This window comes from Pyrinomonadaceae bacterium (genome assembly GCA_036277115.1).
GTDB lineage: Bacteria > Acidobacteriota > Blastocatellia > Pyrinomonadales > Pyrinomonadaceae > UBA11740.
Map to the genome: position 1 here is coordinate 1,498,668 of DASUNM010000023.1, position 57,671 is coordinate 1,556,338.

Annotated in this window: 47 protein-coding genes (2 of these 47 cut by a window edge); 19 read left to right on the plus strand and 28 right to left on the minus strand. The window is 57.0% G+C overall.

Annotation, left to right across the window (positions count from 1 at the left end):
• The 3 genes from VFX97_13195 to VFX97_13205 all read left to right on the plus strand — a co-directional run.
• Positions 1–692 carry the 3' portion of a hypothetical protein gene (locus tag VFX97_13195; GenBank protein HEX5704152.1) on the plus strand. It extends 70 nt beyond the left edge of the window, so only the last 692 of its 762 coding nucleotides appear in the window; its start codon lies off the left edge, out of view; its stop codon occupies positions 690–692.
• Positions 693–722: 30 nt separating this feature from the next.
• Entirely contained in the window at positions 723–1,094 is a 372-nt protein-coding gene (locus VFX97_13200) for a hypothetical protein (protein ID HEX5704153.1), read from the plus strand.
• Between the two features lie 141 nt (positions 1,095–1,235).
• Complete coding sequence (locus tag VFX97_13205; GenBank protein HEX5704154.1) at positions 1,236–4,532, plus strand: carboxypeptidase regulatory-like domain-containing protein; 3,297 nt, start codon at positions 1,236–1,238, stop codon at positions 4,530–4,532.
• Positions 4,533–4,714: 182 nt separating this feature from the next.
• Here the strand turns inward: VFX97_13205 and VFX97_13210 are convergent, their stop codons facing one another.
• Entirely contained in the window at positions 4,715–5,062 is a 348-nt protein-coding gene (locus tag VFX97_13210) for a hypothetical protein (GenBank protein ID HEX5704155.1), read from the minus strand.
• A gap of 222 nt (positions 5,063–5,284) precedes the next feature.
• Between VFX97_13210 and VFX97_13215 the strand changes: the two genes are divergently transcribed.
• Together VFX97_13215 and VFX97_13220 are read left to right on the plus strand one after the other, a co-directional pair.
• On the plus strand, positions 5,285–6,010 hold the full coding sequence (locus tag VFX97_13215) for a DUF4388 domain-containing protein (GenBank protein HEX5704156.1): 726 nt from the start codon (positions 5,285–5,287) through the stop codon (positions 6,008–6,010).
• 33 nt (positions 6,011–6,043) lie between these two features.
• Positions 6,044–6,580, plus strand: a complete 537-nt coding sequence (locus VFX97_13220; GenBank protein HEX5704157.1) for a GNAT family N-acetyltransferase — start codon at positions 6,044–6,046, stop codon at positions 6,578–6,580.
• 36 nt (positions 6,581–6,616) lie between these two features.
• Here VFX97_13220 and VFX97_13225 read toward each other — a convergent pair whose 3' ends face one another.
• Together VFX97_13225 and VFX97_13230 are read right to left on the minus strand one after the other, a co-directional pair.
• Positions 6,617–7,378: a hypothetical protein gene (locus VFX97_13225; protein HEX5704158.1), complete on the minus strand. Its 762-nt coding sequence runs from the start codon at positions 7,376–7,378 to the stop codon at positions 6,617–6,619.
• Between the two features lie 193 nt (positions 7,379–7,571).
• Positions 7,572–7,790 (minus strand): hypothetical protein, encoded by a 219-nt coding sequence (locus VFX97_13230; protein HEX5704159.1) that lies wholly within the window; start codon positions 7,788–7,790, stop codon positions 7,572–7,574.
• A gap of 152 nt (positions 7,791–7,942) precedes the next feature.
• Here VFX97_13230 and VFX97_13235 point away from each other — a divergent pair, with 152 nt between their 5' ends.
• Both VFX97_13235 and VFX97_13240 read left to right on the plus strand, forming a co-directional pair.
• A complete protein-coding gene (locus tag VFX97_13235; protein HEX5704160.1) occupies positions 7,943–8,932 on the plus strand; it encodes a PDZ domain-containing protein in 990 nt (329 codons plus the stop codon).
• Positions 8,933–9,077: 145 nt separating this feature from the next.
• Entirely contained in the window at positions 9,078–9,830 is a 753-nt protein-coding gene (locus tag VFX97_13240) for a PDZ domain-containing protein (GenBank protein ID HEX5704161.1), read from the plus strand.
• A gap of 2 nt (positions 9,831–9,832) precedes the next feature.
• Here VFX97_13240 and VFX97_13245 read toward each other — a convergent pair whose 3' ends face one another.
• Entirely contained in the window at positions 9,833–10,153 is a 321-nt protein-coding gene (locus VFX97_13245; protein HEX5704162.1) for a hypothetical protein, read from the minus strand.
• A gap of 87 nt (positions 10,154–10,240) precedes the next feature.
• On the opposite strand from VFX97_13245, the gene VFX97_13250 reads away from it, so the two are divergent.
• Both VFX97_13250 and VFX97_13255 read left to right on the plus strand, forming a co-directional pair.
• Positions 10,241–11,035, plus strand: a complete 795-nt coding sequence (locus VFX97_13250) for a hypothetical protein (GenBank protein ID HEX5704163.1) — start codon at positions 10,241–10,243, stop codon at positions 11,033–11,035.
• Positions 11,036–11,140: 105 nt separating this feature from the next.
• Entirely contained in the window at positions 11,141–12,970 is a 1,830-nt protein-coding gene (locus VFX97_13255; GenBank protein ID HEX5704164.1) for a hypothetical protein, read from the plus strand.
• Between the two features lie 18 nt (positions 12,971–12,988).
• Here VFX97_13255 and ligD read toward each other — a convergent pair whose 3' ends face one another.
• Positions 12,989–13,993, minus strand: a complete 1,005-nt coding sequence (ligD, locus tag VFX97_13260) for a non-homologous end-joining DNA ligase (protein HEX5704165.1) — start codon at positions 13,991–13,993, stop codon at positions 12,989–12,991.
• Positions 13,994–14,202: 209 nt separating this feature from the next.
• Between ligD and VFX97_13265 the strand changes: the two genes are divergently transcribed.
• Genes VFX97_13265 through VFX97_13280 form a run of 4 tightly spaced genes read left to right on the plus strand, consistent with a single transcriptional unit; the run spans position 14,203 to position 20,947 of the window.
• Entirely contained in the window at positions 14,203–16,620 is a 2,418-nt protein-coding gene (locus VFX97_13265; GenBank protein HEX5704166.1) for a TonB-dependent receptor, read from the plus strand.
• Positions 16,621–16,660: 40 nt separating this feature from the next.
• The gene (locus tag VFX97_13270) at positions 16,661–19,063 is read left to right on the plus strand and encodes a TonB-dependent siderophore receptor (protein HEX5704167.1); all 2,403 of its coding nucleotides are present in this window, start codon (positions 16,661–16,663) and stop codon (positions 19,061–19,063) included.
• A 4-nt stretch (positions 19,064–19,067) separates the two neighbouring features.
• Complete coding sequence (locus tag VFX97_13275; protein ID HEX5704168.1) at positions 19,068–19,748, plus strand: Fe2+-dependent dioxygenase; 681 nt, start codon at positions 19,068–19,070, stop codon at positions 19,746–19,748.
• Positions 19,749–19,756: 8 nt separating this feature from the next.
• A complete protein-coding gene (locus tag VFX97_13280; protein HEX5704169.1) occupies positions 19,757–20,947 on the plus strand; it encodes a PepSY-associated TM helix domain-containing protein in 1,191 nt (396 codons plus the stop codon).
• 7 nt (positions 20,948–20,954) lie between these two features.
• Here VFX97_13280 and VFX97_13285 read toward each other — a convergent pair whose 3' ends face one another.
• The 4 genes from VFX97_13285 to VFX97_13300 form a co-directional block, all read right to left on the minus strand.
• Complete coding sequence (locus VFX97_13285) at positions 20,955–21,710, minus strand: methyltransferase domain-containing protein (protein ID HEX5704170.1); 756 nt, start codon at positions 21,708–21,710, stop codon at positions 20,955–20,957.
• Positions 21,710–22,144 carry a DUF2752 domain-containing protein gene (locus VFX97_13290; protein HEX5704171.1) on the minus strand — a complete coding sequence of 145 codons (435 nt, stop codon included), beginning with the start codon at positions 22,142–22,144 and terminating at the stop codon, positions 21,710–21,712. The genes VFX97_13285 and VFX97_13290 overlap by 1 nt, the downstream gene beginning before the upstream one ends.
• A 74-nt stretch (positions 22,145–22,218) precedes the next feature.
• The gene (locus VFX97_13295) at positions 22,219–22,599 is read right to left on the minus strand and encodes a TM2 domain-containing protein (GenBank protein HEX5704172.1); all 381 of its coding nucleotides are present in this window, start codon (positions 22,597–22,599) and stop codon (positions 22,219–22,221) included.
• Positions 22,600–22,752: 153 nt separating this feature from the next.
• Positions 22,753–23,049 carry a CD225/dispanin family protein gene (locus tag VFX97_13300; GenBank protein HEX5704173.1) on the minus strand — a complete coding sequence of 99 codons (297 nt, stop codon included), beginning with the start codon at positions 23,047–23,049 and terminating at the stop codon, positions 22,753–22,755.
• A 324-nt stretch (positions 23,050–23,373) separates the two neighbouring features.
• On the opposite strand from VFX97_13300, the gene VFX97_13305 reads away from it, so the two are divergent.
• A complete protein-coding gene (locus VFX97_13305) occupies positions 23,374–25,512 on the plus strand; it encodes a bi-domain-containing oxidoreductase (protein HEX5704174.1) in 2,139 nt (712 codons plus the stop codon).
• Between the two features lie 98 nt (positions 25,513–25,610).
• Here the strand turns inward: VFX97_13305 and asnB (VFX97_13310) are convergent, their stop codons facing one another.
• Positions 25,611–27,557, minus strand: a complete 1,947-nt coding sequence (gene asnB, locus VFX97_13310) for an asparagine synthase (glutamine-hydrolyzing) (protein HEX5704175.1) — start codon at positions 27,555–27,557, stop codon at positions 25,611–25,613.
• Between the two features lie 183 nt (positions 27,558–27,740).
• Here asnB (VFX97_13310) and VFX97_13315 point away from each other — a divergent pair, with 183 nt between their 5' ends.
• Positions 27,741–29,471: a glycosyltransferase family 39 protein gene (locus VFX97_13315; protein ID HEX5704176.1), complete on the plus strand. Its 1,731-nt coding sequence runs from the start codon at positions 27,741–27,743 to the stop codon at positions 29,469–29,471.
• An 85-nt stretch (positions 29,472–29,556) separates the two neighbouring features.
• Here VFX97_13315 and VFX97_13320 read toward each other — a convergent pair whose 3' ends face one another.
• Positions 29,557–30,765 (minus strand): glycosyltransferase, encoded by a 1,209-nt coding sequence (locus tag VFX97_13320; protein HEX5704177.1) that lies wholly within the window; start codon positions 30,763–30,765, stop codon positions 29,557–29,559.
• 129 nt (positions 30,766–30,894) lie between these two features.
• Here VFX97_13320 and VFX97_13325 point away from each other — a divergent pair, with 129 nt between their 5' ends.
• Positions 30,895–32,055, plus strand: coding sequence for a VCBS repeat-containing protein (locus VFX97_13325; protein ID HEX5704178.1), 1,161 nt, complete (start codon positions 30,895–30,897; stop codon positions 32,053–32,055).
• 76 nt (positions 32,056–32,131) lie between these two features.
• Here VFX97_13325 and VFX97_13330 read toward each other — a convergent pair whose 3' ends face one another.
• The 13 genes from VFX97_13330 to VFX97_13390 form a co-directional block, all read right to left on the minus strand.
• Entirely contained in the window at positions 32,132–33,133 is a 1,002-nt protein-coding gene (locus tag VFX97_13330; GenBank protein HEX5704179.1) for a methyltransferase domain-containing protein, read from the minus strand.
• Positions 33,130–33,948 (minus strand): class I SAM-dependent methyltransferase, encoded by an 819-nt coding sequence (locus VFX97_13335; GenBank protein ID HEX5704180.1) that lies wholly within the window; start codon positions 33,946–33,948, stop codon positions 33,130–33,132. The genes VFX97_13330 and VFX97_13335 overlap by 4 nt, the downstream gene beginning before the upstream one ends.
• Before the next feature lie 62 nt (positions 33,949–34,010).
• Positions 34,011–35,327, minus strand: a complete 1,317-nt coding sequence (locus tag VFX97_13340; GenBank protein ID HEX5704181.1) for a glycosyltransferase family 39 protein — start codon at positions 35,325–35,327, stop codon at positions 34,011–34,013.
• Positions 35,328–35,501: 174 nt separating this feature from the next.
• On the minus strand, positions 35,502–36,311 hold the full coding sequence (locus tag VFX97_13345; protein ID HEX5704182.1) for a class I SAM-dependent methyltransferase: 810 nt from the start codon (positions 36,309–36,311) through the stop codon (positions 35,502–35,504).
• Positions 36,312–36,317: 6 nt separating this feature from the next.
• Positions 36,318–38,099 (minus strand): glycosyltransferase family 39 protein, encoded by a 1,782-nt coding sequence (locus VFX97_13350; GenBank protein ID HEX5704183.1) that lies wholly within the window; start codon positions 38,097–38,099, stop codon positions 36,318–36,320.
• A 136-nt stretch (positions 38,100–38,235) separates the two neighbouring features.
• A complete protein-coding gene (locus tag VFX97_13355) occupies positions 38,236–39,861 on the minus strand; it encodes a glycosyltransferase family 4 protein (protein ID HEX5704184.1) in 1,626 nt (541 codons plus the stop codon).
• Between the two features lie 22 nt (positions 39,862–39,883).
• A complete protein-coding gene (locus VFX97_13360) occupies positions 39,884–41,248 on the minus strand; it encodes an oligosaccharide flippase family protein (GenBank protein HEX5704185.1) in 1,365 nt (454 codons plus the stop codon).
• A gap of 58 nt (positions 41,249–41,306) precedes the next feature.
• Positions 41,307–43,232, minus strand: a complete 1,926-nt coding sequence (gene asnB, locus VFX97_13365; GenBank protein ID HEX5704186.1) for an asparagine synthase (glutamine-hydrolyzing) — start codon at positions 43,230–43,232, stop codon at positions 41,307–41,309.
• 42 nt (positions 43,233–43,274) lie between these two features.
• Positions 43,275–43,982 carry a formyltransferase family protein gene (locus VFX97_13370; GenBank protein ID HEX5704187.1) on the minus strand — a complete coding sequence of 236 codons (708 nt, stop codon included), beginning with the start codon at positions 43,980–43,982 and terminating at the stop codon, positions 43,275–43,277.
• A 7-nt stretch (positions 43,983–43,989) separates the two neighbouring features.
• The gene (locus VFX97_13375) at positions 43,990–44,649 is read right to left on the minus strand and encodes a hypothetical protein (GenBank protein HEX5704188.1); all 660 of its coding nucleotides are present in this window, start codon (positions 44,647–44,649) and stop codon (positions 43,990–43,992) included.
• On the minus strand, positions 44,646–45,794 hold the full coding sequence (locus VFX97_13380) for a hypothetical protein (protein ID HEX5704189.1): 1,149 nt from the start codon (positions 45,792–45,794) through the stop codon (positions 44,646–44,648). The genes VFX97_13375 and VFX97_13380 overlap by 4 nt, the downstream gene beginning before the upstream one ends.
• Positions 45,795–45,798: 4 nt before the next feature.
• Entirely contained in the window at positions 45,799–47,898 is a 2,100-nt protein-coding gene (locus VFX97_13385; protein HEX5704190.1) for an alginate lyase family protein, read from the minus strand.
• 194 nt (positions 47,899–48,092) lie between these two features.
• Complete coding sequence (locus VFX97_13390) at positions 48,093–49,430, minus strand: nucleotide sugar dehydrogenase (protein HEX5704191.1); 1,338 nt, start codon at positions 49,428–49,430, stop codon at positions 48,093–48,095.
• Between the two features lie 247 nt (positions 49,431–49,677).
• On the opposite strand from VFX97_13390, the gene VFX97_13395 reads away from it, so the two are divergent.
• Entirely contained in the window at positions 49,678–50,823 is a 1,146-nt protein-coding gene (locus VFX97_13395; GenBank protein HEX5704192.1) for an FAD-dependent oxidoreductase, read from the plus strand.
• 10 nt (positions 50,824–50,833) lie between these two features.
• Here the strand turns inward: VFX97_13395 and VFX97_13400 are convergent, their stop codons facing one another.
• From VFX97_13400 to VFX97_13415, 4 genes are all read right to left on the minus strand, one after another.
• Positions 50,834–52,561 carry a SpoIIE family protein phosphatase gene (locus VFX97_13400; protein HEX5704193.1) on the minus strand — a complete coding sequence of 576 codons (1,728 nt, stop codon included), beginning with the start codon at positions 52,559–52,561 and terminating at the stop codon, positions 50,834–50,836.
• Between the two features lie 196 nt (positions 52,562–52,757).
• Positions 52,758–53,297 carry an RDD family protein gene (locus tag VFX97_13405; GenBank protein ID HEX5704194.1) on the minus strand — a complete coding sequence of 180 codons (540 nt, stop codon included), beginning with the start codon at positions 53,295–53,297 and terminating at the stop codon, positions 52,758–52,760.
• A gap of 29 nt (positions 53,298–53,326) precedes the next feature.
• Positions 53,327–54,931 (minus strand): protein kinase, encoded by a 1,605-nt coding sequence (locus tag VFX97_13410; GenBank protein ID HEX5704195.1) that lies wholly within the window; start codon positions 54,929–54,931, stop codon positions 53,327–53,329.
• A gap of 113 nt (positions 54,932–55,044) precedes the next feature.
• Complete coding sequence (locus VFX97_13415) at positions 55,045–55,611, minus strand: FHA domain-containing protein (GenBank protein HEX5704196.1); 567 nt, start codon at positions 55,609–55,611, stop codon at positions 55,045–55,047.
• Between the two features lie 309 nt (positions 55,612–55,920).
• Between VFX97_13415 and VFX97_13420 the strand changes: the two genes are divergently transcribed.
• Entirely contained in the window at positions 55,921–57,387 is a 1,467-nt protein-coding gene (locus VFX97_13420; GenBank protein ID HEX5704197.1) for an efflux RND transporter periplasmic adaptor subunit, read from the plus strand.
• A 99-nt stretch (positions 57,388–57,486) separates the two neighbouring features.
• Positions 57,487–57,671, plus strand: the start of a protein-coding gene (locus VFX97_13425; protein ID HEX5704198.1) for an ABC transporter ATP-binding protein. The gene runs 583 nt beyond the window's last position; only the first 185 of its 768 coding nucleotides appear in the window; its start codon is at positions 57,487–57,489; the stop codon falls past the right edge of the window.

Consider the following 57,671-nt stretch of genomic DNA (forward strand, 5'->3'; position numbering starts at 1 on the left):
CGATCGCTTTTCCAGTAGCGGCGCAGAAGAAGCGCGTTCCGCCCGGTGGAAACATTGCCGTCATCGCTGACGAACGGCTCGCGGCTTTGCGAGTCGCGCCTAATCTTTCTGCGCGTCTGATTCGCCGGCTCGGCCGGGGGAAATTCGTGTCGGTCCGGACAACGCGCCGTAACCATGAAGGCATTTCTTTCTCTCATGTTGTGGTCACGCGCCGCACCTCCGGCTGGCTACAAAGCGAGGCGCTCGTGATGTCGAGCCGCAACGGTGACGATCGCCGGTTGGCTCACTTAATTGGCGGTACAGACGAATTCGATCGCATCGCACGAAGCCGCATCTTTCTGGATCACTTCCCACGTTCATCTTTGCGACCGAAAGTCCTGCTCGCCCTCGGCGACGCGGCCGAAGAAGCGGCTCCGCAACTCTCCCGCGAAGCTACGCGACGATTTGAACGGCGCGAGATTCCCACGGACGGCGCGCCGGAGCACTCGTACTACATGAATTACAACGGACTTGATCGGTACAACCGCCAGGGCGTCACCTTCACCTTTGACCCCGGGACAAAGCAGTTTCACTACGACGGCGCCGCCTGGCGCGAGATCGTGCGGAAATATCCGAACAGTCCTGAGGCTGCAGAAGCCCGGAAACGAATTGAAAAGTTAACGGCGCACAGTCGGGAACCTCGACTGCTTTGATCCTTGTCCTGGTAGCCGGGAGAGAATAATGTGAATGTAATTGGATTGACTCACGTCACGGTCAGATTAAGGAGTTTTGCCACGCCAAGCGGCGCATACGAAGCGGACTTTCTCGTTGACACTTGGGAAACTCACTCGATAGCCCCGGCCGCAGAGCTGCGCAATGCCGGCATTCACCCGGCGGGCCAAACTACGTATGAACTCGCTAACGGTCGATTGGAAGAATATGAGTTCGGACTAGCCGAAATCAGTGTCATGGGCGAAATTACGGCTGGGCGCATAATCTTCGGGCCTGACAATATCGATCCAATTCTAGGAGCGACGACGTTGGAATCGGTTGGCATCACCATCGATCCAGTTACCCGAACGCTTAAGCGATTGCCCGCAATTCCCTTAAAGTGATCGCATTTCGCCTTGCTGAATACAATCCAACCTGTTGACCGCAATTATTGAGTGAATCCTTGAGCTAGGCCTCCGCGAATGCTAAAGTCTGCCGCCTAAGCAATCCAATTCAGGTTCCAAGTTTCAAATCTCAAGTTCCGGATGCAGCGACTCCTTAACAACTCATGGATGGCCGTCCTGTTGTTTTTGCTCGCTCTGACATCGCCAACCTTTGCGCAGGATCTCGACAACGTGACGATTTCCGGTCGCGTCATGGATCAGAATGGCGCGGTGATTCCCGGCGCGTCAGTGACGACGACGCTCGTCAAGACCAAGAGGGAACGTACGGTCGTGGCGGATGACGATGGGCGCTACAAGATCATTCAGCTTGAGCCCGGTGTATATACGGTCAAGGCTTCTTTCGCGAACTTTGCCGCCGAAGAAAAAACGGATCTCGTTACGGTTGCGGGGCAGAATGTGCAGCTCGATTTCACCCTGAAGCCGGCCGGTGTCACTGCCGAAACAGTGGTGGTCACGCAAGCGAGTGTGCCGGAAGTTGACACGTCGCGGACGGTGGTCGGCGGAACCATCACCACCCAGGAAGTTGAATCGCTGCCCAACAGTTCGCGCTCGCCACTGGATTTGATTTTCACCCTGGGGGGCGTCAGTGAAGAGGCGCTCTCAACGCGCGGTCTCGCTGAAGATCGCACTGGGGCGCAATCCACGCCTGAGGAATCCGGCAACTTTTCTCTGTCCGGCGGGCCGGCTTACTCAAACAACATCACGATTGACGGTTTGGACAACAACGATGACCGGGCGGCGCGCGAACGATTCACGCCGTCATTGGAAGCTGTCGAGGAAGTTCAAGTCATTCGCAACCAGTTCGCCGCCGAGTATGGGCGCGCGTCTGGCGGGCGCATCAACCTGCGCACGCGTGGCGGCTCGAACAAATTTCACGGCCGCGTTTACGAGTTCTATCGGAACGACATCTTTAACGCGAACACCTTCAACAACAAGCGGCTCGGCTTCGTGCGACCGCCCTACGAAGAACACAATCCAGGCGGGACAATAAGCGGCCCCGTCGTGCTGCCGTTTTTCAACGGCCGCAACCGCACTCACTTTTTTTCTTCGTACGAATACAACACCATCCTCGATTCGACGACGATCGACACTCTCGTGCCGGTCGATCAGAATCCGTTGTTTCCTCTGCCGCCGCCCACCGGCACCGGTTTAACGAGAGCGGAAAATCCTTCTGCCCCCGCGTTAATCGCCGCGAATGGAATTGCGCCTTTCATCGAAGGCGTCAGCACGCCGCAAACCAGTCACATATTCACGACGCGCGTCGATCATAAGTTCACCGACATGCACAACGGGCAGGTCAATTTTCAACTTGGCCGGTTCAAGAATTTGCGCCAGTTCGGCGGCGGCAGTCGACTCGCTGAATCTCTGCAAGCGCGCACCCGAAATACCGATTCGATTGCCTACCTCGACAATTACGTCATCTCTTCGAAAGCGGTCGCCCAGACGCGTGTTCAATGGTCCAGTCTAACACCCGCCCTCGCCGCGCAGGGTGGCGGGAGCCCCGTCGTGCTCATCGACATCAACGATTCACAAAGCCTCGTGACGGGGACTCTGGTGGCGGGCAGCTCAACCACCGGCGCGACTGATCGAAGTGAGACTCGCTGGCAAGGGCAGGAAATTTTCGCCTATCTCACCGGCAACCATTCGCTGAAGTTCGGCGGCGATGTGCAATGGATCAAATCCACCTTCATTGATCTGTCAGATGCTTCGGGCACCTTTGACTTCGATAGCTTCGGAGATTTCTTGGCGAACCGCCCCAGCCGTTTCCGGCAGAACTTTCTGACGACCTCGACGCAGCGGAACACTTACGTCGGCGTTTTTGCGCAGGACGATTGGCGCGTGCGTCCAAATCTGCTGATTAGTTACGGCCTGCGTTGGGAGAACGAAAGCATTGTTCGAGATCGGAACAACTTCGGACCACGGTTCGCCTTTGCCTACGACCCGTTCAAGTCGGGCAAGACTGTGATCCGGGGCGGCGCGGGAATTTTTTACAACCGCGCACTGTTGCGCACGATTGATGACTTCACGTTAGGAGCGCAGCAACTGTTTCTCGACACGGACGACATTCCGGTCGCGCAACGTGCCGCGGTGCTGGCGCAGATTACTTTTCCGCAGCCGTTGACGGAGAGTTCGCCGCTGGTCACGCAATTCGGCAGTTTGAATGCGGGATTTTCGCGCCGTCTTGATCCGACTTTGCGCATTCCCGAAAGCTACCAGGCGAATGTCGGCATTGAGCGAGAGCTGCCGAAGCGTTGGGTGGCCGAGGCAAATTACACTTACAACCGCGGCATTCATCTCTGGCGTGAATTCAACGTTAACGCGCCGCGTCTGCCGGCGGGATTCAACAGCTTCACGCAATTTCTTTCGACGCGCGACTTTCCGAATTTCCTGAGTGGCCCCGGCGGTACCCGGCCCATTCTGAATACCACCACGGCCGGAGATATCGTCCGGTTTGTTCTCAGTCCACCTAATCCGGCCGATCCAAATGCGACCGTGCGCATTTTTGAGTTAGGCGTGCCGGTGTCGCTGATCAATCTCAATGCGTTCACGTCCACTACCCAGGTGAATGCGGCACTCGGCGCACTGAATTCTCTACGCCCTGACCCGGCCCGCACCGAAGTTGAGCAATTGATCTCCGTCGGCGACAGTTTTTATCACGGACTGACCTTTGAAGTGCGTAATCGCTGGCGGCAGAAAGCGAGCGGCGCCGGCTTTTCTTTCCGGGCCGTTTACACTCTGTCGTTTATGAAGGATGACGGCATCGTAAACACTTCGGACGCGCTGGTTCCGGGTGATTTCAATCGCGAATTGTCGCGCAGCCTGCTCGATCGGCGCCATCGTTTCGCCTTCTCGGGAACTTTCGACACGCCGCGCATTCTTGGTCTTTTGCGTATTTCACCGATCGTGCGCCTCGCGTCCGGCGCGCCTTTCAACCTCAGCCTCGGCGGAGTCGATCGAAACCTCGATGATGTCAGCAACGACCGTCCGAACTTCACCGGCGACCTGAGCTTGCTGCAATGGCGACGGCCGGGTGAGCCAATCGATCCTTCGATCCTCAATTTCTTTTCGCTGCCAACGATCGGCCAATCAGGAAATCTGCCGCGCAATGCCGGCACTGGCCCCGGTCAGTTTATTTTCGATTTGAATGTCTCGCGCGAGTTCCGTTTGAACGAGAAAATGCGCATGCGCTGGAGCGTTGAATTCGACAACGTGCTAAACACCACGGTCTTCAGTTTCGGCAGCGAGTTCATCGACTTCAACGCGTTCGGTCCGACCGCTACCCCGGCACAGAGACAAGCCTTCCTCGATCAGTTCCTCGTCACCACCCGCACCATGCGTCCGAGACAAATTCGGCTCGGAGTAAAATTCGATTTCTAACCGTGGAGGCAGTACCGGGAGCGGTAGCGACCGGGTCCTCTTTCATCGAACGATGAAGATTCGCCTCGGGGGCACCCGGTCGCCACCGCTCCCGGTACTGACCTCATCGCCCAACCTTCCAAAAAAAACAAAAAGCCTCTGCCGAAATCGACAGAGGCCTTAGTTACCTATCTTTTTTGATACTACTTAAATTCGAGTACGAGATTCTTTTCGCAAAAATCGAATTCTACCGGCTCGGACTCTTCGCCGTCCGCGAAAACTGCTTTGAAAATCCATTCGCAGTTTCCGTTGTCGGTCGATTTGTCCCAAACAAGTTCTTCCGTGTCACCGGCACCAATGCCAGAGCCAATATCAAAATAGCCCCACTTCTTTCCGTCTTCAGACACAAGAATCTTCTTGATCTTCTGAGCGGTGTTGTTGTGGACTTTGAATTTATAATCCGCAGCGTGAGCAAAACTTGTGTTAAAGCTCGCGAGCGTCAAGACCATTGCAAACACAACGGCCTTAGCTAATTTCGTATAAACGTACATTCATTTTCTCCAGTTGATTTTTTACTGCCGAGGTTTAAGCGGCGGGTGCCGGTTTAGAACATCCGGCTCGGCGATAATACGGAACGAAGGCGGGATCGCCAAGCTGACAAGTATTTTTGCGACGGCGGGACGCTGGAAATTGGGCGTTGTGATCAATGTTTAGCGAGCTTCCGCCAAAACTTCCTTATGCTAAACTTCGCCAAGTTCTAGTCACCGCGATTCATGGCAAACGATCAAAAAGAGGCAGTGGGTGAGGTCGAGACCGCGTTGCTCGACGCTGATTTGTTTCTCAAGTATGGCTCGGCGGATCGGGCCATGAAGCGCTTGAAGACGGCGCTCGAACGCGCGCCTCGATCGATTAGCCTGCGCGAGCGCATGCGAGAAATCGCTTCGGCACACAAGCACCCTGAAGAAGCTGCTCGTCACTGCCTGGCGCTGGCCAGCCTTTACATCGAACGTGACAATTTTGACGCCGCGCACGATCGCTTGCTGGAAGCGAAGCAACTCGACACCCGCATTTCGATAGCCTCAGGTCTCGAGGCTATTCGCCGCGCGCGCCATCCGGAAATAAAAGCCGAAACCGTTGCGCCCCGAAGCACGCCGTTCACGCGAAAGACCAGCGTTACGTTTGCCGGCGACTTGTCGGTAATCAGCGTCTTTGACGCGATTCAGGCGATCGAGAATTCGCGGCAGACAGGTGTGCTGACGCTGCAGAACAGCACGCAAACCGCGACGGTTTTCTTTAACGATGGGCAAATCGTGGGCGCCGAATGCGGCAAGCTCGTAGCGCAGGAAGGCTTTCGACAGATTGTCGAAATCACCGGCGGCACATTCGATTTTGAGAAATCAGTGCAGCCTCATCCGGTGACTATCGAAGCAGCGAGCAACACCAACCTGATTCTCGATAGCTTACGTCAGATGGACGAAGAAGCAGTGAGCAGTGAGTAGTTGCCTGTTTTTGGAACGTAGCTTTAACTCTCCTTGGACTACACAATCCGCAAAGCTAGCCTGGATGATCGAGACGCGATTCAAGAACTGATTGCGGCGTCAGCGCGGGGCTTGAGCCAAACCGATTACTCAGACCAACAGATCGAATCGGCGATCAGCGATGTCTTCGGCGTGGATACGTCACTAATCGCAGACGGAACGTACTTTGTCGCCGAGCACAACGACGGATTAGTCGCGTGCGGAGGCTGGAGCAAGCGGAAGACGCTGTTTGGCGGCGACCAATTTGCGACACGCGACACGACGGAACTTGATCCCCGGTCCGAGCCGGCAAAGATCCGCGCATTCTTCGTTCATCCGCAATGGGCGAGGAAAGGACTGGCGCAGGCAATTTTGTCGCGCTGCGAAGCTGAAGCGCGCGCGGCCGGTTTTCGCTCAGTCGAACTAATGGCCACGCTGCCCGGAGTTAAGTTTTACGCAGCCTGCGGATACGAGGAAGCGGAACAGTTCGATTACGAAATGGCGAGTGGCGGCACGTTGCGGTTGGTGCCGATGAGTAAGGAATTGTTATAGGACAAGGTCAAGCTGCCTGCGCTCCCAACGCTGCAGCTAATCAACCAGCACACGAGTCTCGAGCGCTTCCGCTCGCTCGAACGCGGATAGCAGGCGCACATACTGAATGAAGTTACGGCTGCGCTCATGTAAACGCGTCGCTTCCAACTCGCTGACCTCGTTGCGAAGAATCAGATCAAGAAAGTCGTAGTAGTCAGCCGTAGCCATAGTCGGAAACTCCCGCGTGTAAGTCGTCACTTCTGCGTCTTCCGAACGAAAGCCGGCAAGCACATCAAAGATATTGTCGGTGGTGAGCTGCCTACCTGCGCGCGCGAGCTTAATCGGTAATCGCAGTTCAAAGAACCGCAACCCGGCGGCCGTCGTAACGCGCCGTAGTTCCTTGGTGGCTTCACCGTCAAAAGGCGATTCGGGATCGATCAGGATGTGAAGCAGGCGTGGCCAGTCGGCGGTGTCGAGAGTGTCCAACGCTAATTGCACGCGGTTGGCAATAAACTTCTCGAACTCGACATCAATCGGGTAGTTGATACGTCCCAGGCAACCGAGTGCTTCACCCTGACCGGCAACTTCAAGCGGCAGGCACGCCGGGCAATCTGCGCAGATCACACTTTCTGCTTGCAACCGGTCGATGTCGGCCGCTGCATCTTGAATCCATTTCAACTTGTCTTCAGTCGGAGCGGAGCGGTCGCCGGTCGTGATGGCCGCATGCAAGCTGCTCAAACGACCCCAATCGCGCAAGTGCTGTTCCGAGTAGCGGGCGCGCAAGATGCAGGGATACTGAACGGCGAATTCCAGCGACATGGGGTCAATCAGTGAGCGGTGGGCGGTGGGCAGTGAGCAGTCAAACTCTTCTTGGTCTTACGGTCTTAGGTCTTTGGTCTCAGTTCTTTGGTCTTAGGTCTTAGGTCTTAGGTCTTAGGTCTTTGGACTTTGTTGTACTACAAATCACTGCCCACTGCTTCCTGCCCACCGCCCACTGACCACTGCCCACTGACTACTTATTGTGATCGATGATTTCGACGATCGCCGAAAAAGGGACTTTGACGATTTGGCCGTCGGCGCGTTCCACTTTTACGCTGGGCGTCGTCAGCGCCTGAGTTGTCTTCATACTGCGGACAATCCCCCGGACACGCGCGCCATCACGCGTAACGACTTCAACATTGCCTTTGCCGTAGAGCGGCTGCAGCGCGGCGAGAGCTTTGGTAACTTCCATTGTTTTACGATTAGGTTTAATGAATACTACTCGCTCCGATTCGAATCCGGAAACGGCGCGTGTGCTAAGGACTGGAACACCGGGAATTTCGACGCAACCATTCCATCCAAGTAGTCGTATAATTTTGCGCGGTTCACTAAACCCAGGAATCAATGCAGCCTCAGGACAATTTGAACAATCCGTCAGGCGGAACGGGTGACACCGGAGGGATCATCTGCTCCGAATGTGGCGCCCCCATGCCCCAGGGCATGCGTTTCTGCCGCGCGTGCGGACATCGCCTGGGCGAAGGCTCAGCGGAGTACACCGAAACCGTGCGGTTTCCACACGCCACGGCGACAGGAGGAGGGCAAGGAGCTCCCTTCACTCCGAATTACGCAGGCGCGATCGCTCAACAACCCGGCGCCGGTTTTCCTTACAAGAAGAAGCGAAGAATTAGCGGCATGGCCTGGATCATCATCCTGATCGCCGCGCTGTTCGTGTTGGGCGGGGTGTTGACCGCTGTGCGCAGGAGCGTTAGTCGCCCACCCTTTTCAGCGGGTGCCCCAGCAACGCGTTCTTACTTCGGCGTCAACGGATTTGAAGATGGCACGGGTGGCGTCACATTTGACAATGTCGAACCACCCGGAAGCCCTGCCGACAAGGCCGGCCTGGTTGGTGGCGATATCATCACCAGCTTCGATGGCCAGTCCATCACTGATGAAGACGACATGATGAGGGTGTTGCAAAGGACGCCAATCGGCAAGACTGTCCCGCTCACTTATCTTCGTGACGGCGAGCTAAAGACGACATCATTGACGACGTTTTCTCGAGAAGAATCGAATGGGCTTGAGAGTATGTTTGCCAACCGGCCTGAGGGGATCGGCCAATTCGGTTTTGAGGAAGACGACTCGAAACCGGTGACGGTGCCGGGAGAAAAGTTTCGTGGTGTGCGAGTTGGTGGCATTAGTCCGAGCGGACCGGCAGCACTGGCCGGAATTCAAGACGGTGACATCGTTACTGAGTTTGACGGGATTCCAATTCGAACGGTCAGTGAACTCGTCGCGCGCGTGCGCCGCGCTCTGCCCTACAGCACCGTCAAGGTTAAGCTCTTCCGTGGATCAGGACCGCTGGAGATCCCGGTAAAGATTGGAAAACGCGGCTAGGCGATGCGCCGCAAGTGATGTGGTCTCGCGCATCGGATTCCCCTTCTCACATCACAGTTTTGGAGCAGGCCTTCCGATTCATAAATCGACTCAAGTTGAGCCGAGGTGTAAGCAGGTCCGCTGTTCGCTAAACTCCTAAACATATATGGAAGCTCCGAAAAACCTGGATCATCCCATTCCCAACAAACGCAGGCGTCGGGTTGGCGGAATGACATGGATTCTGATTGGTATCGCGCTGCTTTTCGCGGTCGGTGGTGTTATGACCGCATTGCGCAAGAACGTCGTCCCTCCCACGACAATTTCGACGCCGCCCCAATCGTATTTAGGCATCAATGAATTTGAAGATGCTACTGGAGGCGTGACGTTCCAGGACGTATGGCCACCTGATGGGCCCGCGGACAAAGCCGGTCTGGTGGGCGGCGACGTCATCACCGTTTTCGATGGTCATGCAACCGTGGATGAAAAAGAGATGAGGCGGTTGCTTGCCACCACGCCGTCCGGTAAGACGGTCGAAATCGTTTACATCCGCGACGGCGAGACAAAAACGGCCAGCCTGACGACTTTGTCTCGCTCGGAAGTAGAAGATCTCGACGGAGCCTTTACCAACCGTGGCACGTCGCGCGGTCAACTTGGATTTGAAGATATCGACACCGTGCCGGTGCCCGGCAAAAACATCAAAGGGGTACTACTCGAACGTATTAACCCCAGTGGTCCGGCCGCGCTCGCTGGGCTGGTAGAGGGAGATATCATCATCGAATTCGACGGCGTGCCGATTCGCACGGTAAGCGAACTTGTGGTGCGGGCCCGGCGGGCAGTTCCCTACAGCACGGTAAAAGTCATTGTCATCCGCGGGAATGAACAGCTCGAGATTCCCGTGAAGGTCGGCAAGCGAGGGTAGCCTCAGGCACCGGCCGGCTTCGCGTGCTCGCGCATCCGATTCTCCATTTCAAGCCGCGCTTCTTCTCGATCTTCTTCCGATTCATCGGCTTCAAAAGCTTCGAACAGTGCGAAAGGCTGTTCCGCGATCAAGCGCAATTCCCATGCTTCGCGGCCCGCGTGTGACGCACGCGCAAACCAGAGCGCGTCGAAATCTGATTCGCGAATTTCCGCGTCGCGGACGAGATCGGCTGCTTGTGAAACCTGTGAAAAGGTTTCCGGTCGCGCCAGCACGCGGCGCAATTTCCAGCCATGTAGCTCATAAGTGGCGATAATATCCTTCATTAGCTCCAATGAATCGCTGACCGTTGAGTATAACGCGCGGTTGGCGGATACGCCCGAGGCGATTATTATTGCTCGTCCCTGACACGCGTGCTTAACCCCCGTTCACAGTTCCATCGAGTCCTTCAAGAAGCGCTCACTGCGCGCGGTTTGACGCTGGCGGAGATTTGTCCGGCGGACGATGCGATCGCGCAACGCGTGCTGTGCGACTACGGCGCGATACATGTTGGGGGCAAAGAGATTCTGGCCCCACCCAGCTGTGTGTTCACTTCAGAAGAAGCGGTCGCAGATTTTCAGAAGGACGCCGGTTGGGCCACCGCGCGAATCGACGAGCACCTGATCGAGTTACAGCCAGCCGCGATGAAGGCGCTGTTGAAAGCGCGCTCGGTGGCGTTGGCCGAAGGGTTGAACATTTCTCCGCGCGATGGAGCTGAAGGAACCCGCCGCACCTACAGCGACACGGTGCGGCTTTGGAATACGCGTTTTCTGCCGGCCCTGGATCATTGGCAAGAACTTGGGCGCTTAACGCGGCAGCAGACTGAGCGGCTGCGAAGCTTGCCCGTCATCGAGCAGGTGGGTGAAGTGTTGGAGCTGGAGAAGGACGGGATATTCTTCAGCAAAGACTTTTCCAAATCGGTGCTGTACTCGATTGCGGCGCCGGGCACCTCGCAACACATCGCCATGCTGGCGTTCGACGCGAACGAATTCCCTGATCCACGAGTGCGTGAGATTTTTGCCGATCACGGATGGTTCCAAACGGTCCTGAGCGACCTGCCCCATTTCACGTTCCTGGGCCTGAAGGAAGCGGAACTGCCGGCGCGCGGGTTGAAAGCCGTAGAAGTTCAGGGGCAGAAATTCTGGATTCCCGACGTGGATTGCCCCTGATCGGTCGCATTTGGCATCCACCGGCGTCCCGGGCTCATCTGACTTTTCGACCATTTGGAAGTCATTAACGCATCCGCTAACATCATCAATTCCTGAACCGCACAAATGTTTAAGCGATTTTCTTTTGCTCTAGTTTTCACGGCCTGCGCGCTGGGTATCGCTCATGCGCAAACTGCCGCACCGGCGCAAACGCCACGACCCAACGCCCCGGCGCAAAATACTCAGGCGGCATTCGACTTAGCCGAATACGGCGTTCGGCTTGAACCAGACCAGCGGCTGATCGTGGTGATGGCTGCATTGGATGCTGCCGGATTCGATCCCACGGCGGCGGGCAAAGAGCGTTCAGCATTTCGCTCGCTCGTGCGCAAGGATAATGAGTCGCTCGACCCGGGTTTGCGCGAGCGCTTGAAGACGTTTTTTGAACGCAACAAATTGCCGGCCACAGCTACCGCAGCGCAACAGGCCGCGCGTTACGTTTCGCTGGCCTACGCGCTTGGGCCTGTGCCTTCACTCGAGCCCCCCGACCGTTCAGACGATTTGCCAGGAGGTGTGCTCGAAGTGCTCGATTTCGCGCCGCTCGTGCGCGAGTACTATCAGAAATCAGGCATCGATGAGCGATTAGTCTCGTATCTTCGGGCGTATCAGGCCGAAGGTGATCGCATTCGCAAACCGGCCGGAGAAATGGTGCGCGCGGTTCTGTCTTACCTGCACACGCGGCCCATTACCACGACGCTCGAGCGTGTGCGAGTGCAGAGTCCCGACAACAAAAAGAACGCGAAGACGGCGACGACCACTGTGGAACATGAGCGCCGCTTTTTCATCGTTCCGGATTTGTTGGCAACGCCTGGCGTAATCAACTTACGGATCATCACCGACGACTATTACGCCATCGTTCCCGAGGGGACTGATCCTACTTCTTCTGAATTACGCCGCGCATACATTCAGTACGTGATGGACGCGCTGGTGCTGCGTAACAACAAAGCAATCGCCGCGCGCCGCGAGCAAGTCAAGCAGTTGATTGACGCACGCACCAAAGAAGGCGCGACTATTTCGCCGGACGTGTTCGTGGTGGTGGCGCGATCTCTGGTCGCCGGCGCCGATGCCCGATTTGAGGAAGCAAATCGTTTGGCCAACGTGGATGCGTTGCAACGCGCGCGATTGGCTCGCGCGAAAGACGAGGCTACCCGGGCCAGCATTGCTCGTGATGCGCAATCTGCGCGGGCGGCGATCGCCGACGAAGCTGTCGCTCGCTTGGCTGAGGATTACGAAAACGGCGCCGCGCTTGCATTTTATTTTGGAGATCAAATACGAGACGTGGCCACCTCGGGATTCGATCTCTCGAACTTTCTCGCGGACATGATCAATGGTTTCGATCCGGCGCGCGAGACCAGGCGGCTGGCTGATGTGGCTGCTGCGCGCGATCGGGCCATTGCGGCCCGGAAAGCTCACCCCAGGTATTCCGCCTGGCTTATCGATCCGTCGTCGGAAACTCGCGGGCCGGTTGATAACGGGCGCACGGCCGCCCTGACGCGCTCGCTCAAAGAAGTCGAGACGCTTTTGCAGACCAGGAGCTATCCGGCAGCCGAAACCAAACTGAAGGCTCTGTTAACGGAAAATCCGGGCGACGCACGTCTGCTGTTTGCCATGGGCCAAACCGCCAGTCTTTGGGCACGTGATACGACCGACGATGATTTGCAGGAGCAGAGGTTGAATGCGGCCCTGGCAAATTACGGTTTTGCGGTTCAGGCCGCGTCGCCGGAAACAGATCGCGCGTTGCTGTCCCGCGCACACGAAGCAATGGGGCGGATTCTTGCTTTTCTCGAGCGCAACGATGAGGCGACCAAAGAATTCGAAGCGGCAATCAAGATCGGTGAAGTTGCCGGGGGAGCTTACAAAGATGCGGTTGAAGGCAAGCGGAAACTAGCGCAGCCTTAGCTGCTCCTCAGTCGATAACTAACGTCCCAACTTCAGCGTCTGCGCAGTCGCAAAAAATTCTTTCCACGCATCGCCGTTTTTGCTCACCAACTGCGGGACATTCTGGATCGTGAAGTCTGAGATCTTCACTCCCTTCTCAACCTGTTTCCACGTTAAGGGCATTGAGACAGTGGCGCCGGGTTTCGCGCGCGCGCTGTAAGGCGCAGCGATCGTCTTGCCGCGTGCATTCTGCATCGCATCCACGTAAACCTGCTGTTTCTGACGTTTCGCCAGCGAGCGTTGAATCGTCGCGATCTTCGGGGCCCGCTGTGCGACTTCGGCGGCCAAAGCTTCCACCAGGGCCGCGACTTTTCGGAATTCGTATTTCGGTTTCAAAGGCAGATAGATGTGAATGCCGGACGACCCGGATGTTTTTGGAAACGCCGGCAGCTCGAGCTCATCAAGCACTTCTTTGCACACCAGGGCAACACGCAGAACGTTCTCCCAGGGCGCCTGCTTCGGATCAAGATCCAGCATCACGTAGTCCGGCTTGTCCGGATGCTTCACGGTCGAGTGCCACGGATGCTGTTCGATGTTTCCCTGATTCACAAAGTGCAGCATTGAACCGATAGTCGTAAACACTGCGTAATCCAGTTCACGGCCTTCCTGATTGGTGCGGCGAATCGTTTTGACGAAGGCCGGCGCGCTTTCCAAATCCTGCTGGAAAAACATTGGCGCCTTAATCCCCCGTGGGTAACGCTGCAGGATCGCAGGACGATTTTTCAAGAACGGGAGAATGTGCGGTCCGATTTCAAGGTAGTAACGAATCAGATCAAACTTGGTCAGCTTCTCATCCGGCCAATAGACCCGATCCAAACTGGTGAGAGACACACGTTCGCCTTCAACGGCGAGAATGGCATCGCCTTTAGGCTTTTTGAGCTTCAGAAATTCTTCGACGGAAATCGCCGTTCCCGTTTTCTCGCGGGTCTGCTTCACGCCGGTCTCTTTCTTTAGACTCGATCGCTCTGTCTTACGGGGTACCATTCGGAAAATCTTAGCATTCCGGGAGACAGATCCCCGCGAGGAGACAAAGTTTCTCCCCCATCGATCGCTTGACAACTCGTGAGCTCCGCGGTAAAAATGAAAACGGTTTTCAAAATCAATACCGCCCAAACCTAAAGAAGATCATGCTAAAGAGAATCCCTCCTCTCCAATACAGGGTCCATACCACCCTCATTTCAGTCGAAACATCTATGTTCGTTCGAACTTCTCTCTTTGCATTTGTCTTTGGAATTTGCGCGTTGGCCACCATGGGGCGCTCTGCCGATCCCCGCACGGCGGTCCTTTCCGGGCGCGTTGTCGATGCGAATGGGCACGCAATCAGCGGCGCCCTCATCAGGCTGCAACTAAAGAGTGGCGTTTTTCATCGCTCCGCTACAACTGACGACGCCGGATCTTTTGAGTGCACGTCTCTGCCGCCTGGCACCTACGTACTCACCGCCGATGCGAGAGGGTTTGCTCCCCTTTCACAGGAACTGGCACTTACAGCCGGTGATACTCGGTCAGTAGATCTCACTTTGCAGCTCGGTTCGATCGCAGAAGAGGTTATCGTGGGCACAACACGACTGGCAGCCACACCTGAGGACGCAGAAGGAATTCCTGGTTCCGTCGAAATTATCGAACGCGCGACGATCGAGAGTAGTCGGCCGGTTACTTCCACCGAGGTGCTTCGCAAAGTATCGGGAATACACGTCAGGGACGAAGAAGGACTGGGATTGCGGCCAAACATCGGCATCCGCGGCTTGAATCCTACGCGTTCGACGAAGGTGTTACTACTCGAAGATGGAATCCCGCTGACGTACGCTCCGTACGGTGACAACGCTTCTTACTACCATCCTCCGATTGAACGCTTCGAAGGCGCCGAAGTGCTGAAAGGATCCGGACAAATCGTTTACGGTCCACAGACGGTCGGCGGAGTGATTAATTACGTAACTCCGAATCCACCTACCAACTGGTTGGGTTCGCTGACTGTTGTGGGCGGCAACCGTGATTACTTCAACGGGCACATAAACTACGGCGGTACCGTCAAAAACACAGGCTTGCTCTTCGGATTCACACGTAAACAGGGCAAAGGCGCGCGCGCGGACATTCGCTCGGGGATGAACGATTTCAATTTTAAGTCCGTGACAACTATTGGTGATAAGCAGGCCGTCACCACAAAATTCAATCACTATGGTGAAGATTCACAGGTCACTTATTCGGGTTTGACTGAGGCCGAATTTCAAGCGAATCCTCGCCAGAATCCGTTCCGCAACGATCACTTTAATGGTCGCCATTTCGATGCGTCGGTAGCGCATGCATTCGTTTTCAATCCAAAAGTTGTATTAACCACGAGTATTTATGGCGCGTATTTCCGTCGTCATTGGTGGAGACAATCAAGCAATTCTGGCGAGCGGCCGAACCGGCTGCGAACGCTTCCGGGTGGCGACCCCGACTGCACCGGAATGGCAGATTTGAACACGGCGTGCGGCAATCAGGGCCGGTTGCGCAAGTACCACTTCGTCGGAGTTGAGCCGCGTCTCCACGTCACCAAACGGCTGTTTGGGCTGAAGACCGAGACCGATTTCGGTTTCCGCGCGCATTTCGAGACGCAGCAGCGACGCCAGGAGAATGGCGACTTGCCCACTTCACGCAGCGGCGCACTGGTCGAACATAATGAGCGACGAAACGGCGCCTATTCGGGTTTCATTCAGCCGAGATTCATTGCGGGTAACTGGACAATCACTCCGGGAATCCGGGTTGAGCACATTCGCTACGAACGCACCAATCGCCTCGGGGCCGGTGGCGCCATCATCGGCCATACGCAGATGACGCAATTGATCCCCGGGCTGGGCGTTTCTTATTCACCCAGCAGGCGTCTGACCGTGTTCGGCGGTGTGCATCGTGGCTTTGCGCCGCCCCGCACAGAAGACGTCATCAACAATAATTCGGGCGCCAGTGTGGACCTCGACGCCGAGTTAAGCTGGAATTACGAAGTAGGAATGCGAAGCGTGCCGGTTGATGGTCTGAGGCTTGAAGCGACTTTCTTCCGAATGGATTATGAAAACCAGATCGTGCCGGCCACTGTTGCCGGTGGGGTCGGAGCCACCTTCACCAACGGCGGTTCAACCATGCATCAGGGAATCGAGTTGAGCGGCAGATTCGATGCTGGAACTTTCTTTAGGTCCACGCACAATTTTTATTTTCGCGGTGCTTACACGTTCCTGCCGGATGCGTACTTTACAGGGACGCGATTCAGCAGCGTCGGCGGTTTCACCAACGTCAGCGTTAGCGGCAATCGTCTGCCCTATGCTCCAAGACACCTGGCGAATGCAACCTTCGGCTATTCGCATCCGAAGGGCTTCGACGCGCTGTTGGAAGCTGTTCATGTCGCCAATCAGTTCAGTGACGATTTGAGTACGATTGTGCCAACGGCAAACGGGCAACGCGGCCTAATCCCCAGCTATACCGTTTGGAACTCAACACTGAACTACAACGTCGAAAGCCTGCATACGACCTTCTTCGTGACCATCAAAAACGTATTTGATGAAACCTACATCGTCGATCGTTCGCGCGGACTCCTGCCGAGTCCACCGCGCATGATTCAGGCCGGATTAAAGGTGAAGTTTTAAGCGGACTTTGACCATTATTTCGCGCGAGACCTGTGTTTCTATGACAACCACACAAGAAAAGAGCCGAAAGAGGCGTCTGCGGGGCCCCCGGTACTGGATCGTGGCGATGGGCACGATGGGAATGCTGGTCGCCTACTGCCCCGCCAAAAGCCACCAGGTCATTCTGGGCAAAGCCCGTCTCAGTGAGGACTCGACCGGCCAAACGCCCCAGCAGATCCAGTTTGATATTCCGGCAGGCAATCTGGAATCCGTCTTTACCGTTTTCCAAAAGATCTCAGGACTACAGATTGTCATACCGAATGAAGCCATGCGCGCGATTGCTTCCCCCGGCGTCACGGGCCGCTATTCTCGCGAACAAGCGCTGCGCGAAATTCTTCGCGGCACCGGGATCGGTTATCGCTTCAGCGATAAGCAAACCGTAATTCTCGAGATTCAGGCAAAGACCGAGTCAGTCGAGGTAAAAGATGACTCAGGTGTGGTCCTCTCCTCAACGAAATACACAGCACCGCTACTCGACACGCCGCAAACCATCACCGTTATTTCTAAAGAAGTAATCGAGCAACAAGGCGCGACGACCCTGCGTGATGTGCTGAAAAATGTTCCCGGGCTGACGATCGCGGCTGGTGAAGGCGGCAATCCCGCCGGCGACAATCTCACCTTGCGAGGTTTTAGCGCGCGTAGCGATATCTTCGTCGATGGCGTAAGAGACCTAAGTCCCGTATCGAGAGATCCTTTCAACCTCGAACAGGTTGAGGTGGTTAAAGGACCCGGATCTGTATATACCGGTCGAGGCTCTACCGGCGGCTCGATAAATTTACTCAACAAGACTCCCGGCCTAAAACGTTCCTTCGCAGGCACACTCGATTTTGGAAGTGACAGCACCCGCCGCGCCACCGCCGACATAAACACACCGATCGGCGACAGTGTTGCTTTTCGCCTGAACCTGCTGGCCCATCATTCAGGCGTCGCGGGTCGAGACGTAGTGGAGTTTGGACGGTGGGGCGTCGCGCCATCGCTTACTTTAGGTCTCGGCAAACCAACACGGGCGACTATCAGTTATTACAAACTGAAGCAGAACAATCTTTCCGACTACGGAATTCCCTGGGTCCCCGTCACCAACAACGCGCTGGTTGAGTTTCGTGATCGTCCCGCGCCCGTTCCGCGCAACACTTTTTACGGGCTGCGCAACCGCGATTTCGAAGCGCTGGACTCTGATCTTTTCACCTTAAAGTTCGAACGCGACTTTAACGACAAACTCTCTCTGCGAAACCAACTGCGTTTCAGCAACTCGTCGCGCGACTCGATCGCAACGCCGCCGCGGTTTGCGAATAACAATTCAACCGACATCAATCGTGAGATGCGATCGTGGATCACGGAAGACAAAGTCTGGGACAACCAAACCGACTTTATGGCGCGCTTTTCAACCGGAACCGTTGAGCACGTACTGGTCACCGGCGTCGACTTCATGCGCGAAAATAACGTGCGCCGAACGCGCACCGCCGGCAATATGCCGACGACGCTGTTAAATCCTAATCCTGACGACGTTTTCACCGGTCCGATCACGATTAGTCCAATAGTCGGCGACGTCACGGCAAATTCGCAGGCACTTTACTTGTTTGATACCGCGAAGCTGGGAACAAAATGGGAATTGAATGGCGGTCTTCGCTGGGATCGATTCGATGCCGACGGAATTACTATTACCGGCGTGCCCGTTTCTCGGGTCGATCGCATGCTGAGTGTTCGTGCCGGTGTGGTTTTCAAACCTCTCCCGCAGGGGGCGGTTTACGCTTCTTACGGAAATTCACTCAATCCGTCGCTCGAAGGCCTGTCTTACAACACGGCTAACATAGTTATCGATCCTGAAAAGACTTACACCGTTGAAGCAGGCAGCAAGTGGAACTTCTTCAATGGACGTATGCTGGTGAGTGGCGCGGTCTTTCGCGTTGAAAAACTGAACGCGCGAACGCCCGGCATTCTCCCAGGGGATCCGCCACAGGTCCTGGAGGGCAAACAACGCGTCGACGGATTGGAATTAAGTGTGGAAGGAAACGTCACGAAAGACTGGCACCTGCTCGCCGGTTATACATTTCTCGACAGTCAGACCCTCGCCTCGAATGTTCCCGCGGAAATCGGGAAGGAGCTGGTCAATACACCCCGAAGTTCGTTCAACGTATGGTCCACATATCGCTTGCCTTCGGGTGTTCATTTCGGTGGGGGTGCGAGGTTCGTAGATCGCCGTTTCGGCAACACCATCAATACTCGTTTCGTCGATGCCTATTGGACGATTGACGCTATGGCGTCATATCCAATTTCGAAACACATCGATTTAAAGCTCAACCTGTTCAACCTTTCGGACACGTATTATTTCGACCGAATCGGCGGCGGACACATCGTGCCGGGACCCGGTCGCGCCGCGATGTTGAGCACCAGTTTCAGGTTCTAAATCGATGCTGTTGCAGATCCCAGAAGTGTTGACGGGTGAACAACTCGCCAAGTGTCGCAAGTTGCTCGAGACAGATGGCTGGGTAGACGGGCTCATCACCGCCGGGCACCAGTCCGCGCGCACTAAAGACAATCTCCAACTCCCGGAAGATTGCGATGAGGCAAAACAAATCGGCAATGTCATTCTCGCGGCGCTCGAAGAAAATCCTTTGTTCATGTCCGCCGCCCTGCCGTTGAAAGTTTTTCCGCCGCTCTTCAACCGCTATCAAAACGGCCACTCGTTCGGAAACCACGTGGACAACGCCATCCGTCAGGTGACGGGAACGCCGCATCGAGTGCGTACCGATCTTTCAGCCACGTTGTTCTTTAGTGATCCTGACGACTACGACGGCGGCGAACTCGTCGTCGAAGATACTTACGGCGTTCATTCGGTGAAACTGGCGGCGGGTCACTTGATTCTGTATCCGTCCTCCAGCCTCCACCACGTTCGTCCGGTCACCCGTGGAGCGCGCACCGCTTCGTTCTTCTGGATACAGAGCATGGTGCGAGACGACGGTGAACGCACGATACTTTTCGACCTTGACGTTGCGATTCAGCGGCTGATGTCAGATGTTCCTGAGCATCCGTCAATCGTGGCGCTCACCTCCCTCTATCACAACCTGCTTCGCCGCTGGGCGGATGCTTAAGTCTACGAATGAAAAAGTTACGCAAAATAATCTTTTGGTGTCATCTGCCGGTAGGCGTCATCGCCGGGCTGGTGATTCTCAACATGTGCGTTACCGGAGTCCTGCTGACTTACGAAAAGCAGATTATTTCCTGGGCCGACACGCGCGGTTACAGATCTGCACCGGCACCCGGCGCGCAACGGCTTCCGATCGAAACGTTGATAACGAAGGCACGAGAGTCACGTAGCGGAAATCCAACTGCGGTAACGCTCAAGTCAGATCCTGTGGCGCCCGCTGAGATCGCGTTCGGTCGTGAATCGACTCTCTTCGTCAATCCATACACGGGATTCATCTACGGTGAGGGCTCGCAAAAGGTCAGGAGTTTTTTCCGAGGCGTAACGGACTGGCATCGATGGCTGGGCGCCAAAGGCGACAATCGCAATGTCGCCCGCGCTATCACCGGCGCTTGTAACCTGGGTTTTCTGTTTCTGGTGATGAGCGGATTTTATTTGTGGTGGCCACGAAGCTGGAACTTAAAGTCGCTGCGGAAAGTCACCTGGTTTAGGCGTGGACTGCCGTCTAAGGCCCGCGATTTCAACTGGCACAACGTCATCGGATTTTGGTCTGCCGTGCCGCTGTTTATCGTTGTCTTGTCAGCGGTGGTGATCTCGTATACGTGGGCCGGTAACCTGGTGTATCGCATTGTCGGCGAGACGCCTCCCACGCCCCGCGCGAATCAGCCGCCTCAGTCAGGCGCAAACAACAAGCCCGAAGCCGGCCTTCCAACCAACATTAACTCGGCATGGCTTCGCGCCGAACAACAAGTCAGCGATTGGCAAAGCATCACGATGCAGTTGCCAACGTCGGCGACCGGCCACTTTACCTACAACATTGATAGCGGCAGCGGCGGACAACCACAGAAGCGTGCTCAGCTTGTTCTTAACCCTTCGAGTGGCGAGGTCGTTCGTTGGGAACCGTTCTCATCTTACACACGCGGCCGTCAGCTTCGTTCAATCTTGCGTTTTGCTCATACGGGTGAGGTCGCAGGAATTCCCGGGCAAACGATCGCAGGTCTCGTCTCAATTGGGGGTGCGTTTCTGGTCTGGACCGGACTCGCTCTCGCGTTCCGGCGTTCCCTGGCGTTCGCAAAGCGTTGGCGAGCTTCAAAACCGACTCGGCAGGATGTCTCGAATCCAATTGCTGATGCGGTGGGCGACTAGCGGCGCGTTACTTCACGCGAAAAACCAAAAAATAATCGACGTTGTCGGCCTTGACGAAGTCATGCTCTCCAACGAGCACGAAACCGGCGCGGCCGGCTTCCTCGATCACTGTTGCCTTTTCAATACCGTGGTCGTCAGGCTCGTCGTTCCGATCGATGATGCCGAGCAAACCTCCGGCGCGCATTGCTTGGCGGACCTTGATTAACAAGCGAACGGGCTGCGCCACTTCGTGATACGTCTTCAATAACAGCACGGCATCGACGCTGTTCGCGCTCAGCAGAGGGTCATCTTCTTTGCCGAGAATCGTCCGGATGTTCGGCAGGTTTTCGCGCTTCGCGCGGTCCTCGATGTGCTTCAGGTATTCGGAATTAATTTCGACTGCGTAAACTGCTCCATTGTTTCCGACGCGCCGGGCGGCGCGAACGGTGAACCAGCCAGAGCCCGCGCCGATGTCTGCGACGCTTGAGCCTTCCTTGATTCCCAAAACATCCATCACGCGATCCGGTTGGAGTTTTTCGTCGCGCTTCGGATCTTCGAATTGGGACAGACTGCCGGTGTAAGGCTCGCTGGTGGGCCGATCGATCTTGTCTGCTTGTTTCTGAGGAGTCGCCGCCGGAGTCGGCGTCGGTGTGGCTGGCGGAGACGCTGCGCCGTTAACTGCCCGACGGCCGAATTGAGTGGCGCAACCCAGGGCCAACGCCACCAGCAAAACTAGCGCGCTGCGAAATAAAAGTGGGTTAAGCGAACGTTGGCTTCTGAACATTACGACACAAACGGATACCAGGGCGTGTTGCGAAAGATCCAGAAGAGGATCATTACAACCAGCCAGGCCCAGAGGTAAAGCGGCGGAATGAAAAGGCGTCGCTGCGGTTGACCCGTGAGCACGCTCTTGGTGTAACCCAACAACCCGTAGATGATGAACGGCAGCGTTAGCACCATGAGCGGGTTCAGCTTAAATGCGGCGATTAGATCGAGATGGAGCAAGTGATGGCACGCGCGTGTCGATCCGCAGCCCGGACACTGCAAGCCGGTTACCAATCGAAAGGGGCACTTTGGAAAGAACTGATTTGCCGGACTCGCCGGATTGAAGAAGAAGAGAAAAACGGAGATCGCGGCGAGACCGAGCCAGACACCGCCCGCGATCATCATTTGGCGTCCGCGGTCGGCCGCGACGGGAACGAAATAAAAACCCTTCATGATCAAAAAACCGCAGCGACTATTCTAAAGCTTAAGCCGCTGCGGAACTAAATCCGCACAACTAATTTCGAAAGTTAGAACCAGCCCTTCTTGTTCTGAATGTAGGTGCGGACGAAGTCCTCGTCTGACTTGGTGAGGTAAATGATGCCTTCAATCAGTCCAATGATGCTGCCGATGCCGCAGGTGACGAAAGTAATTACGATTTGAATGATCCCTTCGGTGGTGTAGCCGAGGATGAATTTGTGTATCCCGAAGCCTCCGGCCAGAACCCCGAGCAAACCGGCCACGATTTTCTTGTCGGCGCCCTGTTGTCTCCAGTCGGGCACTCCTCCGTAAGCGGGCGGCGGTTGAATCGGTTGATAGCCACCAATCTGCGGCAGTGGCGCCTGACAGTGCGCACACGTCTGCGCGTAATCATCATTCGCCGAGCCACACTTGGTGCAATACAGAGCCATCTTAGATCACCGAAAAACATGAGGAACCCCTCGAGTTGACTCAAGGGATTCCTCGATTCCGCAAACGACGCTGGTTAGTTAACGCCACGGCAAAACCCTGCCGCCGCATCGCGGTAATGGCGTCCTGCAAATCAGCTCAGCAGGTAAGACGCATTAGGCGTTCATCGCGCTGAGACCCACACCCAGCACCAGCATGATGACGTAAATCAAAATGCCGAGCAGGCCCAGGCCGATGGCGATAAAGGCGAACATCTTCGCCTTTTTCGAAGCTTCCTGCGCGCCGGCAATGTCGCCGGCCGCCACTTTGCCGTTAACCTGAGTAGCGAAAATAATCGCCGGAATAGCCAGCGGCCAGCAACAGAAAATCGAAATGATCGCCGGCACAAGATAGTTTGGAACGGTGGCCGAACCGCCGGCTGACGGTGGTGGCGGAGTCCAGTTTTGCGACATGTTTTAGTTCTCCTGTGAAATTAGATTCTGAGTGCGAATTCGAAAATCGATGAGAGCTGACGAACTTTTTCCCGCGTTCGTGGCTGCCCAAGCGGTCAGCGCCGCGAGCGATCCAGCTTACAAAACCGCATTCGTTGATTAGTACTGCGAAATCGCGGAGCATAACTAACAAAAGATGTGGCCGATTGTCAATCTATCTGGCTGAAAACTTTGATTTGAGCCGTGCGCAGCGACGCTAAATCCGTGCTGAATTGACTTGGGCAAACTCAATCAGGGATAGTCTCAGCCGACCCTTGGCCAGTAAAAGGCACTGCGAAACCTTGAATGAAACAGATTCTCCAGAACGTTAAGACGGGGGCGGTCGCGGTGACCGAAGTTCCGACGCCGGTCGCGCGTCCCGGCTATGTCCTCGTGCGCTCAGCCGCATCGTTAATTAGCGCGGGTACGGAGCGGTCAACCGTCGAAGCCGGACAGAAAGGCCTGGTCGGGCGTGCGATCGAACAGCCGGCGCTCGTTAAGAAGGTGATCGACAAGGCGCGCAACGAAGGCGTAGTCGCTACGTTCGATGCCGTCCGATCGAAGCTTGGGTCGTTGAGCGCGCTCGGATACAGCGCCGCGGGGATAGTTGTTGACGTCGGCGACGATACGACCGGGTTTCGCGTCGGCGATCGCGTGGCGTGCGCAGGTGTCGGTTACGCATCTCATGCGGAAGTGCTGGCCGTACCAAAGAACCTCTGCGTGCGGCTGCCCGACGCAGTGACTTTCGATGCGGCCGCGTTCGGCACGGTCGGCGCAATCGCGCTGCAGGGCGTGCGTTTAGCTGAACCGACACTCGGTGAATCTGCGGTCGTGATTGGGTTGGGTTTGATCGGCCAACTGGCAGTTCAACTGCTGAACGCGAATGGCTGCCGCGTGTTCGGAATTGATCTCGATGAAAAGAAGATACAACTCGCGAAGCGTTTCGGGGCCGAAGACGGCTGTCCGCCGAACGTGGGTGCGAAGCAACGCGTTCTCGAATGGTCGCGTGGGCGGGGCGCCGATGCGGTTCTGATCACCGCAGGAACCTCATCGAATGAACCGGTGGAACTCGCCGGCGAAATCTCGCGCGCGCAAGGTCGCGTGATCGTGGTCGGCGCGGTTGGCTTAAACCTTCCTCGAAAGCCTTACTATGATCGCGAGCTGACATTTAAGATTTCGATGTCCTATGGCCCCGGCCGTTACGATCGCGAATACGAAGAGCGCGGGCACGACTATCCGATCGGCTACGTTCGGTGGACCGAAGGGCGAAATATCGAGTCCTTTCTCGATATGGTCGCGAATGGTCGCGTCGATGTCGAGCCGCTCATCACTCATCGCTTCAAGATCGACGAAGGAGAGCGTGCGTACGAATTACTCACGGGCGATCAGCCTTACCTCGGCGTGCTTTTGCAATACGACACAGATCGGCCGGTTGAGTCTCGCGTCGCGTTGCCAACGAAAACGGCAAATGCTCCCGCGAAGACCGTTCGCCTTGGTTTGATTGGGGCCGGCGATTACGCCAAGTCGATGCTGCTGCCGAACTTCAAGACTTTCGGCGCTGAATTTCAGTCAGTCGCCACTGCGTCCGGCGTTACCGCCCGCGCTGTCGGCGAGCAATACGGATTTAGCTTCTGCGCTTCGGGCGCGGATGAAGTAGTTAGTGATGCGGACGCCAATCTGATTGTCATCGCCACGCGGCCGGCGTCGCACGGAGACCTGGCGCGGCGCTCTTTGGAGGCCGGCAAACACGTGTTCGTGGAAAAGCCGCTCGCAGTCACCGAAGATGAATTGAACAGTGTCCTGGCAGCGGCCACGTCAGGGGGCGAGTTAATGGTCGGTTTCAATCGTCGCTTTTCCCCGCTCGCGCAAGCCGCCCTGGACTTTTTCAAAGGCCGGCAGACTCCGCTTTCAATAAATTATCGCGTGAATGCCGGCCGCTTTTCGCCAAATCATTGGGTGCAGGATCCACAGGAAGGCGGACGCATCATCGGTGAAGTTTGCCACTTCGTTGACTTTGTCCATTTCCTGACCGGCTCGCTCACCACGCGTGTGTTTGCTGAATCGACCGCCGGTCGCAACGGGGAAACGACGGACGAGGATTCGGTTTTCATCACGCTGCGACTGGCAGACGGCTCGAACGCTTCGATCGCTTACCTGGCTGAAGGAGACAAAGCACTCGCGAAGGAACGTATCGAAATTTTCGGCGGCGGAAGGTCTTTCGTGATCGATGATTTTCGCAGTGCCACCGCTTACGAAAACGGACGCGAAAAGACGAGGAAGCTGCGCGAGCAGGACAAGGGCCAGCGCGACGAAATCAAGGCAGTGATGGCGGTGGTTCTCGAGGGAAAGCCCGCGCCGATCTCAATCCAGGACCTGGCGACCACGACGCGCGCGACATTTCGAATTAGGGAATCGCTGCGGACCGGTTTGCCGGTTGAGGTCTAGTCAGTACCGGGAGCGGTAGCGACCGGGTCTCAAGGTTTTTTAGGAATTACGAGGAGCGTACTTTCACCCGGTCGCTACCGCTCCCGGTACTGACGTCATCACGTTAGCACCTGGTCAATAAACTCCCGATGCCACAGCTCCAGGTTCAGTAGCTGGAAGACCTGAAGGTTGTAGTCTTCCCGCCCGGACAAATTCAAATCTATAATTCGCCTCACTTCTTTCGTCTTAAACAAACCTCGTCGCCGGACAGCGTCTTCAGACAGAAGCTCTTCCACCATCGGCTGCAAAGGCCCGCGCAGCCAGGAACGAATCGGTGCGCCAAAGCCGGCTTTCTTTCGCCACACAACTTCACGCGGCAACAGCGTTTCCGCGGCCTTCTTCAAAATGTACTTTCGTTTGAGTCCCCGCAGTTTCAGACTGGTAGGCATGCGCGCCGCGAGTTCGAGCATCTCGACATTCAAAAACGGCACGCGCACTTCGAGATTCGCAGCCATCGAAGTCTTGTCCGTTGTCATCAGGTTCAGACACGGCAGAAACGTCTTCAAATCGACATACAACAATTGATTCAGCGCGGCGGCGTTTTCAGCTTTCGCAAAGTAGCGCCGGTGCGCAGCATAAGCATCGACGCCACGTGTCGAGTCGCGGACGTCATCCGTGTACAACCGGGCCTTCGCTTTGTCGGTGAAGTAAGTTTCGAAGCCAAGGTAGCGGTCTTGAAACTCCAGCGCCGCGCTGCGCGCAAATTTCTTCGCGTTGCGCAGAGGTGCAGTCAGCCGGCCCGGCATGCCGCCCGGCAGAACCGCGGCAACTGTTTTCATCAACGGCCGTCGCAGAAGCTGCGGCACCGGATCGAACGCGCCGGCGAGTTTCATCGCCATCTGCCGCGGATAGCCGGCAAAGACCTCATCACCGCCCATGCCGGACAGCATCACGCGCATCGATTCGCGGGCGGCGCGGCTAATGAGATAACTCGGAATCGCCATGTCGATGGCGGGCTCGTCCATGTGGCGCACCAGCATCGGCAGCAGCTGGGCGACTTCAGGCGTCAACATGATCTCGTGATAGTCGGTCGCGAGTTGTTGATTTACGCGGCGCGCCCACTTTACGTCGTCGGGAATGATGTCGTAACGCAGGTCTTCAGCTTCGATGCCAATAGCATAGGTGCCCACCTGCCGGCCGTTGCTGTGCTGCTTCATCATCGCGACGATCGACGACGAATCGACACCGCCCGAAAGAAACGAGCCCAGCGGCACATCGGCGACCATTTCGAGCTTTACGACGCGATGAAGCGTTTCGAGCACGCGTTCCTGCCACCACGCGTCGTCTTTTCCCTCTTCAATCTCATCGAACGAAATGTCCCACCATTCATGAACAGTCGCGTTTCCGTTCTGCACTTTCACGAAATGTCCCGGCGGCACGGTCTTAATGTCTTTGAAGAGAGTGTTGGGATCGGGCGCCCAAAGAAACGTAAGGAACTGATGCAATGATTCGTGATCGAGTTCAGGCTTGATCAGGCTGCTCGCGAGAATCGATTTGATTTCTGAGGCGAAGGCGAGCGATCCGAGTGCGCGGGCATCCTGGCCGCAAAAGTAGTAAAGGGGTTTGATGCCGACGCGATCGCGCACGAGGAACAGCGCCCGCTCTTTGTTGTCCCAGAGCGCGAAGGCGAACATTCCGTTCAACCGATCGAAAGACTTTTCCCCCCATTCTGCCCAGGCGGCGAGCAGAACTTCTGTGTCGGTGTGGGTTCGAAATTGATGGCCTTTAGCGGTGAGTTCAGTGCGGAGTTCGCGATAGTTGTAGATTTCGCCATTCAGGATCACGACGAAGCGGCCGTCGTGCGAGAGCATTGGCTGATGGCCGGCGCTGCTGGTATCGATGATCGACAGGCGGCGATGGCCGAAGCAGACGCGTTGCCCCTCGTCATTGATCGCTGACGAAGTCCACACACCTTCGTCATCGCGCCCGCGATGCTCGATAGCTTTCAGCATCGCGCCAATACGCGCTTCAGGATTTGCGTCAATCAGGCCGGCGATTCCGCACATGAGTTGTCGAATCGGTTAGCGAATAATATCCTGCGTCCAGTTTAGAGGCGGGCTACTGCCCGCCGTTAGCCTATGCAAAAAGAATTGGCGGGCGGTAGCCCCCCTCTAAACGCTCCAGGCCGCTCACGCTCACTCCGAGCATACGTTCTCGTTGGGATCGCGATCTTCCTCCTGGCCTTCAGCGTGCGTTCACTTACCTGGCATGATACTCGTTTTGAAGTCGGAAAAGTACAGAGCTCAGTCGTAGGTGATTATCAGCGTGTTGCCGAACTTTTGCGACAGGAAGGTCTACGCGGCTTCTTTAGCTCGTCTTCATCGTTGGCGGATTTGAATAATCTCGGCCACCCGCCAGGTTACTCGATTCTAATCGCATTGGTGCGTGCAATTTTCGGTAGCTCGAACGCCGCGATTCAGTTCACCCAGATTGTTTTTGACAGCCTCGCTGCCGTGCTGCTCTTTCTAATCGTCTTCGAATTGTTTTCGCTCGCGCCCGCGACAATTGCCGGCCTCTTCGCGGCGCTCTCGCCACAGCTTGTTTGGAATTCCGTGCTGCTATTGCCGGATTCACTCGCGACCTTTCCGATTCTGCTGGCAGTGTTTTTGCTGGCGCGAAGCCGTGAGAAGCCGAGATTGACTGCGTTCGTCATGATGGGCGCCCTCGTGGGTCTCTCCTGTTGGCTGCGAGCTAATGCCATGTTGTTGACTGGGTTTATCGCCGTCGCCGTGTTGCTCCTACACGGCAAGAAGCATTGGCGATATTCGCTGGCGGTCATTGCCGGCACGCTGCTGATTGTTCTGCCGCTGACGATTCGTAATGCGATAGCGACCCGTCACTTCATCCCGGTCTCGCTCGGCGCCGGGCAAACGCTGCTTGAAGGCATCGCGGATTACGACACGAATAATCGCTTCGGAATTCCGAACACTGACATGGGCATCATGAAGCAGGAAGCTGAAGTTCATCAGCGGCCCGAATACTACGGCACGTTATTCAATCCTGACGGAGTTCAACGCGAGCGGGCCCGGATGAAGCGCGGCGCCGGCGTGATTGCGTCCAATCCGGTCTGGTTTGCGAGCGTGATGGTGCGCCGGGCGGCGTCAATGACGCGTCTGGAAAGGACGCGACTCCTTTCGAGTTCACCGGCAGTCACGCATTCGCCGGACACCGCCAATTCGTCCCGGCTGGTGGACGACACCACGACTCTCATGCGACGTTGCAGCGCTGAGTCGCCACAAGCGAAATTCACATTCGACCCTGCTAACGCAGAGTCACTTATCTTGTTAGGCGATGCTTCTAAGTACGGCGACCAATTCTTGTGCGAACGTGTGCCTCTGAAAGAAAACACCGATTATTTGCTCGAACTTTCTTTCCGAATCCCTCAGGGTCGCATGAGAGTCTCAGTAAACGATACCGTTTCTGATGTTCTCGAGCCGCTCGAGGTAAAGCAGCCTGCTGAGCAGCCCGTCCAAACAATTCGGCTACCCTTCGCTTCGATGGCCGCGTCAGCGCGGGTTGATTTCAGCAATGAGGCTTCGAATGCGCCGCCCATCGTCCATGTCGATGCGATGAACCTTTATGAACTCGGTCCCGCGCGCTATCTGTGGACCCGTTATCCACGCCTGCTTCTTCATCTTCTCCAGCGGGTATTCGTAACCGCCGTTTTCCTGCCGCTGGCGCTCATCGGCGTCGGCCTCACGATCTTTCGCAAGCGAACCGCGGCGCTAATCGTTCTTGCCGTTGTGCCGGTGTACTACTTCACCGTCCAGTCGGCATTTCATACGGAGTACCGATACGTGCTGGCGGTAAATTACTCTCTGTTTGCGTTTGCGGCGGTTGCGATTGGCTGGGTAGTGCGGTTTGCCTATCGCAAGGTGAGTTCCCTCTCCGTTTGGGAGAGGGTTAGGGTGAGGGCTTAGCGCGCCCGTTTACCCTTTTACACCTTCGCGAGGCGTAGCCTCGCGAGGAAGTAATCTTGAGAGGTTCGCGGTAAGCTTCGCACCCTCACCCCGGCCCTCTTCCAGAGGCAGAGGGGATTGTGGACCGAAGGGCCTGCTCAATCAAATCACTGGCCCATTCAGCCCGCGCATCCCAGGTACCGGCGCGCACGGCAGACTGACGCCGTTGCGCTAGTTCCGTTCCCTGCTCGCGCAGCGCTTCATCCACCAACTCGAGAAACTGCTCGCGGCTGCGGCCGATGCGCAAGACCTCACTCATGGATTCGTACTCGGGCAAAGGAGAAATCACCACGGGTTTTCCCGAGGCGAGATATTCGCGGACCTTAATCGCGGAGCCGTAACTCGTGAACGGCACTTCCGTGTTCCACGGCAACACGCACACATCAAAGCCGGCGGCGTAACGCGGCAGCTCGTCGTAAGTTACCGGCGGCAGAAAATGAACATTCGGCAGGTCTTCGATCTCCAGGCCGCGAGATTTGTTGCCGATGAAGATCCAGTTCCATCCGGAACGTTCGCGAGACGCTAGCTTGATTAGTTCCTGATCGATGAGCCAGGGTTCGATCGCGCCGAAATAGCCGATGCGCGGCTGCGGAATGTGCGCGACGGCTTCCGCGATCTTCAAATCACCGTTGCCAATCCTCGACCAGTGATCGAAGTCCACGGCCTGTTCGAGAAGGTGAGATTTCTCGCGCCCGCTGGTTGCTTCGTCCCGCAGCTTTCGGCTTGAATAGAACACCAGATCCGCGGCTTCGATCGCGCGCTCGTGCAACTTACGAATGAATGCCGGGTCAGTCGCATGATCCATTGTGTTGGCGTCGTACTTGTCGGAAACGTGATAGATGACGAGCGATTCGTCCATGCGGCCGACAACTTCGACCGCCGTCGGAATCGCGATCCACAGAATTGGCTTTGTCAGGCCGCGCCGCTTAGCGAGAGAGGTGATCTGCGCCGTCAGCAGACGACGATTCGTCGCGGTGGCCGCCGCGCTGCCGAAGAAAGGCACGACCGCGGGCGAGACAACGGTGATTCCCTCTTCGGTCGTCCGCGCGAGCTTCGCATAGCTCTTCAGCTTGCGCGTAATGCGCGGTAACAGCTCGCCGCTTTTCATGGGCGCCAGGCCCATCGAAATCGAATTGACGAAGATGACTTTGTTGCCGGCGCGCGCGAACCGGCGCATCAGATGGTTCTTCGAGTGCGGATGGTGATACCACCAATCCTCGCCACCAAAACAGATTATTGATGCTCCGGAAATCATTTCGGGCTCGACGCTCGCGATACTACAATACGGCTTATTGTGGCACAGACTTTCAGGTACGCACGCCTCCGGCGTAAAAGCATGCCTGAGGCATAAGTACATGACACATCGGCTGTCGGGAGAGATCTTATGAGCAAACTGTTTCCAGCTTTGTGTTTATGTGTAAGCTTGATCCTGACTTCGAGTTGTCAGGCTCAAACCCGGCAAAACGCCGCCCAGAATTCTCTCTTTACGATCGCTCCCGGTTTCCCGCTTAACCTTGGCAGTCGCCCCAGTGACCTGGCGGTCGGTGATCTGAACAAAGATGGCAGGATCGATGTTGTGACGTGCAACGACGACGATACCGTCAAGGTTTTACTGAATGACGGGCGCGGCAGCTTTGTCCCGGCGCCCGGTTCGCCGATTAAGGCAGCGGCACATCTCATCGACCTCGGCGATGTGAACAATGATCGAAACCTGGACATCGCGCTGACACATCATGACAGCCTCGGGGTGCAGATCTTTTTGGGCGCCGGCAACGGCAGATTCTCCGCCGCCCCCGGCTCGCCCTTCATCGCCCATCCAGGCGACAAGGCCCACAACCATGGACTCACTTTGAGCGATCTAAACTCCGACAGAAACCTGGATATCACCACCTCCAATCAGGACGACAACAGTGTTTCAGTTTTGTTAGGCAATGGCCGAGGCAGCTTTGCGCCTGCGGCCGGTTCTCCGTTTGCGGTTGGGCGCGCGCCATACCCGCACGCCGTAGGCGACGTGAACAAGGATGGCAACCTCGACATTGTCGCACCGAACGTGGGAGGCAATAGTGTGAGCGTCTTAGTAGGAAATGGACGCGGCGAGTTCAGGAACGCGCCGAATTCACCTATCTCAGTCGCCGGCCGTCCCTTCTACGCCGCCATCGGAGACGTAAACGGAGACAGCCACGCGGACTTAATGACGACGCATGACGACATCAACCTCATGACCACTCTGTTAGGTGATGGCCGCGGAGGGTTTACCCCCGCGCGCGGCTCGCCGTTTGATCTTGGGCGGCGTGGTTACGCAATTCTTGCCGCCGACTTGATGGGAGATGCGCGGACCGAAGTGATCGTCAATCTTATCGGACGCGATTCCTTGATAGTTTTGCTCAGTACTGAGAGCGGCGGGTACACCCTTGCGGCAGGCTCTCCGTACCAGGCGGGCCTAAATCCGAAATTAGCCACCGCCGATTTCAACGGCGACGGCAAGCTCGACATCATTACCGCCGGTAACGAGTCTTCGGATCTCACGGTCCTGCTTCAGAAGTAGCCTAGACTTTGGTCTGTGTTGCTACGTTGGGAATCACAGACTGAAGTCTGTGCGACGAAGTCTGCGCCCCGGCTGGTTACTCAGGCAGCCTTCCAAACCCGCGCCAGCTGTTTCGATTGTGCCAGTCGATGACGACACCGGTAGCACGGATGTCGCGCCACCACTCTTCAAACTCTTCGCGGGAAATGTAGAACGCGGTGGGCGCCACCAAGTGATCGAAGACGATCAAATGCTGGTCGCGCCAATTGAACTGCGAAATGTAATTCAGGTAGTCGTTGTAGAACAGATGCTGCGCGAGCTGTGCGCCGCGAGGGCCACGGTTGAGCGGCCGGTAAATTACTTTAGTCGTCGAATACATGATCGCCGCGGGAATCTTGGCCAGGTGATACAAGAGCCTCCGGCTCATTCGCGACGTTATGCTCCGCACGGGATTCACAAAGCGAACAATCCATTCGTTGTTTTCGGCGCCATAGACCCATGCTGAGGCATGCCCGCCGGGTTTGAGTCGCGAGACGAGCGACTTGAAACCCTCGCGCGGATTGGGCAGGTGATGGAGGACGCCGACTGAGAAAGCGTAGTCGAAGACGCGCTGCAGCGGCAGATGATAAATGTCGGCCTGAATCACGTGCGCGTTCGCGAGCCCTTGCGTGGCGGCGAAAGCGACTTCCACAGCGGCGCTCAAATCGACTGCAACAACGTCCTTAGCCCCCCAGCGCGCCATGCGTTGCGTGTGACGACCTTTCCCGCATCCGCCTTCGAGCACGATTTTCCCGGCCACGAACTCCGGACGCACGGGTGCGATCCAATCGAGAAGTTGTTGTTCGTATTTCTCGTCATCGTGCGAAAACTGTTGCCACGACCAGCCGAAACTGTCGGCCGTGGCCCGCTTCTCTTCTTCGACGTCGGGCAGCTCGGCAAAGCGAGGAACGCCCCGCACCACCGGAAAACTCTTCGCGCACGCGGCACACTGAAGTTCGCCGGATAAGATCTCAATGCCTTCTTCCGCTGAGACTGTGGCGAGATTTATGTCGCCGCCGCACGCCGGACAGGCGAGGTAATCCAGGAGAGTTCTCTTCATTGGCGGCTGGGGTTTACGTCCTCTATCACGGGCGGGCTACTGACAACGCGTGCGACGCACAGGCCGGAAACTCCGACGGGAAAATTCATGAAGCGCAGGAGTGTCGCCTCGGCGCCCAGGAGGCGCGCGAATAGCGGATTGAGTGCGGCGATGTTGATGTGGCTTTCGCTCTCGGGTTTGATTCCCGTCCAGCGCATGAACACGCGACCCAGAAACGTCGGCGGCAGAAAAGTGATGTTCGCGTACGTGGTTCGTTCGACTTCAAATCCTGCCTCGATCATCGCGCGCCGCAACTCCGGGAGGCGATAACGACGGCGATGATGGCTGATGTCATCCTGCACTCCCCATAGCCACATGAACGTGGGCACGAAAATCAGAATCCGCCCGCCCGGACGCAAGACGCGGCGCATTTCGCTCAATCCGGCAACGTCGTCGTCGAGATGCTCAACCACATCCAGTGCCGTCACCAAATCGAACGTCGCGTCTTCGTAAGGGAGATCTTCCGCCGCGCCCGCCTTCACTTCCAAGCCGCGTTCCCGGCAAAAGGCGAGTGCGTCTGCGGAAATATCAACCCCTTCAGCATTCCCAAACTGCGAAAGCAGTTTGAGATTGCCGCCGGTGCCGCAACCAACGTCGAGGATGCGCGGATGGCGGTCAGAGACTTGCGCGCAAATCTCCTTCACGAAACTTCCGATGATGCGCCGCCTGCCGATATGCCACCAATGCGACTCCTCAAGCTCATAGAGGATCGCGTAGGTGTGCTGCATCATTTCGCGCGGCAGCGTTCCCTTAACCGTTTCAGCGTTCGTGGACATCTGACCTGAATGTTAGCCCAGAAGTGGTTTCCGCGGCGAAGCCCGGCGTGACAGGTAATCGTTCACTCGGCGCGAGCAAGCCAACTCTTGCGCACGAAACGAGCCAATGCGTCGAGAGCCACGGCCGCAAAGACCAAGAGCAGCGCCTGCATCGGCAGCCCGTAACGAATTTCCGAGTGACCAATTCCCAGGGTGAACAAATAATAAGCGACCGTCACCATGAGCAGCACCGTCATGCGCCAATTTTTGCGCCCCGCGATCAACATCCCCACGAGCGTCAGCGGCACAATGATCGTCCGCACGACGCTCTGAATCATACCGAGTACCTTTACTAGAAACGCGATCGCCCCGCCTTGTCGCGCCGGTGAAAGGGTCTTCTCAGCAGTCACGTTAATGCCCGCAGTACCGACGTGCGGCGCCGGCTTGCCGAACAATTTCAGATGCGCGCCGATGCGTCGCAGCACGACGCCCGAAAACCACAGCGGATGCGAAGCGATAACGCGCAAAGCTTTCCGTCCACGTTCGCGGTCGCGCCGAATGCCGTCCGGGAAATACAAACCAATCTCTGCGCCGGACGGAAGTTTCATGTTGCTCCGGTCCTGCTCAATCATCTCGGCGTCGCAACAGGGCGCGCCGAATTCGGGTCCACGGCTAGTCTCGCCAATACCGGCCCACAAGTTCCAACCGAAGCCAAGGCCCGTCGGCGCAATCTGTGGATAGAAAATCACGACGTTACGGATAACCACGGGTGAGATAACCAGTAAAGTAGCGAGAGCGACTGCCGCGCCCACTACCAGCCGTTTCCGCCACACGTCGCGAAACACCCAAGCCAGAACGGCCGCCCACGGCAAAAACAGAAACAGCGGATTCAGTCGCAGCCAACATGCGAGGCCGAGGAACGCGCCGGATGCTATCGCCCAGCGAATTGATTTCGTTTTGGCGGCAAGGATCAAACACCAGGCCCCGCCCAGCACCAACCAACTAGTGGGCGAGTCCGCGTTCGGTGTCGCGCCGGAAAAGGCGAGCAAGGGCGACAGCGCCGCCAGGCCACCCGCCATCAGACCAACCGGCCACCCAAACGCGCTGACGCCAATGCCAACCACCAGCAGCACCGCGAGCGAGTCGAGCGCCATCTGCACATACTGCACGGCGACCGGCGATCGGTTGCCGGTTAATTTGTAAATCACTGCAAGCCACAGCGGATATCCCGGCGGGTAAACGATCCGATCGGTTCGCGCGGCATCGGCAATCCAGAAGGCAGGCTGCTTTCGATCGACAATGTCTTGTGCCTGCCGATCAAAGACCGCATAAGAGCCAAACTGAAACCACGACGCATCGTTCAAGTGGGCGCGTATGAAATTCGCCGTCAGCGCACGCACGGTGAATGAGAGCGCGACTATCAGGAGTAGTGCGAAAAGACGTCTTTTGGAGTGCGCCGGCAGAGTCCCGACGCGTCGGGAACGACGGCGCTCTGGATCGCTGTGTGAGAAAACTTTGTTACTGCGGTGAAAAGACAATGAAACGAAAGCGCCGCCAGGCGGGCGCACTCCAAATTACTTTCGCGCAGAGATAATCACATTCCAACCAACGCCGCGGCCCAGCGCGCGCAGCATGCTTTGCGGTAAGAGTCGTCCAGGAAAATAGAAGTCTCCGCGCGTCAACTGCTGCACCTCGGTCTTTACTTCGCGAAACATCGAAAACAGCTCGCGCGCCTGCCGTCGCGTGTAAGCCTTCACCAGCGGCCGGCCTTCGCCTTCGTTGACTTCAACATAACGGCTCATGATCTCTTCCGCCGTTTGGCCGCGCAACAACTGCGCGCGCAACAAGCCGCGATGCAGAACGATCTCAAACCAATAGTTCCATGAATTGCGATGGTACAGCATCACCCGGGCCAAACCGCCCGGACGCAGCACTCGATGAATCTCGCGAACGGCTTCAGCCGTGTCGGGCGTGTGATGCAGCACGCCGTTGGAATACGCTACGTCGAAACTCTCGTCGGCGAAGGGCAGCTTCTCGGCGTCCGTGAGCGCGAAGTCACCGCTGAGACCGTACAGCTCAAGATGACGGCGCGAGGTTTCGATGGAACGCGGCGTGAGATCGACACCGGTCACGCGCGCGCCGCCACGTGCAAACTGCAAAAGATCCGTCCCCATGCCACAGCCGACTTCTAACAAACGCTGGCCGGAGAAATCCTTGAAGCCCATGACGTGCGGCATCCACGGCGCGTAATCCTGGTAACGGTGACGCTCGACCTCATCAAAAAACTCCCGCGTGGCGAATTCATATTCCCGACCGTAAACCGCGCCGGCCGGATCGGCAGACCATTGCTCGCGCGCTTTTTGCTTTTCGTCAGCCACAGCCATTTTGCTTTAATTAATTCTTCGGGGTTTCAATGCCCGCTTCGCGCCGAGGAACAGACGCCCCGCGGTAATCGAAATGAGATAAAGCGACGTCGCGACCAGCATTGCCCAAAAGTAATGAATCGGCAGAATGTATCTTAGTTCCAAATGCAGCGGCGCATGCGTGAGCAGGAAATACAACGGCACGGCACAAGCGATCGCCAGAGCGTCAAACCGCCGCGCGAGCGCTAATAGGACGACCCCGAACAAAGCGAGCGGCAACATCCAACCTGTCGTGAAAAACTTTTGCAGGGCCTTCACCGGTACCCGTGGATATTTTGTCCATAGGTACGACGACGGACCTAAACGGTACAGGTCTATTGGCCCCGTCTCGATCACGCTGCGACTCGAGTGGTGTTCACCGCCGGCCACTACGATTTTCAATTGGTCCGCGTCGGGATTAACGAAAGGCAGGCTCAGAACCGTGAACTCACCGTCCTTCGGCGCGCTCGGATCTAATGAATCGGGAACGGTCGCCGAGGCGACGGTCTTTCCATTGTCGATCCGAGTCACGTTTATCGTCATTCGGCCTTCGACTGGTCGCACCGGCACCGCGAGAAGATAGTCCGATTGCGGCTGAACGCTGATCGTCGCCAGTGAAAAAATGTTTTGTTGAGCGTCGCCAGTAATCCGCAAAGTTTGACCGAACCGCGACGCCTGTTTTCGAGCAGCGTCGTCGTTACTGGCAGCCAAATCAAACGGTGACCCCCGCCACGCCAATTCCGCGCTGCTCGTGTTCGGTGAGTTAGTGATAGACGGCTCAACGGCGATGATGGCGACCGGCTCATAGGTCAACATCTTCCCGGCCCTTCGCGCCATCACTCCCATGAACCAAATCTTGTTACCTCTGATGACGGCCCATACCCGCCCCACGCGCAGACGTTCTCGGAGAATCCCGTCAGGACGATATAAGTCTTCCGCATAATCCGGACGATTGTAGAGAGCAGCCTCTTGTTGCGAGACCTTGTGATCGTGCTGCTCCATGGCAAAAAGTTTCTCCGGATCGTAATCCGCAATTCCTTCCATCAGATTAGTACCGGTGCCCAGCGTGAGCGGGATGAATGACTTGAACACGAATGCGTTGCGAATGGTAATTGGCATGATGGTGAGCACGGCGGCCGTGACCAGCAGTACGGCGTACCGCCACCACTTGTCACGCGGAAACAACAGCGGAATGAAGAGGCAGAGGAAGGGCGCGAGCACCAGGACGTTGGCGCGCAACCAGCAAGAGATGCCGAGACAAACTCCGGCGCCAATGATCATTAGTTGATGCGGCTGGCGACGGGCGCGGACCAGCAAATAGATGCCGAGCAGGATCGTCAGGCCAATGATCGAGTCAGGCAACAAGACCAGCGAGTAAAAAGACAACTGGGGAGAAACTGCCGCGAACAACGCCGCCAGGATCGCCACGCCGGTGGGCAGTAGCTCGAGAACAATGAGCAGCACCAGAACGGCCGCCGCGGCGCCACCCGCGATGTGAACCAAACGCAGCGCGACATTTGAATTACGTGAGACCGCGTGAACGACCGCGACAAAAATCGGGTACCCGGGAGTGTGAATCAGCATGCCCGTGTCCGGTTCCTGAGAGTGCCCACGTACGAATGAAGTGAAGTCGCGGTCAGTTAAGAACTGCGCCTCTTCCTGATAACGCGCAGCCGTTTTGTCCATCAGGTTATCGATCGTCAGCCAATTGTTCTGCCAGTGAAGCAGTCTTACGCCGACGGCAACTGCAAACACGACGAAGCAGAGCACCAACAAGCGCCTCCGAGGGATTTCACTCGGCTGGAGCGTTTTGCTGATCCAGTCACCGATGTTCCCGAATCGCATTTGCTCAGCAGTTTGCTTCAATGACATCGAGGATGATTGCTGATTCGACTTAGCAAGTCTCTTACTTTGAAAGCTCGCGGTATGCGTCTATCACCCTTTGCGCGTTGTGCTTCCAGGTGTGGCGCTCGACGGCTGTGCGACGCGCCGCCGCGCCCAAACTTTCACGCAATTCCGGGGACGTCGTCAGCCGCAGGATCGCGCCGGTTAGTTCCTCTACATTGCCCGGCTCAACCAGCAGCGCGGTCTCTTCGTGTTGCAGCACCTCGCCGATTTGTCCCAGGCGGCTGGCGACAATTCCCTTGCCCATCGCCATGTATTCGAACAGCTTTGTCGGCGAGCCAAAGAATTCCGCGCCCGCGTCGAGCGGCACATGGGGCGACACCAGGACATCGCATGCGTCAAGCAGCGACGGCACGCGATCGTGCGCCACAGCGCCGGGCATCAAGACACGATCGGCAGCTCCAGCTTCGCGCAGAATCTCTTCGACGCGCGCGCGCAAGGCGCCGCTGCCGATTAAAAGAAACCGCACCGGCGAATCTAATGGAATGTTCGTAATCGCTTGGGCGAGAACTTCAACGCCGTGCCACGGTCCGAATGTGCCGATAAAGCCGACTACGATTTCATCGGGCGTCAGACCTAATTCGCGCCGGGCTTCGTCGCCGCCGATGCCGGGTTTGAATTTATCGGCGTCAACACCGTTCGGATTGACGATGATCTTTTCCGGCTCGATGCCTGCTTGCAAAAGATTTTGTCGCTCTACTTCTGAAACGACGAAGATTCGAGCGGCGGCGGTTAAGTTCAGACGTTCATATCGCGCCAGCAGATCCAGCTTGTCCACGCGATCCCAGTGCCGTCCGACCCAAACCTCGGATCCGTTGTATTCAAGAAACAACGGCCGTTGCGTGCGCAGAGCGGCCGCGACGCCGGCCCAACTGAATCGCGCGTAGCGCTGATAGATAAAGTCGGGTGGTTCGTTTTGAATCTCCAAGACGGCGCGCTCGGTGAAATGCAGGTTGTTGTAGATGTCGAAGGCCGCGCGCGTTGAGCCAATCGGTTCGGGCCAAATAATTTTCGTCGGAACCCTCGTTTGATCGAGCCCGGCTATCTCGTCGTTGCTGATCAACGAAACGTTTGTCCCGAGTTGCAACGCTGCGTTCACGAATCCATTGATGTGACTGGCGGCGCCCCCCGCTTGCGTCCCCGGGCCGGGCGAAGCGCGCAGGTAAATCATTTGCGGATTAATCGCGGGCTCAGCGGGCGCCCATTCCCGATGCTTATCGCGCGTGACCGCAGCTTCGAGCGCGCGCAGCTCCTTTGCCGCACGCCGCATGGCCGCACTACTCAATGCTGCTTCGCGCGTCACGCGCACGGGCGCGGAGGCGATGGCCCGGCTTTTTGACTCCTCGCGCCAACCAGAATGCGCGTCGAAGATTATCGTGCGACGCGCGCCGGCCAGCGCGCCCAGCAGGAGAAACTGATCCTGTCCGCGCTGCCAAACCAAACGTTCCGTCGCCACGGCAAAAATTTCCGGACTCATTCCGCGCAACACGCGAATGCGCAGCGCCGAGCCGGCTTTTTCCAACTGCTCTCTGGAAATTGAGTTGATGGTCGCGTCCGGATAGCGGCTTTTCAAAGTTTCATGCGCGCGGGCCGCGTCACCGCTCAGCGTTAGGAGGACTATCTTCATCGCAATCGAAGTGGCACAGACTTCAGTCTGTGATTTCATTGCGCTTGATCACAGACTGAAGTCTGTGCCACTGCTTGCGCAATTCATGTGTCCGCAGCACAAACGTCTCCACCGGCCCGCGACCGGTCTTCATGCTGAAATAGATAGCAACGAGAAAGAAGATTAGCGCATAGCTCAGAGTCGAAGTTACCGCTGCCCCACGCGCGCCAAACGCGGGCACCATCAGGAGATTCAATCCTATATTGAACGCCAGCGTGACAATCCAGAACACCGGAATGATCGCGGGCAAGCCGGTGCCGGTGAAGTGTTGTACGAGCACTGATTCCAGGCCGACGAAGAAAATTCCGGGCAAAAGGATCAGCAACTGGATGGTCGCATCGCTAAATCGCGGCCCGTAGATCAACGGGAGCACAAACGAGAACGCCGCCGCGGCCAGACACATCAAGAGCATCACGAGAGTCGTGTGTCTCGTCACTTGCACGGCGAACTCGCCACGCTCGTCCTGTGATGCGGCCACTCGCGGAAACAAAAGCGTCGCGATCACGCCCGGCAACATCAGCAACAAAAAGGAAAATTGCGAAGCGACGGCATACACGCCGGCTTCCGCAGCGCCACGAAAGCGATTCACAATTAACACGTCCGCGCGAAAGATGATTGCGCCGGCCATGATCGAAATGTAGAACTTCACGCCGTAACGAATCATCGCATTAAGCAGTTGAACGTCAACCCGCGCTTTCCCCTTCGAAACTTCGCGGCCAATGTACAGAGCCAGCAGCAGGCCCAGGACAATCGCGGCGCCGGTATTCGCAGAGACGAGAGTAAAAAGCCGTTCGCGCAGGATGATTAGTACGACGACGGCGTTCGCGAACACCCAGGCCGGCAACAGCGCGTCGAACAAATTCAACTGACGGATGCGATCGATGGCGAGCAATATGTTTAAGCCGAGAAGGATCAGCAGTTGAAAAGGTATTGAGACTGCTGCGACGGCAACCAGTTGCGCGGAAACCTTGCCGAAGACTGACGGTTTGACCCAATTAAGTCCCAGCACCCCCACCGCGATGATGCTTCCAACCACGAGCGCGAAAACGAGCGCATTCGCGAAGATCGGACCGAGCGTGGTTCGGTCGCGCGCGAGAAAGAACGTGTTCGCGGATGGCAGACCGGCGCTGCCGATTTGTACAGCCAGTGCGACCATCACGCTCAACACCGCGTACGTCCCGAAACCCTCATCACCGAGCCAGCGCGCCGCAACAACGCCCGAGCCGAACACCCCGACCATCATCAGGAGGCGAGTGCCGAACGTCAGCACGACTCCCGAGACAAAGCTGCTGATGACCGGCGTCTCGTCCAGTGGAACGGTGGCGGCGGTTTCGGTTGGGATAGGCATGAGTTGTCGGTCGGTACGCACGCCTCCGGCGTGCTGCATGCCAGAGGCATGCGTGCCCTTATTTAATCCAGCGGTCGTACCAAACACTCACATTTAGCAATGCCCAAAGGTGCGCGCTCCAGTCCTGTCGTTCGCGCCGATGCTCGTCCGCCAGCTGCTCGACGAATTTGTAATCAAAGAAATTTCGGCCTCGCATGCGCGAACTCATGATCAGTTGCACCAGCTCGTCAGCTTGCGGTCCGCGAAACCATTCGCGAGCCGGCGCCCCGAAGCCGCGCTTGGGTTTGTAAAGCAAGTCCTTCGGCAGAATCGCTTCAAGTGCGCGCTTGAGAATGTGCTTACCGGTCGTGCCCTTCACTTTAAGATCGCGTGGCAAGCCCAGCGCGTACTCAATTAAATGATGATCGAGAAAAGGCACGCGCGCCTCCACCGATGTCGCCATCGTGATCTTATCGACCCTCATCAGCAGAAGCTCCGGCAGGCGCAGTTTTAATTCGAGATATGTCATTCGGGCCGCGAAATCTGAATCGGGCCGTTCGCGCGCGATGTGATCCAGGTATTGCCGCACGACGTCGTGAGTCGATAATCCGTTGTGACGCGCGCGCAGTTCTGCAGAGAGCACTTTCGGCTTCGTCGTTTCGTCGAACACACCAACGCCGCCCCAAAACAGTGCTTGATCCTTCCCGAGACGCCGGATCAACTCACCGGCTTTTTGTTTCTTAAACGTCTTCTGCGCGAGGGGAACCGCCACCGCGGCCGCCGCCCGACGCGCCGCCAAAGGCGCCCGCTCGGCATAACGCCAGAACCTCTCTTCAATCCGCAAATACGTTCCGAACCAATCATAGCCGCCGAAGATTTCGTCAGAGCCTTCGCCCACCTGCACTACGATTGTTCCCGAGTCGCGCGCAAGTTTGGAAACGTAATAAAGCGGCACGCAGACCGGATCGGCGATGGGCTCGTCCTGATGAAAGACGAGTTCGGGAAGAAACTTCTCCATCTCGTCACGGCCGATGATCACTTCGTGATGGTCGGTGTTGTAGCGTTTCGAGAGCGCGCGCGCAGCTTCCAACTCGTTCAATTCTTCCGTGTCGTGGAAACCGACCGTAAAAGTGCGCACGGGCTGCGTCATCAACTCAGACATCAAAGCGACGTTCGCTGAAGAGTCCACGCCACCGGAAAGAAAGACGCCGAATGGCACATCGGCCATCATGCGTTTCTTGATCGAGTCGCGCAGCAACTCGAGAATTCTCTGTTGATGTTCTTCTTCCGAAACGCCGGCGACGGTCGACTGAGGAGGCAGCGCGTCCCAGTACTGCGTCAGGCGCGTTTCACCATTACGCTCGACCACCAGCATGTGGCCCGCCGGTATTTTCTGAATGCCACGAAAAAGGGTGTGGGGCGCGGGCGTCGTCAGGAGCGTGAGATAGTGATAGAGGGCTTCTTCGTTGACCTCAGCCGTGACTGCCGGATGTTGCAGGATGGCTTTGATTTCAGACGCGAAGATGAAGCGGCCATCAGTCTGGTAAAAGTAAAGCGGCTTCACGCCCGCCCGATCGCGCGCCAGCACCAGCCGTTCGCGATCCGCATCCCAAATCGCAATCCCGAAATCACCTTCGATGTCCTGAACAAAGTCGAGCTCGCGCTCTTCGTAGAGATGAAGAATCGTCTCGGAATCGGTGCGCGACGCGTAGGTGTGACCGCGTTGTTCTAATCCCTCGCGCAACGCCGCGTGGTTGTAAATCTCTCCATTGAAAACCAGCCAGACTCGATCCGTACAAGCGCGCATCGGTTGATGACCGGCTTCTGAGAGATCGATGATCGACAAACGGCGAAATCCAAAACCGCCACGAGCATCGTCGAAAACCAGCTCACCGGAGTCATCCGGCCCGCGGTGGGTCATCACGTCGCGCATCGACACGAGTAGCTCGCGCCCGACATTGCCGCGCGCCGCGCCGTATTCCCAGACTCCGCAGATGCCACACATCGTAAGTTTCGAGTTTCGAGTTCCGAGTTGGAGCTTGCCGAGTTAACTCGAAACTCGGAACTCGGAACTCGGAACCGATTTTGAAAGGCGCTGTTGCGCTACATCCTGGAACAACTTCGACATCACGTAATAACGTTTGCCGGATCCATCGTTGACTTGAAACGACTCTTCTTCCTGCTGAAGCTTTTCGAGCGCGCGTCGATAAAGCCGCGCGTCGCAATCGAACAGATACTGCTTCGCTTCAGCGGTCGTCTGACAGTGCGAAACGTCCACTGTTTCAGACAGAACAATGCGCGCGCCGGTATCGATTCCCGCGTCAACAAAGAAAACTGAAATGCCGGTCGGATCGCCTTGCACGAGCGACCATTCCATCACGCTTCGTCCACGATACTTCGGCAGAAGGCCAATGTGCGCGTTTAGAATTCCCAGACGAAAACATTCAATCGTAGCGCTCGAATAGATGCTTCCAGATTTGTGCAAGCCAACGTCGAGCTCTAGCTCCTGCAGTCGCGAAATGGTCTCGCGATCGTCCAGCGGCTTGCGAAAGGTAACAACGGCGCGCTTACCGACGAGCTTAAGTGATTTCCTCCGCCCTGATTTCGCCACAAAGCGCGCGACATGTTCAAACAATCCACCGTCGATGCCCAACGGCGCGAGTAAAACGAACACTTCTGCACCCGGCAGGCCTCTGGCTTCGTCGTAGATCTTCAACGCGGCGGGAAGCGAATTTGCCAGTATGCCGATCCGCATGAATAGGTTATGACCAGGAGTTAAGTGCGCGCGCGTAAAGTGCGAACCAGGAAATCAAAAGCCACCCGTGCTGCGATTCGGGGCGCCAGTTCACGGGTAGCAACTCGTAATAGTAGTTCAGCGCATCGAGGAACCTCAAATCAGTCGCAGTTGCAGCATGGACGCTGATCAAATTCAGTTTCAGCAACAAATCATCAGGATTCACGGCGCCAGCTGAATTGCTTTCGATGCGCGCGCGGTCGGCGGTCATCAAGCGCATCAGCACATACTCACGAATGGCGTCCTCAGGCGGAAACGAAAAGTTCAGCGGCCACGCATATCTCTCCACCAACGGATCGAACGCAGCTTCGGGCGAGCCGGTCCTTACTCTGAGCTGATCCCAAAAATTATCCAGCGATGGGTGCTGGGCCCGCGGCATAGTTTTGGTTCCATGCAAAGCGAGCACTCGTAAAGAAGTGAGACACTCGGTATCAGCCGCGACCCACTCGGCGGGCGATGAAAAAGGAGTCAGGCTTGAGACTCGAGTCGGATGATCGAGCAGAAGCTCTTTGATCGAGGTCAGGAAGAAGCCTGCGTCTCCGAACGTTTCCGGATCAAATCGGTTAACGCGCTCGCGTACTTCATTGAGACGTCGAGACACCGCTGTCGAAATTAGCTCTTTGTTCATTGCGGCTGCCGGGTCTTAATCGTGAAACGGCCGGACTGCAAATCGTCGGCAATTTCGGTAAGCGTTACGCAACGAATGTCTGCAGCGGTCGCCACATCGCTCACAAATTGCTCGATGTGCGAAAAGTCGTGCAGGTCTTTGGTGTGATTCTCGAGAATCACCGGCACATCTTTTAAGCCGCTGGCCCGCGCCCGGCGGCGAATCGATTCAAGCATCTCGGTCATCAGCGAGTAATCCAGTTGCGCTAGATCCGAAATCAGATGGCGCCCGATCACGTAGGGCACAATTCCCTTGTCGTAAACGCGTCGCCAAGTCGAATCATGACTGGTCTGCGCCCATTCGTGACCATACGTTTTGACTGAGCGGGCGGAAGCCTTCGAATCGTCTGCAGATGAAGCTCGATTCTTCAATCTTGCGAACAGCTTTCCGACATGGTGCTGCAAAGTGCTGCGACGCGAGCCATAAAAATGGTTCGTCGGCAAGCATACAATCGGTTCCGGTTTGTCAGAGACCTGGCGCGCGTCCGACATCACCGGATAGTACGGCAGGAAGTCTTCTTCGCAATTTGAGTAGTCGAGTTCGATGCGGCGGGTCTGGTAGCGCACGCCTCCGACGATGCTCATGTCGAACACGATCCCAAAATCCGCCAGCAGGGTAAGCATGAAAGGCGACGGCGCGATGCACCACGAGCCGGAACGAAAGGAAACTGAAGCGTAATTTGGATCAACCGGCCGCAGCAGATTTTCGAGATATTGTTTGCCGCGTTCTATTAATGCGCGCGCTTGTTCGGCAGAGTAGTTAAGAATCGACCAGTCCCCGGTCAGCTTCCACTTGCCATCGATGTACTCGGCGCTGCTCCACTGCGGATGAATGTGCAGTTGCACGTCGTGACCCTGACGAAACGTCTCGCGGATCGAGTCGTCCCATTCATCGGCCAGCGCCTGCAACTCTGGATGTGCGTCTTGAAACTCTCGAAAGGTGAGTTGTTGCAGGACCTCGGCATTGAACGAACCGCGAATTCCATGGGCGTTATAGATCTCGACAAGCTTGCGCATCGGCGCGAACTGCAACTCGTGCGGATCGCCGGACCCGTCGCCGCTCAGTTCCCAGTCATCCACAAACGCGAGATGAATCGTTGGCTGCATTTGTTTACTTCAAAAGTTCTTCAATCGAATCCAGGCGTCCCCGCTCGTGCTCGCCCGCACAGAGCGGCAATAAAAGCCAACGCAACTTCAGCGGCACCGCTGCTTCAACCGCCCAGCTGGCCGTCATCGAACGCTGCTTTTCGCCGTAATCACGCGAAGTGCATTGCTCTTCGGAGTTCGGCGGTCGCTGAACGTCGAGGGCCTGAACCAACAGGCGCGCACCAGTCTGCGAGTTTTGGGCGACCATTGCAGATTCATTGTAAGCGCTTAGCTCAAGCCCTGCATTGAAGTGAAAACGCGTGATGAACTGATGTTTGCCGGCGCCGGTGAACTCGTCCTCGATCAGCCAAAACCGATTCGACCTGTCGAAACGGATTGAGCGACGATGCGTGACCGGTTGAGAGAGTCGCTGATAACCGTCGTGTTCAGCAATGAGGTAATCGAACTCGTCGTTCGTTTCCCATTTCAAGACGCGGGGGTGGGCTTCGTCGCCAATGACAAACGGCGTCTTTTCGTCGGTCGTGTTTTGCTCAACGCCATCGATTTGAACCGTCGAATGGTACGCGGTCGAGCGAAACAAGTGACGCTCGCGCAAGTCGTGCGTGTAAACGTATGAGCCAGGATCGACGATGAACGAGGTTCCGCACGCCGAAACTTCGATGCTCAACGCGTTGTTGTGACCGTGCGAGCCGCGACCGTTCAAGCCGCACCCGCTCGCGTTGAATAGCAAATAAAGATCATTGTCGCGGAGGATGTAAATCCCGGCATCCGGTAACGCCTGAGATGTTGCCGGCGGCGCGGCAGATAGAGATTCATAGTCGCGCCCGCCTTGCTCGCCGAGAATCCAAAGAAGTTCTTCGGTACGCGCGCCTCCTGCGCGCTGCATGCCAGAGGCGTGCGAACCCAACGCCGCGTCGGCGATCGCCGCGAGGTACGCATGATCATCGCCCGCCCGTTTTACAATCGGTAAGATCTGCCCGCTGTCTGAATCGCCGATCAGCGGCGCTCGCCCGTCCGGTCGCAGGTAAGCGCGCATGTAATCCGCCATCGCGCTCAGCTTCTGCCAATACTTCTGCTCGATTTCGATTCCGTTTTCGCGGCACAGAATCAGCGAGTAAAGCAGCAGTTCGAGTTTCAGACGATGGTAACCGGTCGAGCTTTCAGAGTCCGCGCCATCGGCCAGAATCTGCTTGTCCATTTCATTCAACAGCTCGCGCAAACCAAATTCGCGCCACGCGCGCGCAGCTCGCAATTCGGGCAACATGATTCCCATCCAAAGCAGTCCGGCAACGTCGCACATGTAATGGTTGCTGGTGGCGATGTGCGAGTACTCGAGATTGCGACGAATGTGCGCGCCATGCTGATCGAAGATCATCAGCATCTCTGCCAGCGCATCTTCATCGACAAGTGTTGACGGCAGAAACAAAGCGAACGCGGCAAGCAGATTCATCGACCGTAGCGCTACTTCCATGGCGCAACTCCAGTTGGCTCCGCGGGCAACGGGATTTTGCTGCCGCCAGCTTCTAAGTTGTCTCAGGAACGCAGCCGCAAAATTTTCATCGCTGGAAACAGCGTACGACCGGCCCAGCGTGATCAGATGCGCCAGCCGATTCAGTTCCCAGAGGACCCGAGCGTCCGAACCGTCCCCGCGGAACAGGTTGATGTCCGCGTGATAGTCGAGCGGCCAATCAACTCCGGAAAGCGGATCGCGGTTCCAGTTAATCTCTGACGAGCTGAAACATTTTTCGCCGAAGCCGAGCAGGGACCAACAATGCTCGTCAGCTATCCGTTTGGCCACGACCAGCAGTTGATCTGTTTCGCGCGGGAACAACTCCTTCTGCAACGCGGCAGTTTTGGTGGTGTCAACAAAACCAGGAAAAAACTTTGGCGATGAGCGTGCTCGAAAATGTTCGAGGAGTTGCGCGCGCGACAGACGAGCAAACTCCGGCGTCAAACGCGCCGGTTGATGGTTAAGCTTTTGAAGGCGTTGTCGCTCACGGCGCCGTTGCAGACGAAGGTTGACGCGTCGAAGCGCTTCGAGCGCAGCGGTCCCTGCGCTGACTTCGCCGCGCAGCATTCGTTTGATTGCTGAGAGTCCCCTCATCGAACGTGAGGGAGAAGGTTAACAGGTCAGAACCACCTGCGGTAGCGATATGAGGTCAGAACCACCTGCGTTAGCGGGTGGGTTAAGCGGTCAACATAAAGCTTGAGTCCCTTGACCCATCCACTCACGCAGATGGTACCGACTTCATTACCAACCGCCCGCTATCCGACATATCGGATTCTGACTGCGTGAGCTTACAACCTAACAATCCGCGCCTTACTTCCGCGCCGCAAATCCCCGTTCAACGCGTTGCGCGTATCGACGACGAGCGGCGCCAGCTCGATCACGCGCGCGTAGTTTATGCCGCTGTGGTCGGTGACGATGACCACGCAATCAGCCTCGCTAATTTCCCGGTCGTTCAACCCCACAGACGACAAGGGCTCGCCGCCGCTTTCCGTGTGCGCATCGTCGAACCGGATTTCGGCCACGAAGGGATCGTGGTAACGAACGTCGCAGCCTTTTAGCCGCAGCCGATCAATGATGGAAAGCGCCGGACTCTCGCGCACGTCGTCGATGTCTTTTTTATACGCCACTCCGAGCAGCAAAATGCGCGACCCGTTCATCGCCTTGCGTGCGTCGTTTAAGCCGTCCGACACGAGCTGCACCACGTGCTCGGGCATGCGCGAATTCACTTCCTCGGCCAGGCCGATGAAACGCGAGTCAAAACCGTGTTGCCGCGCTTTCCATGAAAGGTAATGCGGGTCGAGCGGAATGCAGTGGCCGCCGATTCCGGGACCGGGATAAAACGGCATGAATCCGAAAGGCTTGGTGGCGGCAGCGCGAATAACTTCCCAAGTGTCGATGCCGAGCGCGTAACACAGCCGCGCCATTTCGTTCGCCATGCCGATGTTCACCGCGCGAAAGGTGTTTTCCAGAAGCTTGGCGGCTTCCGCCACCCGCGCCGAGCTGACGGCGTGCACGTCGTCGACGATCTGCCCGTACAGCATCGCGGCCGCTTCAGTCGAATCATCGGTTACGCCGCCGACTACTTTCGGAATGTTGTGCGTCTTGAATTCGGGATTGCCTGGATCGACGCGCTCAGGCGAGAACGCGAGCAGAAAGTCTTCGTCGAGTTTCAGTCCCGTGCCTTCCAGCATCGGCAACAAAACTTCATCGGTGGTGCCGGGGTACGTGGTTGACTCGAGAATAATTAGTTGGCCACGACGCAGCCGCTTCTGGATCTCTTCAGCGGCGGCGAGGATGTACGACACATCCGGCTCTTTGGTTTTCCGTAGCGGCGTGGGCACGCAGATGATGATCGCGTCGCAATCCTTCAACTCGTCGAAATTCGTCGTGGCATGCAGCTTCCCGTTGTCGATTAGCTCTTTGACCTGAGACGATTCCACATCGCCGATGTAAGATTCGCCGCCGTTTATCTTCGCGGCTTTCTCTTCATCTACTTCGAAGCCTGTTCCGTTGAAGCCGCTGCGCGCGAATTCCGTCACCAGCGGCAAACCGACGTAACCCAGACCAATCACACCCACGCGGGCGCGGTGGTTCTTAATTGAATTAATAAGTTCGTTTTTGATCATGAAATTGTCTTAGCAGCAGAGCCTGAATTCATAAAGGCAGGAAATGAACGAGTCACCCAAGCGTAATGAGCAGCGCCATCAGAGTCAAGGTTCGGCTGGCGAGCGCTTCGCCCCTCCCCACGTGTGGGGAGGGGTTGGGGTGGGGTTAAGGCGCAGCCAACCTCTCCCTTCCCGCTCTCAACTTGCGGAGAGGGGGTCTGGCTGATTTCATTTACTTTTCCTCGCGCGCAAATCGATAATGACGTCAATGGGAGCGCCAAAGACCTGCGATGTCGTTGTTGTGGGCGCCGGAGTCTTCGGCGCCTGGACGGCTTATCAGCTTCGCCAAGCGGGCAAAAGCGTTACGTTGATCGACGGTTACGGCGCCGGAAACAGCCGGTCAAGTTCGGGCGATGAGTCGCGCATCATCCGCATGGGTTACGGCGCCGATGAGATTTACTCGCGGTCAGCCTGGCGCTCACTGCAATTATGGAAGGAGTTCTTCGCCCAAACTGGTGACAACCTCTTTCGCGAGACTGGCGTTCTTTGGCTGGCGCACGAGGGTGACCCTTACCCGGTCAGCACCTTCGAGACTCTTACAAAACTCCGCTTCCCGGTCGAAAAGTTGACGCTGCCGGAAGTCTCAACCCGATATCCGCAGTTTGGCTATGAAGGAATCGGCGGCGCTTTCCTCGAACCGGAGAGCGGCGTGTTGCTCGCGCGACGGGCGGTGCAGGCGGTCGTACGCGAGGCGTTGAAGTCCGGCGTTGAATATCTCCAGGACTCCGTCGAGCCGGCCAATGTGCGCCGCTTCGACGAAGTCGTCACCACGAGCGGCGAGCGTATCTCGGCCGCCGTTTATGTGTTCGCGTGCGGCGCATGGCTGCCGAAAGTTTTTCCTGAGGTGCTCGCCGGAAGAATTCATCCGACCCGCCAGGATGTTTTCTACCTCGGCGCGCCCGGAATGCGTTTTCAATCGCCGGCTTTGCCGGTGTGGATTGATTTCAAAACTGAAGCTTATGGCTTGCCGGATATTGAGGGCCGCGGAGTCAAAGTGGCGATAGATCGCCACGGCGAAGCATTTGATCCAGATACGAGAGACCGCGTCGTCAGCAGTGAGAGTCTCGCCGAAGTGCGCCGGTATCTTGCCCGCAGAGTTCCGGAACTTCAGAACGCGCCAGTGAACGAGACGCGCGTCTGCCAATACGAAAACACTTCGAACGGCGACTTCCTAATCGATCGCCATCCGGAGTTTGAGAATGTGTGGCTGGTGGGCGGCGGTTCAGGTCACGGTTTCAAGCACGGGCCGTTCGTGGGCGAGTATGTGGCGGCGAGAATTGAGGGACGAGTTGAAGGAGAACCGCGGTTTAGTCTGGCGACGAAATTAGACGAGCATCAACGTGCGGTCTACTAACAGGTTTCGATTATTCTGCCACGCCGGCCGCTACAGCTGATCCTTCAGCCAACCGTTTCACAATCACCATTGTGATGTCGTCACCGGCCGGAGTGCCTTTGGCAAACTTGGTGAGCGCCGATTCGATTCGATCGCGAATGCCCGCCGCGGAAGCGTCCAGATTGCGCGCGACGGCTTCGTACAAACGCGTCGGTCCGAATTCTTCTCCCGTGGGGCTGACCGCTTCAGAGACTCCATCCGAATAAATGACCAGCACATCGCCGGCGTTCAAAGTCGTGCGACCTTCGCGGAAATCCGCGTCCGCCATGATTCCCAGCGGCAACCCGCCGGCAGCCAATTGCTCCATTGTGCCGCTGGCGTGAACGATAAGCGGCGGATTGTGGCCCGCGTTCAGAAAAGCCAGCTCGCCTGTTTTCGGATTCAAATCGGCATAGAACAGGGTGACAAAGCGATTGGCGGGAATACTCTCGACCAGATAGCGATTGATTGACGAGATCGTTTCGGCCAGCGAGTTGTGCGTGTCGAACTGCGCGTGCACCGCCGCATGCAAAGACGACATCAGGAGAGCCGCGGCCGTGCCTTTGCCCGATACATCGCCGAGCGCCACTACTAAATTGCCATTGCCCTTGTGAATGAAGTCGTAGTAGTCGCCGCCAATTTCGTAACACGGAAAGCTGATGCCTTGCAGTTCGTACCCGGGCACTTGCGGCGCGGAGGCCGGCTGAAAACGCTGCTGAATCTCGCTGGCAACTTGCAGTTCGCGCTCGAGTCGTTCGCGTTCGAACTGCTCTTCAGTGAGGCGCGCATTCTCAACCCGAATCGCGGCGACCGATGCCAGCGTCGTCAAAACCTTCAGGTGATCTTCCGTGAAGCGGCCTTCGGCAATCGGCGAGTCCGCATAGATGATTCCGAAGACGTTCTCACCGACACCCAACGGCACGGCGAGCACCGAGCGCACGCCTTGCAGGACGACTGTGCCGCCCATGAAGCGCGGATCCGACTGCGCGTCCGAAGTAAGGACGGATTTACCGTTGTTGACGACTTCATCGATGACTGAACGGCTGATGCGAATTTCGCCGACGTCGCCGTGGCGATCACGCAGACGCGCCACGGCAACCTTCAACTCCGGATTGTCCTTATCGCGCATCATGATCATGCAACGATCGCCAGGCACGGATTCGAAGACGAGCGTCACGATCTGCTCGAGCGTTTCGTTCAACGTCACAGAGGCGAGCAACGCGACGCCCACTTTGCTGATCAATGCGAGCAGGTCAGTTTTCTGTTCGATCTTCTCTTGCGCGGCGGAATCGTGAGAACGCGACAGCGCGCCTTCGATTTGTTGAAACAGACCTGAGGTGGTTCGATCCGCGGACGACAGCGCAATGGTGGCTTCGGGCACGGACGTGCTCTGCTCGGTGATCATGGTCGAGCCGCTGCTGAGCGGATACGGGCCGTCGTTAAAGACGATTTCGGTCTCGCCGATCTGAATGCGGCCGCCGCGCGTCAGAGGAATGGCAGCGTCGACAATCGAACCGTTGTAGAGCGTGCCGTTCGCTGAACCCAAATCCTGAAGGTAGTACTCGTCGCCTTCGTTGCGCACTTCGGCGTGGACACGCGACGCGAACGGATCGGGGATGCACAGATCGTTGCGCGCCGAGCGGCCGATCGTGATGCGCAGACGGTTCAGCGGAAAATGCTCCGCCGTCCGATCGGGATATCTGACAACTAACTCAGCCATGAAGTCTTAAGAATCAAGCTTGCCCTCCCTCTCACTTCGGAGAGGGCCGGGGTGAGGGTTTACAGCGCGACCAGCGATTGCCGTACTGTTTCCTTCGCGAGGCACAGCCTGCGAAGAAGAAAAAAAACCTTGTGTCCGCTAAAGCTTCGCTCCCTCACCTAACCCTCTCCCAAAGTGAGAGGGAAAAGAATCTGCGTTATTCCGGCGGACGCGGGCGTCGCGTCGGAGCCGGCGACGACCCGTACTCGCGAATCACCACCGTGCGCGCGATCAGATCATGCAGCGTGCGCCCGGTGGGATTTACGATCGCCATTAAAAACCCGATTCCGAGCAGGAAAAAAGAAACCGGATAACCCACGAAGTGACGCAACAGCGCCCAGCCTATGCCGGGCACGCTGCCGTCGGTGCTCTCCATCCGCAGACCCGTCGTCCACTTGCCCAGAGTCTTTCCGGTCAGTCCCGCGAGAACGCCCAAATCTAACACAGCCGCCACCAGCGTGAAGAAGATCCCGACCTTTTCCGCCGTGCCTCCCGCCAAACGCGCGCCGCCGCCCATCATGCGCGCCACCATCGTGCTGAAAGTCATGATCAGCATCAGCATGATGTAGTCGATCAGAATCGCGCCGCAACGCAGCGCGAAGGGCGCGCGATAGCGCACCTGGATGCGCTCCAGACGCTTCGACGTCGGGCGCGAGGCTTTCCCCGATTCGATTTTAGCCGGCACTGTCGCTTGCATTGTGTCTGCGAAATGTCAGAAGTCCGCCGTCATCCGACCAGGAAGTGCAAAGTGGTCTCGCCCACGCGGAGGCGATCGCCGCTGTCGAGCGCGCGCGGCTGGCGCGGTTCAAGGTGGATAATATCATTGATGACGGTGCCGTTGACCGAACCGAGGTCTTCGACCATGAAAGCGCCGCCTTCCCTCCAGATGCGCGCGTGGCGACGCGAAACTTTTGTGTTCGGATCGAATCGCGACAAGTCGATTTCCGGAAAGATGTTCGAGAGCGGATCGGTGCGGCCGACCAGATTGGTGTCCTTCTGAATAAGAAACGAGGCGTCCAGTTCTGTCGTGCCGGCGACCACCAGTTTCGCGGTCGTGCGCGCGGACAGCGAGGCTGAATCGGTACCCGCGAGCGGCTGCTTTGATCCGCAGTGCGCGCAGAACACGTCATCGGCCGCAATCCGCCCACCGCAGAAGCCGCAAAACACGCTCGAGACGGCCATCGTCTCGCCGCCCAACTGATACGCGGGCGCGCCATAGCTGACCTGGCCTGATCGCAACTTCTCCAGGTGATGCGCCAACGAATCGCGCAGTTCCGCGCCAGACTGATAGCGGTGCTCCGGCTTGTATTCAACGGTGCGCAGCAGGATGCGCTCGATCTCGCTTGAGAGCGCCGGATTAATTTGCCGCGGCCGCGGGTTCTTCGTGAAATCGAAGATCAGCAGCGGATTGTCCTGTGGGTCGGCGCCAGTCAGCAGGTGAAACATGGTCGCGCCCAGACTGTAGATATCGACACGCGGATCGGCTCGGCCGCTGAATAGCTCCGGCGGCGCGTAACCCATCGTGCCCACCGCCGTGACGCCCTTCTCTTTCTTGTTGACCCAGCGCGCAATACCGAAATCGATCAGCATGATGCGATGGTTGTTGCTGTCGATCATCAAGTTCGCCGGCTTGAGATCGCGATAGATGATTGACTGCGGCCGCGTGTGCAGATAATGCAATACGTCAGCGACTTGAATTCCCCATTCGGTGACGGTTGGTTCGTCGATGCGGCCTTGCGGCGTGGCGCGCAGACGTGAAGCCAGGTCGGCGCCGGGGATAAACTTCATCACGAGATAAAATCGCTCAGAATTATCGTCGTAGAAGTAATCGTAAACAGTCGGAATCGACGGATGTTCGAGTTCCGTCAGCAGCAATGACTCGCGCTTAAAGTCGGCGATCGCTTTTTCGTGTTGGGTCTCGTCGATGTGGGACTCGATCATCTCTTTGACCGCGCGTGGCGCGTCGCCAAGATTGCGATCTTTGGCGAGGTAAACCGCCCCCATGCCGCCACCGCCGATGCGCCGCACGATCTCGTAACGATGATTGAGGACTTTCCCGCCTTCGAGTGCCTTTGGTTTTGATCTGCGAGACGAACCTTCGGAGCCGCGGGAAGTGGCGCCGATCTCAGGTTCGGCAACTTCTCCGGTGCCCGCGTCGGATTCCTCCGCCGCCGGAACTATGGTCGAGCCGCCCACACCGATGCTCTTGGCCAGATCGGACTGGAGCGCGCTCTCAGCCAGCGGCTCCTCGGTCTTTACCGGCGCGCCGCAACTGCCGCAAAAGTTCTCGTCGAGCGCTACATCCGCTCTGCATTCCTTACAAGCAGGCATTGTTGAACTCAAGAACTGCGAATCATTAACTCAACATTCCGAGCTGAAAAATCGATACGCACGCGTCTCGCGTACTTCAGTGGTGATGCACGCCAGAGGCGTGCGTACGATAATCATTTGGCAAGATGAAACCTGAGAAACGTCTTGCCCACGATGATTTCGTCGCCATCATTCACCGGGTGGCGTTCACTCGGTTTGAGCCGGCGCCCCCGATTCACAAACGTGCCATTGGTAGATCCGAGATCCTCAATGACGTACTGGCCGTTCTCGCAGGAAATCCGCGCGTGCCGGCGTGACACTTTTGCTTCGGGATCATCTGTGTCCAAATCAACGTCGGGAAATACGCCGCCGTCGGCGTCCCAACGGCCGATGTCAGAGCCTTCAGGACCAATCGGAAATTGTTTGCCGGCGGACTTGCCGCGCTCGATCGTGAGGGTCGCGTTCCGGCCGGTAATGGCGACCGCCCCCGCTCTGTGCTGCGGAACCATGCCGGAGCCCGGCGGATTTGCGGGGCGCGCGACGGTCAGGGAAACTTCCTTGTTGCGGCTACCTTCGTTGCCGTTGGCCTGCGGATTTGCACGATCGGCGGCACGGCCGGCCAGCCAAAGCGCAGCCCCGCATTCATCGCAATATCGCGACCCCGGCAGGTTCTGTGTACCGCATCTTTCGCAGGTGATCATGGCAAAAACACGCGCGGCTTGAGTTGGGGAACAACCAAAGCCCGCGCGAGAATATCTTATCGCGAAACAGTTGGCACGGCCAACGCGTTGCTGCCGGAATTTACGCTTTTCACCGTCTCAGAGATTTTCACCGTCAAAGAGAAACGTCACGCGCGCGCTTCGCATTAACATCGGTTATAATCCCCACTTCTCGCGAATTCCTGAAACCAGCCGCTGGATTTCGTCGTAGAAACAACTCTAACGCGGAACTGTGCTCAACCGCCCGGCGTCCAAGTAACTACCGACTGATTTATTTAAGGAATTACACAAATGGCCCTCAGTAGAAAGAAAAAAATCATCATCGCGGTGTCTGCCGTTGCGGTGCTCGGCTTAGTCGTCATTATCAGCGTACTCGCGACCCGCACGGAACAACCCGAAGTCACCACCGTTAACGTCAACGTGCGACCGGAACTGCGCTCGACGGTGACGGCGTCAGGCGAAGTGCGTCCGATACGCTATATCAAGCTCACCAGTGAAGTGCCGGGCCGCATCCTCGAAATTTATGTGAATCCGGGCGACCAGGTGACGAAGGGTCAGGCGCTGGTGCGCGTCGATCCGACGCAGCTTCAGGCCAGCCAGGAAGCTCAATGGGCAGCGACACAGGCGTCACTCAACGATGTACAAAATGCACGTCAGGCAGTCAGTGCCGCGCAGCAGGGACTGGTGGTGGCGGAAGCGGGTGTCTCGCAGGCCAGACAGAGCGCCTCGACATCTCTCATCGACCTCCGGGCCGCGGAACGCGAGCTGAAGCGCGCCACGAACCTGGTCGAACAAAATGTAATGTCGCGCGCTGAGTACGACGCCGCGCGCGATCGTTACGATCAGGCAAAGGCGAAAGTTGAAGCCGCGAACATTGCCGTCCGAGAAGCTCAGGAGCGTGCTAATTCGCAGAAGGTAGCCGTAAGAGAAGCTCAGACGGGCGTGAAATCCAGCGAGATGCGCGCGAACCAGCAGCAGGCAATTCTCCGTGGCTCATCCAGCCAACGCGAAAAGGCGACTCAGTTTTCGCCGTTGACCGGAGTGGTGGCTGACATTCCGACGCGCGTCGGTGAATTCGCGGTGTCACAACTTTCTTCGACGCCGCTAATGACGATTGCCGATATGTCCACCATCAACGTTGAGGTCAACGTCGACGAAACCGAAATTGCGAACGTGGAAGTCGGTCAGGAAGCCAAGGTGAAGGTTGACGCGCTGGGCGAAAAGGAAATGAAAGGCATCGTCACGCAAAAGAACCCGCTGGCAATCGCGAAGTCCGATACGCAGGGCGGCCTTTCGAATCGCGTGAACGTGCAGGAAGCGAAGGAGTTCAAAGTCACGCTCGAGATTCGCGATCTTCCGGATGAAGAACGTAACAAGCTGCGTCCGGGCATGAGCGCCACGGCCACCGTCACCACCAAGACGAAGCAGAACGTGGTCGCAGTCCCGCTGCAGGCAATCGTCGAAAAGGCGCCGCCAACGCCTGCCCCGGGACCGACTATCGCGAGCAGCGCGCCACCGGCGGCGGGTGAAAAGCCGAAGGAACTGAAAGGCGTTTACACCATCGACAAGTCGAACAAGGTGAAGTTCGTGGAAGTGACCACCGGCATCACCGGCGAATCTGACATTGAGATCACCGGCGGGTTGGCATCAGGGACAGAGGTCGTCACGGGCCCCAGCCGTATTCTGAAAACTCTGAAAGACGGAACCGTGGTGAAGCGACAGACACGCACACCGGGCGCGAACGCGAACGGCGGCTAGCGCTTAAGCGCCGTAGGCGCGGAATTTTTATAGAGCCTGACACTCCATAAATATTTCGCCGCTACAGGGCGTCTCTTTTGAACTTAGTTGAGAGATTCAATGAGTGAAGCAGCGACCATCGCAGGAGTGCCTTCAGCAACCATCTCGGCGCAGCCTGAACCGCCCTCCGAGGTCGGCAAAAGCACATCGCTGATCGCGATGCGTAACATCTGGAAGACCTACGACATGGGCGCAGAGAAGGTGCACGCGCTGCATGGCGTGTCCTTCGATGTTAACCGGGGCGA

What these genes read in the sequence shown, in the direction of transcription:
- VFX97_13205 (HEX5704154.1), top strand. Translation starts at nt 1,236, where the DNA reads ATGCAGCGACTCCTTAACAACTCATGGATGGCCGTCCTGTTGTTTTTG.
- VFX97_13210 (HEX5704155.1), bottom strand. Translation starts at nt 5,062, where the DNA reads ATGTACGTTTATACGAAATTAGCTAAGGCCGTTGTGTTTGCAATGGTC.
- VFX97_13215 (HEX5704156.1), top strand. Translation starts at nt 5,285, where the DNA reads ATGGCAAACGATCAAAAAGAGGCAGTGGGTGAGGTCGAGACCGCGTTG.
- VFX97_13225 (HEX5704158.1), bottom strand. Translation starts at nt 7,378, where the DNA reads ATGTCGCTGGAATTCGCCGTTCAGTATCCCTGCATCTTGCGCGCCCGC.
- VFX97_13230 (HEX5704159.1), bottom strand. Translation starts at nt 7,790, where the DNA reads ATGGAAGTTACCAAAGCTCTCGCCGCGCTGCAGCCGCTCTACGGCAAA.
- VFX97_13235 (HEX5704160.1), top strand. Translation starts at nt 7,943, where the DNA reads ATGCAGCCTCAGGACAATTTGAACAATCCGTCAGGCGGAACGGGTGAC.
- VFX97_13240 (HEX5704161.1), top strand. Translation starts at nt 9,078, where the DNA reads ATGGAAGCTCCGAAAAACCTGGATCATCCCATTCCCAACAAACGCAGG.
- VFX97_13245 (HEX5704162.1), bottom strand. Translation starts at nt 10,153, where the DNA reads ATGAAGGATATTATCGCCACTTATGAGCTACATGGCTGGAAATTGCGC.
- VFX97_13255 (HEX5704164.1), top strand. Translation starts at nt 11,141, where the DNA reads ATGTTTAAGCGATTTTCTTTTGCTCTAGTTTTCACGGCCTGCGCGCTG.
- ligD (HEX5704165.1), bottom strand. Translation starts at nt 13,993, where the DNA reads ATGGTACCCCGTAAGACAGAGCGATCGAGTCTAAAGAAAGAGACCGGC.
- VFX97_13265 (HEX5704166.1), top strand. Translation starts at nt 14,203, where the DNA reads ATGTTCGTTCGAACTTCTCTCTTTGCATTTGTCTTTGGAATTTGCGCG.
- VFX97_13270 (HEX5704167.1), top strand. Translation starts at nt 16,661, where the DNA reads ATGACAACCACACAAGAAAAGAGCCGAAAGAGGCGTCTGCGGGGCCCC.
- VFX97_13275 (HEX5704168.1), top strand. Translation starts at nt 19,068, where the DNA reads ATGCTGTTGCAGATCCCAGAAGTGTTGACGGGTGAACAACTCGCCAAG.
- VFX97_13280 (HEX5704169.1), top strand. Translation starts at nt 19,757, where the DNA reads ATGAAAAAGTTACGCAAAATAATCTTTTGGTGTCATCTGCCGGTAGGC.
- VFX97_13285 (HEX5704170.1), bottom strand. Translation starts at nt 21,710, where the DNA reads ATGTTCAGAAGCCAACGTTCGCTTAACCCACTTTTATTTCGCAGCGCG.
- VFX97_13290 (HEX5704171.1), bottom strand. Translation starts at nt 22,144, where the DNA reads ATGAAGGGTTTTTATTTCGTTCCCGTCGCGGCCGACCGCGGACGCCAA.
- VFX97_13295 (HEX5704172.1), bottom strand. Translation starts at nt 22,599, where the DNA reads ATGGCTCTGTATTGCACCAAGTGTGGCTCGGCGAATGATGATTACGCG.
- VFX97_13300 (HEX5704173.1), bottom strand. Translation starts at nt 23,049, where the DNA reads ATGTCGCAAAACTGGACTCCGCCACCACCGTCAGCCGGCGGTTCGGCC.
- VFX97_13305 (HEX5704174.1), top strand. Translation starts at nt 23,374, where the DNA reads ATGAAACAGATTCTCCAGAACGTTAAGACGGGGGCGGTCGCGGTGACC.
- asnB (HEX5704175.1), bottom strand. Translation starts at nt 27,557, where the DNA reads ATGTGCGGAATCGCCGGCCTGATTGACGCAAATCCTGAAGCGCGTATT.
- VFX97_13320 (HEX5704177.1), bottom strand. Translation starts at nt 30,765, where the DNA reads ATGATTTCCGGAGCATCAATAATCTGTTTTGGTGGCGAGGATTGGTGG.
- VFX97_13325 (HEX5704178.1), top strand. Translation starts at nt 30,895, where the DNA reads ATGAGCAAACTGTTTCCAGCTTTGTGTTTATGTGTAAGCTTGATCCTG.
- VFX97_13330 (HEX5704179.1), bottom strand. Translation starts at nt 33,133, where the DNA reads ATGAAGAGAACTCTCCTGGATTACCTCGCCTGTCCGGCGTGCGGCGGC.
- VFX97_13335 (HEX5704180.1), bottom strand. Translation starts at nt 33,948, where the DNA reads ATGTCCACGAACGCTGAAACGGTTAAGGGAACGCTGCCGCGCGAAATG.
- VFX97_13345 (HEX5704182.1), bottom strand. Translation starts at nt 36,311, where the DNA reads ATGGCTGTGGCTGACGAAAAGCAAAAAGCGCGCGAGCAATGGTCTGCC.
- VFX97_13355 (HEX5704184.1), bottom strand. Translation starts at nt 39,861, where the DNA reads ATGAAGATAGTCCTCCTAACGCTGAGCGGTGACGCGGCCCGCGCGCAT.
- VFX97_13360 (HEX5704185.1), bottom strand. Translation starts at nt 41,248, where the DNA reads ATGCCTATCCCAACCGAAACCGCCGCCACCGTTCCACTGGACGAGACG.
- asnB (HEX5704186.1), bottom strand. Translation starts at nt 43,232, where the DNA reads ATGTGTGGCATCTGCGGAGTCTGGGAATACGGCGCGGCGCGCGGCAAT.
- VFX97_13370 (HEX5704187.1), bottom strand. Translation starts at nt 43,982, where the DNA reads ATGCGGATCGGCATACTGGCAAATTCGCTTCCCGCCGCGTTGAAGATC.
- VFX97_13375 (HEX5704188.1), bottom strand. Translation starts at nt 44,649, where the DNA reads ATGAACAAAGAGCTAATTTCGACAGCGGTGTCTCGACGTCTCAATGAA.
- VFX97_13380 (HEX5704189.1), bottom strand. Translation starts at nt 45,794, where the DNA reads ATGCAGCCAACGATTCATCTCGCGTTTGTGGATGACTGGGAACTGAGC.
- VFX97_13385 (HEX5704190.1), bottom strand. Translation starts at nt 47,898, where the DNA reads ATGAGGGGACTCTCAGCAATCAAACGAATGCTGCGCGGCGAAGTCAGC.
- VFX97_13390 (HEX5704191.1), bottom strand. Translation starts at nt 49,430, where the DNA reads ATGATCAAAAACGAACTTATTAATTCAATTAAGAACCACCGCGCCCGC.
- VFX97_13395 (HEX5704192.1), top strand. Translation starts at nt 49,678, where the DNA reads ATGGGAGCGCCAAAGACCTGCGATGTCGTTGTTGTGGGCGCCGGAGTC.
- VFX97_13400 (HEX5704193.1), bottom strand. Translation starts at nt 52,561, where the DNA reads ATGGCTGAGTTAGTTGTCAGATATCCCGATCGGACGGCGGAGCATTTT.
- VFX97_13405 (HEX5704194.1), bottom strand. Translation starts at nt 53,297, where the DNA reads ATGCAAGCGACAGTGCCGGCTAAAATCGAATCGGGGAAAGCCTCGCGC.
- VFX97_13410 (HEX5704195.1), bottom strand. Translation starts at nt 54,931, where the DNA reads ATGCCTGCTTGTAAGGAATGCAGAGCGGATGTAGCGCTCGACGAGAAC.
- VFX97_13415 (HEX5704196.1), bottom strand. Translation starts at nt 55,611, where the DNA reads ATGATCACCTGCGAAAGATGCGGTACACAGAACCTGCCGGGGTCGCGA.
- VFX97_13420 (HEX5704197.1), top strand. Translation starts at nt 55,921, where the DNA reads ATGGCCCTCAGTAGAAAGAAAAAAATCATCATCGCGGTGTCTGCCGTT.